Here is a 57,671-nt window from a genome sequence, read left to right as displayed (position 1 = left end):
CCTAATTGTGGCGCAGTCACCACTACGCCACGTTCAAAACGCACCCCTTTACGGGTTTCTGGCTCGCCGTTATCAACGCGCTCATGTAACTGCCGCCCGTGTGCCGTTAGGTAGTTTTCTTGCTACACTTGCTCTAAGTGGATCAGCGCACATTGGCGCTGACAAAAAGCAAAGTGTTGTAGAGCGGAGATGTTGATTAGCCGCTGCTCTTCCATGAAATGAACACTCCAGATAAGAGTAAAATCCATGATTCATAGACCTTACTCTCTGATTAACCACCTAGAAATATTGTTTGGCTTCAACGCCCAAAGCATCCAATCCCTCTGCATTAAAATTGATTTTGTAATCAGAAAATGCAGCGGCAGGCGTGCCTTCTTCGCCATTGAGTCTTTCAACTGTAACGCGTTCAAACAATTTATGTGCAGGGGCATTACCTAAAGCGTTTTCATGCTTAAACACAATTAAACTACGTCCGACCATTTCTCCTCTGGCTGCGGAGTGATCATGCTCAAACATCATTTCCAAAGCTTTCCACACTTTCTCTAAATCTCCTTCAGAGAAGCCCGTTTTCTCAGCTAATTTAGCGGAAACAAAGCCATGTACACGATAAAGTCCATATGGAACGATGTGCTTTCGACCCATAGTACGTTCTTTTTCCAAATCCTTCTCGTTGGTGACAGCCATACGTGTAATTGAGATTTCCAGTGGAATAATCGGATCGATGGACTTAGCAAACGCCAACTGTAATGGCCCGCGAACTTGACCAGAGTTCACTTCCGTGGTCATTACCGCGCCAAAGGCACGGACATCAAAGAAGTTAGCACACATCCAAGCCGTTAGTTCTTTTGCCTTAGCTTGATCTTTGGGCAATTTTTTTGACTCAGGTTTAATTTCCAGCGCATCATACGCTTTTTGATTTTGTTGATTTAAAACACTCTTTTCCTGCACGTAAATGTCATAACCTGGTGAGTTTTCTTCAGTGAGCTGAATATAGTTTCTTATCTTGCGTTTAAGGCTTACATCGGTCACTAAACCTTTACTCGATTCAGGATCAAGACGCGGCATATTCCCCGCATCAGGATCTCCATTCGGGTTACCATTTGTTACATCAAAAAAGTAAACAAATTCACAGCGGTTTTGGATGGTCATTAGTCATTCCCTTCTGTCATTGATTCATCGGTTTTTATTTGTTCGGATTGAGAAAAGCGTGCATTTTTTTGATGGTAATAGCCAATCGAAAAGCGGCCTTGGTGCTCAATTGAAAAATGCCGTGGAAATTCTGTTGATAGCATCCCCATAATGTTGCCAAGCTCTTTTTCTAACGTAACGGCTAGACCAGGTTTTTCCTTGCGTAATTTCGACAGGTGGTGTTTGCTACCGGATAATAGCCTTGGGTAAATTGAGTAAGGCACAGTCGATGCTGAGGCATAATACTTGTCTGTAATTGTCGCATTGACTTTGTCACCCAAAGCGTTTCGTTGAATGCTTTCCAACACTGCAAATAGCCTTCCCAACAAATACGCGGGGTTAGTATTTGACTCATCTAAGCTCATAGAAATCTCCTCTTTTCCAAGTAATCTGAGTTCTCTTTGCAATACCGCTTTCACCATCGCAACCCGCAACTCACTAATATCGCCATCAGCCCTGAACCGTGCTAGCAATTGAGCCAATATCGCTCTTGGGTAACGCTGTCCGGTTAAAATAGCGCGCATCAATTCACCAGCTAAATGAGCTGGAGCATCATCAATCTTTGGCTTTTGCCCATCTCGATGAGGTGCCAATTGCAGCAATAAACGCCACACTGACGGCGCTGTTTTCCAAGGCTGTCGATTTAAAGCCAAATCTTGAAAGTGTTCCGCAAATCTCTGCTGAATATGCCCAAGGTCGGTTTGTAGCCAAAAGCGGATAGAAAGACGGGCAGCATTAGGTGCCAAACCTAAGATGAAGAATTGCGTATTGGGATCTAGATCCGGTGATATTTCTGGCAATGGTCGCCCTTTTACCAGCTTTTCTAATTCAGCTCCAAGCGCCGCCACTTCGCTGTCATCGCTTGGCATTGGTGGGTTAAAGCCCCTTAAAAAAAATGCTTCAGCACTCTTGGCCTTGTGCTCACTCTCTGCCAATGCCCAAAACACCACAATGGTGTCGCCTAAATTGACGACCTGATCATTCTCTCGACGTAGCAAGTAATTTAATGCCGTTGTGTAAGCAAAGGCTGCTTGTTCAGATACAGGAGCATTGTCCCCTTGCCCTTTACCAAAAGATTCAAACGATTCTTTATTAAAAGAGACAATGGAAACACCAGAGCTTTGCCCACCTGCAACGCCTTTAATAGCAGGGTGTAATCTGGAGATAGGCGCTTTCTTACCTGTAATTAAGCATGTGGCTTGCTTGACATCATCCGATTGCAGCAAACTACCCCAAATAGTTTTTGCTTCATCTGATTCGTGGATGTATTGACGCATTCCATCCAATTGGAAAACGATATTAGCGTCCAAAACATCTTGAGTAAGAATAGAGTTTCCAAAGTTCTCCGGCTGCCAATTTTGTAAGAATATCGCTAATGCTTTTAATCCCTTATCTTCAGAGTGCTCTAGCAGAGATAAATGCCATTCTCGAAAGGCTTCGAATGTGGGTAGGCTAAAGTCAAAAATTGCCTCGTTTTTTTTGCCCTTAGGCAAAGAAATGCCTAAGACATAAGCTGTTTTGTCCCATAGAAAGTTTGGTTTTATTCCTGACGTTCTTTTCTCAGGACGAGGGACATTCATTAATTTCGGTTTTGGTTTTTTTTCATCCGTTAAGTTAGGAACTATATCGACCAACTCCCCTTGTTCTGAAAGTACTAGAACATAGCTTATTTTTTCTTCGCTAAAGCCAAATGTAGGAACCTTGCTTTGGTTACCGCTATTAAGGCGATCGTAGTATTGATTTAAGGCTGATAAAATCATTACACCACCTTCGAAGATCGAAAAGGAGGCACATCTATCATCCCATCCTTTAATTCTGCTCGAAAAAATCTAGGCTCAGCGCCGTTCGCAAAATCAATATCATGCAGCATCCAGCCGAGATCTTTACTGGCGGTTGCCAATTCTGATTTAGGAAAATCCCATTCATGCTCAATTAGAGAAAAATACGCAGGGAATTCACGGTTTCCTAAACAAGGCTGATGAAAATACTGTCCCCTGCGAGCACGACGGTTAAAAATGTCGAGATGCTTTCCGATGGAATCCTCTGTGCCTGCTTTGTCACTCAACTCAAAATGCGCTTCAATAACGTAACTCACATCACGAAGCAAGGTTGTTGCCCTCTGTTGACGATTATCACCATCATCAATCAGGAAACTTAAATCTTGGGTACTTTTGCGTTTCATTGCACCACTGACTTTGGCACTGGACACTTTGCAATTACCTAATTCATTGCGCCGAATAGACTCAAAACGCACGGGTTTTAATACATGAATACGGTCGATTACCCAAATAATGGCCGGTTTCCAGTGAATAGCTTCCAAAATCCCCCTTGCAGCCGATGGGGTGATAACGTCGTAAGAAACGCGTTCCACCTTCATTTCCGGTCGAGTAAAGCACGCATATTCACCCCAAACATGCAGCTTGATGCCGTAAGCCATAATGCTCTCCTTTTGGCTTCTCTTAATTCATAAATTAATCCACGCCTCTGCGGGAGAGGCGACATCTCCAATACAAAACAGACAAAGTTTCAATCCACGCACCAACAACAGGCGCGACACCAGTCTTTTAGAAGAGAAAATGACCAGTCAAGGCCATCAATACGATGCTTAGGCTCCAGACAATGACTTTGACCGAAAAAGAAAACTGTCCCCCAAATTTGAAAACTAGTTTATTGTTTTCATCTTTCTTAACATAGATCGACCATCGACTATTCACTTTAACTCTCCTCAACGTACCTTAAAGAAAATAGTACGCAGACAAGCACCTGTCAAAAAATGACTTCTTTGTGTTTTTAGTATTAACAAAAAACTAAGTTTTCAGCCTTGATAAAATTAGGATCAGACCAACTGAGTCCAGATTTTGGATGATATATGTCCATGTTCACTAACTCCCAAAACTGTTCTTCAAACCGATACGGTGCAACTGTTTGAATCACTTTTGCCAATCGCAAGCTGTCAAAACCATTTTGTGGGATTTGTACTATATAAGGCTGTAGCTTTCTTAAAACACAACTCACATCATCCGTGCTTTCAAGTTCGTTCAATAGCTTGCGTGCTTCATCGTTATAAGGGATTAAAACCGGGCACATAAAGCTGTCAATCATTCTGAAAACACTGGCAATGCTCTGAAATGGGAAATCTAACTTCGAAGCACCAATTCGACAGGCTTTTAAAAGCTGTTTCTGATCGAGTTCTTCTCCTTTGCGCCAATAAACATTCGAGAAATACTCTTTGATAGCCAGTTGGTCTAATAAATTGTCATGGCCTTTTCGCAGCACCGCTCGCATATCTGCCGAGAGCCCTTTTAATTCAGGTGGGATGGGCCAATCCGGAGATCGAAAAATCCAAACGTGGCTATCTTCTTTTCCCCACAATCGTTCACGATTACAGCGCCCTGCCGCTTGCGCAATTGAATCTAAGCCAGCTTCGGCACGCATCACACAAGGAAAGCTAACATCAACCCCAGCTTCAATCAGCGATGTCGAGATGACTCGGCATGGCTGAGGTTTTTTTGGGTCTAACCGCTTACGAATCTCATCCAAAGTTGCTGTTCGGTGCGCTGGACACATCAAGGTTGTTAAATGAAACACCCCTACTGTTTGCTGCGTATTTAGTGTTCGGAACAGCGATTGGGCATGGCGGCGATTATTAACTATCGTAAGAATTTGATTATTCGCTTGAATACGCGAGACTAACTCATCATCACTAAGTTCGCCCAAATGAGAGACACTCACCAAACTGAGTTCGTCAAAAAGTCTCTTAGGTTCAGGGGCAATCTCGCGCACATTTGTGAATCCGTTAGTAAAATCAGGTTCACACAATGCTGGTTGAGTCGCGGTGCAGAGTACGATAGAACAGCCATAGTTGCGCGCCAACTCATCGATTACCGCCATCACAGGGCGGAGAAATTTAAGCGGCAGAGTTTGTGCTTCGTCCAGAATAATCACACTGCCAGAAATATTATGCAGTTTGCGGCAACGGGAGGGACGGTCAGCAAACAAAGACTCAAAAAACTGTACTGCCGTCGTGACAACCACTGGCATATCCCAGTTTTCCATTGCTAGTTTTAATTTGTCACGGGTTTCTTCAGCACCTTCTTTATCTTTTATTTTGCGATCATCAAAATTACTGTGATGCTCTAAAACAGAGGCCTCCCCCAGCTCGCCAAATGCGTCACGAAATACTTGAGCATTCTGCTCAATAATACTGGTAAACGGAATGACATAAATTACTCTACGCATGTTATGCGCCAGAGCGTGCTCTAATGCAAAAGCCATAGAACTAAGGGTTTTTCCTCCTCCGGTCGGCACAGTTAAAGTGAATAATCCTGGAGTAAGTTTTGCTTTGAGACGGGCTGTATCAAGAATCTCTTTACGAAGTTGATTAACGGTTTTCGTTTGGTCAGTACTTTTGATCTTGTCAGCTAATTTTTGATCAAACTGTATTTTTAACTCTGATAATTGAGGATAATCTCCACGCAATAAGGGCTTACCTTCAAGCCGTTTATAGAACTCATCAGTATCAATAAAATCCGCATCAACCAAACACGAAAAAATCATCCGAATCAAAAACGCGTATTGGAAACCTTGCAAATCGGCATCAGGGTTTGGTGATATCTCTGGAATAAGAGATTCGATTGATGGCAAGACAAGTTCAGACTGCCAAGTCTCACTATCTAGCACAGGTAAGTCTTTGCCAAATTGTAGCTCCAGTCTGTCTTTAAGCGCTCGACGTCCATCTCCTTCACCAGTTCCATTAGATAATCCTGCATGGTGACCTGCTATGGCATAAGCAACAAATTTATAAAATGGAAAATTGTTAAATTTTTCGTCTGGCAAAATTTCAGCCGCGATTTTAGCGCCAGCCGTAGCATGATCTACCTTGCTTGAGGCACCTTCAAGCCTTGCTTGAAATTCTGGAGTATATTTTCCCAGATCATGTAAAAGACCTGCAAGATAAGATAGTTTAGCTGCTTTAAAATATTTTGAGTTTAGTTCTGCGCACAAAGCCACTCGACACAAATGATCTTGTAATGGTTGCCAGTCAGACTTATCTTCTTTATTACCTGAATGTCCAAAGTAGTTACTCATTAATATATCCTTTGCGCTAAAATTAATTCATTTATCACTATCGGGATGGGCCATATAAAACTCAATTGGGCTTATACCATTTTACTTGAAGCTGCTGGGGTGTTGACTACGTTCGTTCACTCTAATCACATCGCTTGCCTATGCTCATAGGTATTATGAGAGCCATCCTTGGCTCTCACCACAGGTAAGCCTAGGGCTGTTCAAATTTATTCCAGACAAATTTTTCGCTCACTTGCCATCTAGCTGCAACTCCAGGTGGTTTAGGTATACATCGGAAAAAATATTGCCAAACCAGTTGATTGTGACGCCATAAAAATCAACTAATTGCAGTGCATAAAAAACCATAATAGCGCTATAGAACCGCACAAACCAGAAAACACGTTGAGTGGACTTTTAAAAATGAGATCTCAATGATTGTTGGCTCAAGTGATTGAGAATGAACGACAAGCCTTGCTCGAACACTTATCTTCACTTCAAATTGACGGAAGACAAAGAAAGATACTGTTATTCTATGATTTTCTGGCGAGTATTGAATGCATATTCGAACGACAAACACAATTGAATCATGTTCGCCACAATGTCAGTGAGAACAAGTAAAAACTACGTTAGTCGCCTCCTAACTATGGCATTCAAGCTAATGAAAAAGGCGGAATCAAAATAGTCAAGACTGAGGAAATTCAACCTACTGGCTGATGTATTTTAGTTTGAGTGATAAAAAGTAAACTACAACGAGTACATGAAAGCAATGTGACTGTTAGAGAAACTGATTTGGTTAACAGCGGTAGCACTCATCTATCTGTGGCGGTGATCGTAATTGCTTTGCTGATATTAGTCTTAACACAAACCAATCGATTATCTTCGCGTGCTTAGCGATGGTCTATCCAACAGCAGAATCAAAAAAAGCGAGCACGAAGCTCGCTTTTTACTATCTTTTTTACTATTAATTACAGTAATTCAATCGACTGCTGAGCAATTACAAATTCTTCATTAGTAGGCACAACAAGGGCCACTGCGCCTAATGGTTCTGATCTGGCGATGATCCCAGCATTGCCGAAACGAGCCTGTTCATTCGCCTGCTCATCTTCTACAAAGCCAAGAATTTTTAAATTGCGTAAGATTTCACGGCGGATAGGCAGGGCATTTTCACCAATACCACCCGTAAAAATAATTCCATCTAAAGAATCTAGGGCAGCAAGATAGGAAGCGATGTATTTAGCCACGCGGTAAGTAAACACTTGGAAGGCTAACGTCGCACCTTCGTGGCCTTGATCCATGGCTTCAAGGATACCACGCGCATCACTGGTTAAACCGGACACACCAAGGAAACCAGACGCTTTATTTAATGAGTTAAATACCTGCTCTTGCGTCCACCCTTTTTTCAACAAGAATTCAATGATCCCAGGGTCAAGGTCACCGCATCGAGTACCCATCATCAAACCAGATAAGGGAGTAAAGCCCATACTGGTATCAACACTCTGACCATCTTTAATCGCACAAACGGATGCACCATTACCTAAATGAACAGAGATAAAACTGCTTTGTTCAATGGGCTTATTGAGCATTTTGGCCGCTTCACGACTGACGAAGTAATGGCTGGTACCATGAAAACCATATCGGCGAATACCAAATTCGGTATAAAGCGATTTAGCAATACCACCGGTGTAAGCCTTCGGTGGCATCGTTTGGTGGAAGGCGGTATCAAAAACCGCAAACTGTGGCAGCTCAGGAAAAGTATGCATCGCTGCACGCATACCAATCGCATGAGCTTTGTTATGCAGCGGAGCTAAATCACTCAACGCTTCGACTTCTTGTACAATTTTCTCATCTAACTTAACGGTTTTTGTGAACTTTTCACCGCCATGAACGACGCGGTGTCCTATCGCCACCACCTCATCGATCAGACCGTAAGTTTTGACTAACTCAACCAGTTTTTCTACCGCTAACTGATGGTGGTTATTTTCACCTTGAATGGTGCAACTGGCTTTTTCTCCGCTACATTTCCAGCTCATTCGAGCATCATCCAGCCCAAAGCATTCACCGAGACCACTCAATACGGCATCACCCGTATTAGAATCAATAACCGCAAATTTCAGTGATGAGCTACCAGAGTTAATAACCAACACGTACGAGTTCGACATGGGGAGTATCCTGTATTCGACTATGAGTTTGAAGCCTGCGCTTCTCTTTTTTCGTGCCACCCATTATTCAATAATTTTTGAATCTTTCAACTTTTGTTTTGTTGTTTTGCTCGGTTAAGCCGCTTCTTTTATTGATCTGTAACAAATAATCTATTCTTTTCTAGCGAGAAATATTTCTCTGCCCTTATCCGCCTCGATAAAAGCCTCATCTTAAGCGGTGTGATAAAGACACATTCGTTTCCCTTCCAGATCTAAGACTCGAAAAGGCGTTTCGTAAATGTCTTCTAGTACCGAAGCTTGGATCACCTCTTCCACCGACCCACTGGCGACTACCATTCCCTTTTTTAGAGCAATAATCCGATCGGAATAACAGGAAGCAAAATTGATATCATGAATGACCACCACGACCGCTTTGTTTAAATCATGCGCCAGACGGCGGATCGTTTCCATAATCTGCAGTGAGTGTTTGATATCTAAGTTATTCAGCGGTTCATCCAAAAAGACACAATCGGTATCTTGAGCCATGACCATCGCAATAAACGCCAGCTGGCGTTGACCACCGCTCAATTCATCAAGGTATTTATGCTCCATGCTTTTAATATCAAGATAGGCAATCGCTTGATCAATGATCGCGTTATCCTCTACCGTGAGCTTACCTTGAGAATGTGGAAAACGTCCAAAAGCAACCAACTCACGCACAGTAAAGCGCATGGTCAGGTTGTTGGCTTGACGTAAAACGGACAATTTTTTGGCGAGGCTTTTGGTATCCCAATCCACCAATTCACGGCTTTCAATCCAAACTTTACCTTCATCACGTGACATTAAGCGGCTTGCCATTGATAACAAAGTGCTCTTGCCTGCCCCATTCGGACCAATAATTGAGGTCACCTGGCCTTTCGAAAATTGCGCGCTCGCTTGATGAACCACAGCTTGAGAGCCGAAATACTTGGTCAGTTTGTCTAATTGAATCATAACGGGCTACACCACTTTATTACGCAAGAGAAGAGAGAGGAAATAAATCCCACCAATGAAGTTAATGATCACGCTCAAGGTAGTACCGAATGAGAATACGTTTTCTACTATCCATTGACCGCCTAAAAGGGCGACGACCGACATAGCAGAGCAAGCGATCAGCAGCACACGATGCTGATAAGAGCGTAACCATTCACGAGTTAAATTGGTCACCAGCAAACCGAAAAACATTACTGGCCCCACTAAAGCCGTAGAAATAGAAACCAACACGGCACTCAGCAACATGACATCACGCGTGGTGCGCTTGACATTAACGCCGAGGCTGATCGCATTATCATTATCGAGCCAAAAAACATCGAGTGTACGATGCATACGGAACAGTAAATAACTCACCACAAGTAATAACGGAGAGACGGCATAAACCAATTTCACGTTAACATTATTGAAGCTGGCAAACATTTTGGCTTGCACCGCCGCAAAGTCATTTGGATCCATCAACATAATGAAAAATGAGGAAAAGTTCGAAAATAGTTGACCTAAAATAACCCCCAACAACAAAAGAACAATAATGTTATTGCGCTGACGGCGAAAATAGAAAGTGAAAAGCAAACTCGAAAACACCAGCATAGCAGCAACCGATAACGCAAAATTTAAATAGCTATTGAGCATAATCACGCTGAAGCTGCCAAATAAAACCACCACTAGCACTTGCACCAAAAGATACAAGGCGTCAAACCCCATGATACTCGGCGTCAAAATTCTATTGTGAGTAATGGTTTGAAAAGCTAAAGAGGATTGAGCAATGGCAATAGCAGCCACCACAATCGCTAACACTTTTGGGATCCGACGAGACAAAAAATACTGATAGTTATCGGCGTTAAGGCCAACGCTAATAAACAGAACCGCAAATAATAACGCCAGTACCATCATCAATAGCGTTTTATGTTTATCTTGCATGCTGAGGACCTCTCAAAATCAACACGATAAACGCAATGCCGCCAATAATACTGATGATCATCGAAATCGGTATTTCATAAGGAAAAATCAGCACACGACTGATAATGTCGCAGAGTAGAACGAGGGAAGCGCCAAACAGCGCAGTACGTGGAATATTTTTACGCAGGTTATCGCCATAAAAATAACTGACTACATTAGGGACGATCAATCCTAAAAAGGGCAATTGTCCAACGATCATCACCACCGATGCCGCCATAATGGAAACCAAACACACACCGAGAGTGAGCACCTGTTGATAATTAAGACCGAGATTAATCGCAAAATCTTTACCCATCCCGACAGCGGATATTCTTGCAGCGTATAAATAGCTCAACATAGCGACCGGAATCGCAATATACAGCAGTTCGAAATCACCACTCAGTAAGTTGGCAAAATTAGCCACCGCCCAACCCGATAAGTTTTGTAAAGCGTCATAACGATAAGCGATGAAGGTCGCGGCAGATTGAACAACACTGCCAAAGATAATCCCGATCAGCGGAACAAACACCACATTCTTAAATTGAATACGTTGGATCAGTTGCACAAACATCAAGGTACCGATCATCGCCGTCGAGAAAATCAGTAATAAGCTCTCGCCATGACCAAAAATCACTAAGCTCAGCACGTAGCCAAGCATCGCACATTCGATCGTGCCGGACGTTGAAGGCGCAGCAAAACGGTTTTGACTAATTTGCTGCATGATAAGACCAGCAATGCTCAATCCACCACCGGCTAAAAGTACTGCCAATAAACGCGGTATACGGCTCGTCAACAACAATTGCCAAGCCACTTCATCCCCTTGCATCAACGCAGAAAAAGACAGTTGTCCCACACCAACAAACAAGGAAACTAAACTCAGGAATAGGAGCACGAGTAATAACTTTTTCAAAGTTAACCTCAAATAACGACAAAAATGAAATCAAATCTAGCAAGAAGGTAAGCAAAGCCTAGAGCATCGATCTTATGATGAGTAGAGAAAACCAGTTTCGTTAATCCACAAGCTTCAATAACGATTGGTTGATGGTAGCTATCTCAGAGCGCTAACAGACTCAGAGCATCAACCAAGTCTGTTAGTGACCTAATGTAAACCATGTGAAACCGCTGGCTAATGACGATTATTGAGCATTAACAAGACAGCAGTCTCACACAGAAAACCGATAGGATTAATGGAGGCTAACTTGCATATCACTTAACATCTGCTCGGTCGCCGTCACACCGGCAATCGATAAATACCAAGCATTCAAATCTAAAAATACCATCCGATCTTGCTTATAGGCATCGGTCGCTTTAATCAATGGATTTTCAAATTCATCACGCGTATGGCTTTGTCCTTTATTGACCAACTTATCGCGGTCGATAATAAACAACGTTTGAGGATTATTTTGACGGATATATTCGTAAGAGACCAAGTTACCATGGTTAGCCGTTTGCTTAACCTGTGCTGCCTCACTGAATCCAAAATCTTTATAAATCGCAGCAAAGCGGGAATTAGCGCCAAAGGTGGTAATATTGCCACCAGAACTCATCACCGTCATCGCTTGTGCGTGATGCTGTTGATTGTAAGCGTTAACCTCAGCGAATTTTTGATCTAACTGGGCAATTTTTTCTTCAACTTTATCTTCAATAGCAAAAATTTTACCTAAATTGCGCCACTGAGCTTGAGTGCTCTGCCAATACGGTTGGTTATCATCCACCGCAAATACTACGGTTGGCGCAATTTTATTCAATTCATCATAAGCCGTTCGTGCAGCGCGCGGACCAGTAATGATCAGATCCGGTTTTTGCATAAAAATACGCTCAAAATCAGGCTCAAATAACGAACCTGCAGGAGCGTAATCATCTCCTCGGTATTTGGCTAAATAATCAGGCAACTCGGCAACTTTTGAGACGGCGACAGGATTAATTCCAAAATAATCAACAGCGTCTAATGGGCCAACACCAATGACCACCACACGTTGAGGATTTTGCGGTAAGGTGGTTTTACCCATTTGATGCTCAATGGTCACATTGGCGGCGTGGACTGACATTGAAGTGAGCAAGCCCAATGCTGCCCAACTGATTATTGATTTCATACGATTCCTTACTGGCGAAAATGACTGCGATATATTTTGATAAGCATTCGCATTAGTGTCGAGAACTATAACCAGTTCTGTTTTCCCTCGCAATAGCCATCGTCCGATTTGGTTAAGATTGAACGCTAAAATCCTTTAACCACAATATTGACCATCGTCTGCCATTCATATTATTGATGATAAAAGACAATTAAAACGCCCCATCAATCGATTGAGAAAATCAACCGGGTTATATTAGACGAAGAGTCAATAAGGTGATGAGTAGGCTAGCAAGCGTCGATCCCAACACACACAGTAAAAAACATAACTGCGCCGTATGCTGACGGGTGAAGCGAACAATAAAGGGGGCTGAAATAAATAACCCGAGACAAACCAAACGTATATCGAACCATGCAAACCACGATAATAAGGTGACCACGCCAATCACACTAATGAGCCAACGTGACGAAACCGCCACTTTCATCCCCATCCCAACTAAAAAAACCACCGTTGCTAACCACGCTAACATAAACACCACACATGATATTGATTCTCATTTAAATAATGTAGAGACTCCAAAGACTGAAAGCAATAGCAAGCCTAAAAAAACCTTATCATTAACGTGGCATTAATTCATATCATCCAATAATAGGTTAAGTTAGCACCATCAACTCAGATTAGTTTATCTAATCATAAGTATAGAATTATATCGTGCTAGCTTCATCACTTTTTGATTGATTAACCGTATACTGATGACTAATATCACGCGCCGTAAACACTGGTTTTCTGGTTATTTTTATTCATCCTTGATATCAATCCTCACGCTTTAATGTTGTTAGGTGGAGAACGTAATGTCTGCAACATTTCCATTAGTCAAATTGACTTTCTTGATCGCGATTTTAGCGGCGGTAGGTCAAATGACACAAACTATGTATGTCCCATCTATTGGTCATATGGCTGGAGAGTTTTTAGTTTCTCCATCAGCGCTACAAGCCGTGATGGCGTGTTATTTAATTCCCTACGGTCTCTCACAGTTTGCTTATGGGCCACTGTCTGATCGCTTAGGCCGAAAACCGATCATCATTGTTGGATTGGTTATTTATATTTTCGGGACTTTGATGGCATTATTCGCTCATCAATACCACTGGTTTTTAGCCGGTAGTTTTATTCAAGGTCTTGGTATTGGCTGTGGTGGCGCGATGTGCCGTACACTCACCCGTGACTGTTTTACCGGTAGTAAACTTCATCAAGCCAACAGCTTGATCAGTATGTGTTTGATTTTCTCACCACTGATTGCGCCAGTATTGGGTGGCTACTTAACCGAAGCGTTTGGCTGGCGATCTAGCTATCTGTTTTTATCGCTCTTTGCAATTGCAGTGCTGATTACAATGCTGACTAGCTTAGTCGAGACCTTACCGAAAGCGAACCGCCGAAAAGAACCTGTGATACGCAGTTATCAGTTTGTGATGTCGGATCACCGCTTTCAAGGCTACTTAATCTGCTTAGTCGCGACCTTCGCTGGCTTAGCGGTCTTTGAAGCTGCTGCAGGTGTATTACTTGGTGGCGTATTAGCTCTGCCAGCGACAACTGTTAGCTTATTGTTTGTAACACCCATTCCGGGTTACTTAGCTGGCGCTTGGTTATCTAGCGTCGTCGCGCAGAAATACAGTGAAAAACAAGCGTTGCGTGTCGGTCTAATGGCGATTTTTTGTGGCTCAATGATTGTCCTCATCCCTGGTCTGTTCGACCAAACGACCGCATTAACACTCATTGGTGGCGCAACGGTGTATTTTCTCGGTGCGGGTATTTTGTTTCCCGCGGCGACAACCGGAGCGCTCAATCCACTGCCTTACCATGCCGGCACTGGTGGTGCGATATTGGGGGGAATGCAAAACTTAGGCGCGGGCTTAGCCACGCTAACCGCCTCTTTGTTTCCTACGACTAACCAGCTTCCTCTGGGGATCATTATGTTATTGATGTCCATGCTGGCGATACTGGGTTTAAAGCGAGTCTACAAGCCGCAAGACCCATCACAGTCAATGCCACTACCAATTTGATATGACCATGTGCTTTCAATTTGAGGTTGTTTGGCTACAAACTCAAATAAATCAGGGGCGTAATCAATACGCCCCTGCTGCTTTGTGATTAATTTTTCAGGATTAAAAAGGGATTTCAAGCTGTAAAAACCAATCGGTTTGCGACATTTCATGCCAACGATAGTCGAGGCGTAAACGAGGTAAACCGTTTCTCTTATCGCCATAAGCCAAGCTAAGCGCGACACCGTGATTTTTTAACCATTCTTCTAAAGTCATTTCCGCTTCTTGCTCAGCAAGCTCATCCGGCATCCAGACACTGACGCCAAAATAACCTTGCTGATAATTAGAACTGACTATCGGGTCAGCCTTGATAACACCATCAGCAACCCAGCCCGTCCAGTAGTCATCCGCTTTCTCTGATCGATTCACCGACAAAGTCAACCCGGTATAATTAGCTTCTCGCCATTCATCACATACCGTTTGATGGCTAAAAATAACCGAACGGATTGATAAAGATTGCTCAACGCCATCGTAAGGTGAACAGTCCATGACCGAGCTGGATAACATCAACCATCCCCACACTACTGGCTGCATCATTTGGCGATGATTCTTTGTGCATTTTGCATACGATTAGCGATACACCTGAAGTTGTTCAAGGAGCGCGGCAACACTCGGAGTGGTTAGACCTTGGATATTTTCCCTCGCGGCGATAGCCTGACGAATATGGGTACTACGAATGTTCACTTTTTCTGGGCAGACCATTACCGACCAATGCCGCACAATCTCTTCTGCTCGATAAAACTCGTGGAAACGAAAGAAGTTATCTGGACCAATCACAAATGTCAGTTCAGCATCAGGCAATTGGCTCTGTAAATGCGTCAACAAAGCATAAGTTGTCACACTCTGATCTGGTTGCCACAACGCTTGCTCTATCGCCAACAACTCGATATGGCTGGTAGTCAAGTCTTTAATAAAAGCGTCGACTAAACGACAGCGTAATGTGTAATCCAGCATGGTTTTACCCCAAGCATGGCTAATGCTGGGTATTAATAATACGCGATCAAAATGGCTCAACGACTCAAGAACATGTTTATGCCCTAGTGACGGTGGATTAAACGCACTACCAAAGACGGCCACTTTTTGCATCGTTTCCTCAATTCAAGACTCAGCCCGTATTCACGGTTTTCTAATTTCATGTTTGCGGTATGATATACCTAAGTCACCTCATTATGCGAGCCTTAGCCACCTCGGTTTAGCAAGCCAGAAAGGAAATCTTATGGAACACATCATTCGACAAGAAATGCGCGTACAACCTAGCATTGATCCTCACTTTGAAATTGAACGACGCGTCACGTTTATTAAACGCAAACTTTTAACGTCTGGCTGTCAATCGTTAGTCCTTGGGATCAGTGGCGGTGTCGATTCAACCACGTGTGGCCGCCTTGCACAGCTCGCCGTTGATCAACTCAATCAAGAACAACAAACGCAAGCTTACCAATTTATTGCCGTTCGCCTACCTTATGGTGAACAAAAAGATGAGCAAGAAGCTCAGTTAGCTTTATCGTTTATTCAACCCACTCATGCGGTCTCGGTCAACATTAAAGCGGGCGTCGATGGTTTACATGCAGCTTCGCATCAAGCACTCGCCAATACTGGCTTATTGCCTAATGATCAAGCCAAAGTCGATTTTGTCAAAGGCAATGTTAAAGCGCGGGCACGTATGATTGCTCAATATGAAATCGCTGGCTATGTCGGTGGCTTGGTACTGGGTACCGACCATTCTGCGGAAAACATTACTGGCTTTTACACCAAATATGGTGATGGTGCCTGTGATTTAGCGCCACTGTTTGGTCTCAATAAACGCCAAGTGCGCTTACTGGCCGCCACACTGGGCGCACCTGAAGTCTTAGTTAACAAAGTCCCTACGGCTGATTTAGAAGAGCTAGCTCCACAAAAAGCCGATGAAGACGCGCTTAATCTCACTTATCAACAAATTGATGATTTTTTAGAAGGTAAACCAGTCCCTAGCTATGTGGCTGAACGTTTGATTCATATCTATCAAGTCACTCAACATAAACGACAGCCGATCCCAACCATTTATGACGAATCATTGTAACCAGCGTGGTGCATGATTCGGATTCGCCTTCCGTTCCCTAAAAACAGCCGAGCATCCGCTCGGCTTTTTCTTGCTTTCCACGTTAAAAACTACACTTTGGCTACATTAACACCTTAAAAAGATTAACTTTTTCGGATTTTAATGGGACAAAGATCACAATAAGTCACTTCCATTTTTAAAATGTAAATATGTGTGAACTTCACTTCATACTTTTTGTGGATGAAATCAGAAAATACGCTGGTTAATCCGTTAATTACGCCAAGATATTCAACTTATTGAGCAGTGAATCGTCTCAGTCACAGAATATTCACCCGACTCACTTAAACAGCAAGATAGAGATGAAATACCGAGCATTTCTAGACACGCTATCCGAGTGAATTGGGATACCCAATTTTAATGATAAGGTCAGGTTAGTATGTTGTATTTGGAATTCTTATTCCTATTAATAGTGTTATACATTGGTTCCCGTTATGGTGGGATAGGCCTTGGTGTTGTCTCAGGCATTGGCTTGGTGGTGGAAGTCTTTATTTTTAAAATGCCTCCGACCTCCCCTCCGGTAACGGTCATGTTGATCATTTTAGCCGTGGTCACTTGTGCGTCGATCTTAGAAGCGGCGGGTGGCTTAAAATACATGCTGCAAGTTGCTGAGAAATTGTTACGCCGTAACCCAAAACAAGTCACTATGATTGCTCCTTTAGTGACCTACACCATGACTTTTCTGCTTGGAACGGGTCATGCGGTTTACTCGATTATGCCGATCATTGGCGATGTCGCATTAAAAAATGGTATTCGTCCCGAGCGTCCGATGGCCGCCGCTTCCGTTGCTTCACAAATCGCCATTACTGCTTCGCCCATTTCTGCCGCTGTTGTTTACTATCTTGCAGAGCTATCGACGATTAATCACAACATCACGCTGTTATCTATTTTGATGGTATCGGTACCTGCGACGTTATTTGGAACCGTGTTGATGTCGCTCTACAGCATGCGTAGAGGTAAAGAGCTCGAGCAAGATCAGGACTATCAAGAACGGCTAAAAGATCCCATCTTCAAAGAGAAAATTCTTAGCACAACCGCCACATCATTAGATGAAGTCCTCCCAGCCGCGGCAAAGAATTCTGTCATGCTCTTTATTCTCTCAATTGTGATCATTGTTTTGATCGCCATGTTCCCTGAAGTCAGAATGATTTCGGGTAATAAGGCGATTGATATGGCGACCGTGATTCAAATGATGATGCTTTGTTTCGGCGGTATTATTTTATTGGTCGCTAAAGTTAATCCAAAAACGGTTCCAGAAGGCGTAGTTTTCAAATCGGGGATGGTGGCTGCAATTGCCATTTTTGGTATTGCTTGGATGTCGGACACCTATTTTCAATATGCGATGCCACAATTTCGCTCAGGGATCATTGATATGGTGAACGCCTATCCTTGGACCTTTGCACTAGCATTATTTATTGTGTCGGTTGTGGTGAACTCACAAGCGGTCGTTGCGAAGATGATGCTACCGGTCGGTGTAGCACTGGGGCTCGAACCTGCGTTATTGATCGGGTTAATGCCTGCGCTGTACGGTTACTTCTTTATTCCGAACTACCCTTCTGATATCGCTACCGTGAACTTTGATATGACAGGAACAACCAAGATCGGCAAATGGTATTTTAACCACTCATTTATGGCTCCCGGTTTAGTGGGCGTGATCAGTGCGTGTTGTGTCGGCTATGTGCTCGGACAAATTGTGATTGGTTAATCACTAATCCACTCAGCTGATAATAACCAGCCGCATCGTTTACGCTCGATGCGGCTGGTTTCTCATTCAGCAAGGTTAATCGATTTAACTTACGGCACATTGTGACCTTTGGATGCCACCCAAACTCGATACCATTGTTCGCGAGTTAACGTCAGCGATAATGCCTCAACCGCAGCTTGTGTACGCTGGATATTGCCGGAACCAAGGATCACCACTGGGTTAGAAGGTAAGCAACGTACCCAAGCATACACCACTTGATCGATACTCTGTGCGCCAATCTCTTCGCGTATTTCTTCAAGCACCTGACGTACTCGGGCAATTTGCTCACTCTGTCCATTAAACAGTTGACCACCGGCTAAACATGACCACGCCATCGGTCTGGTTCGTAAACGTTGTAATTGATCCAAAGTGCCATCATGCGCAACTTGAATATTCAGCGGATTAATCTCAACTTGATTAGTAATCAAAGGCTTAGATAAGCGTGATTGTAACAAATCAAATTGAGCTGGGCTAAAGTTCGATACGCCAAAATGTTTGACCTTGCCAACTTTATGTAAGTCAGAGAACACTTCGGCTACCTCATCGGCGTTCATTAATACATCTGGTCGGTGAAGTAATAACACATCAATTTCATTAACGCCGAGACGTTGTAATGAATGATTGACCGACTGATAGAGGTGCGCTGAACTGGTATCATAGTGGTTGATCTTTTGCGAAGGATAACTATCACCACATAATTTAATGTCGCATTTAGTAATGATTTGCAGTTGGTCACGTAAAGCTGGTTCAAGAGCCAAGGCCTCACCAAATAAACGTTCACATTGATAATTACCATAGATATCAGCATGATCAACGGTACTGATACCTAATTCAAGATGCTGCTTAATGAATGTTAAACGAGATTGCGGCGTCATGTTCCATTCCCCAAGACGCCAGTATCCTTGCACTAGCTCAGAAAATTCTGGACCTTGGGAAGCCATCGTAACTTTCTCAATCATTGTTTCTACTCCTTTACCTTGCTCTCTATTTAATTTTATAGACGAAACTTGCTACGCTACTTCCGATAAGCGATCGGTTAAATTTAATCATTCGATCCCACGGCCAGCCAACGCACTTCAATATCCTTACCATCGGTCAATAACTCAACTTGTCGTCCAGACATCGACCACTGCTGCCGCTTAGGAAAACGATGAGCATGATGGTTAAGAAATAAGATTAACTGGCGATCAACGTCAGAGCTGGTTTTATCGATCCGTTGATCATCAACGGAAAAAATAGCCTCAGCGATCTGGACGCGATCAACTTGAAAGCCATCTCGGCGCAGCGCTAATTGCAATTGACTCCAGTCATGAGCCGAATAGGTTAGATGTAAGACTAACATGACTGGCTGTTCGTTCATAAAACGGATACTTGCCCAAACTAATGTTGAGTAATAATAAAATTCATCACTGCACCATCGATGCTGATCACTCTCCTCAGCGCACTCTAACCACTGGTGACTTTCTTGCCATTCAGACAAGGTCGGTAGAGCGTGATTGGGGTTGAGAAACGGTAACAAAAAATCTTCATGTACGGCTTGAGCAGGTAGGCTAAATAAACCAAACCATAATAGCCATTTACTCATCGTATGTTTCCTCGGCCAGCTCTAGTACAAACGAAAGAGAGCATACCTCTCTTTTCAAAACCACATCATGCCGATTCTTAATCTCAGCAACAAGCGCCTTAGACTCTACGCCCCCAAAGGACAAGCAGTGAAGTGCATCAAACTTTTAGGGCGTAGTCAGCAAGAATGATGTCAAGCGATACCCGACCACTTATGGTTAAGGATGAAATTCGGTTTACTCTCTTCCTCGCCTATCTACCTCTGGCCAGCACAGCGGTGAATTGCCATTGGCAGGGGATATCATCATTCAAGGAATAAAAAGAATGAAACTGCATACGCTAACCTACGCAATGATGCTAGCCGCACCAGCGGTACTGGCCTCACCCAATATCACCATTTCGACCACCACCAATAGTCGAGATTTCCCACTCAGCGCGACATCGCCGTTAGTCATACCGTTAACCAAGGATAACTACACGCTAAAAATCAGTGGTATTGAGGGCGACTGTCACGCTGACAGTGAACAGACTGTTCGTTTTAATACTCCCATCAAGCTTAACTGTGGTGCCGTGACAGAATTACCGCTGAATATCCGCTTTACTGGTGATTATGCGTTCAGTTTTGATGACCAACATAAAACCCTCGCCTTTGTTCGTCAGCCAACCACAGCGAAACAAACCGAATTTCAACGCCCGCTACCTTCGGTTGTTTGTGAGCAATATCAAGGTGGAGAGGTTACCTTGACCTTAGCCGATAGTTTTGCTGAAGGCACCGAATTAAAAGACGCGATGAGCGGTCAAATCGTTACAGTCAACAACGGGCAAGTCTCTTTAACACCCTCCCCAACCAGTGGCGGACTTATTCTGCTTGCTCCGCTAAAGAGTGAGCCACAGCCTTTCACTTACCGTAATGCCAATATCTATTTTGTTATGGTTGACCGTTTTTATAACGGTGATCCGAGTAACGATCACAGTTATGGCCGTAAAAAAGATGGCCAACAAGAAATTGGTACCTTTCATGGCGGCGATCTCAAAGGGATAATTAAAAAGCTCGATCACATTAAAAGCCTTGGCACTGATGCGATTTGGCTCTCGCCTATTGTCGAACAAGTGCATGGCTTTACTGGCGGAGGCGACAGTGGCTCCTTTCCTTTTTATGCCTATCACGGTTATTGGACGCGAGATTTCACCAAAATCGACGAAAACTTCGGCACCGATGAAGATCTCGCCACCTTAGTGGCAGAAGCCCATAAGCGAGGCATAAGAGTCCTACTCGATGCGGTACTCAACCATACTGGCTACGCGACTTTAGCGGATTTGCAGTTCGATGGCATTGACGTTGTCAAACCTAGCACTCTGCCTGAAAAATGGAGCGATTGGGCACCAAAAACTGGCGAAACGTGGCACAGTTTTCATCAATATATTGATTATCAAAACTCAAATTGGCAGCAATGGTGGGGTAAAGATTGGGTACGTGCCGGGCTGCCGGGTTATCCAGCGCCGGGGTCAAGCGATCTTACCTTAACGTTAGCGGGATTGCCTGATTTTCTCACTGAAGCAGACATGCCTGTCACACCACCTCAATGGCTAATCAATAATCCGGGAACACGAGTCCAATCTCGTGACAATTATACCGTCACTGATTATCTCATTGAGTGGCAAACCGATTGGGTAAAACGTTTTGGTATTGATGGCTATCGAATTGATACCGTTAAACATGTCGAAGGGGAAGTATGGCAACGCCTGAAATCAACCGCTAGCCAACGCCTTGATGAATGGCGCGCCAAACAGGGCAAACAAGGTGAACCGTTCTGGATGATGGGCGAAGTTTGGGCGCACAGTGCTTATCGTAGCCCGTATTTTGATGATGGTTTCGATGCGCTGATCAACTTCGATTTACAAAAAAGAATGGACCGCGGCGCCGCTTGTTTAAGCACCATGGAGGATGTGTACCAAGCCTATTCGCAAACCCTCGCCAAACATGCTGATTTTAATCCGGTCAGTTATATGTCATCTCATGACACGGAACTATTTTTTGGGCGCTTTAAATCACTCGAGATGCAGCGTAATGCCGCGAATGTTCTGCTGCTCACTCCAGGAGCAATCCAAGTTTACTATGGTGATGAAGTCGCTCGCGAAGTCGGTCCTTATGCGGATGATTTTCATCAAGGGACTCGCTCTTCAATGAACTGGCAGTGGGATAATGATCGCGCAGCCTTACTGCAACACTGGCAAACCTTAGGCCAATTTCGCCAAAATAACCCTGCAATTGGTGCAGGAGTTCATCAACCAATCCCACAAGACAATGCTTACGTCTTTTCACGTACGTTAGACAATAATCGCGTCGTCGTCGCCTTTGTCGGCCAATAGCTCTGTTTTTAAAACCCACCAAGCTGCTGTTTAGTCTCTAATAAACAGCAGCTTAAACTGCTTTTTTCTGGTCATTTCAAACAAAATCTTAGCCTAACGCTCAATCTCCTACTGGTACAACCACAAAATTTCTATAAGACATTGATGAAATGTACTTTTATAATCCGCCCCTCACACTAATAAAACCAAACATTTGACATTATTAAAACAAATTTTTAACATTAGTTTTTTGATGTTACAGACCTGAACGGCCTGAAGTTTCAGCTAGGTACCCCGTAAGTAAAACCTGATGAACATAAATACACCGTTTGATTATGGTGAACGCATCGAAGCCTACACCGCTGCAACTTCAAGTAAAAAGGGCTGCAATAATACTATGCCGACTAAATAAGAAGTGGCTAATCATCGGTCAAATGGTTGATTCACCCGCACACTAGCTTAGACGAGTGAATCAACCACTTCACCTCAATTGACGCTACCGCACCTTATTTTGGGCGATAATACACACTTAGGAACACGAGAATGAAAACCTTTCCCCGAACTCTGGTTGCACTTACCGTTATAGCCAGCAGCTCAGTATACAGCGCTGGCTTTCAAGTTGCCGAGCATTCCGCCTCCGGTCTTGGCCGAGCTTTTTCTGGTGAAGGCGCGGTGGCAGATAACGCCAGTGTGCTAGCTCGCAACCCTGCGGCAATGACTCGTTTTGAACGTGCGCAATTTTCTGGCGCCCTGAGTATCATCGATCCTGAAGTTGATGTTTATGATCTGAGCAATCAACAAAAAATGTCGGATATCGCTCCTCTCCAAGTGGTTCCAGCGGCTTATTATTTAAGCCCAATTAATGAACAGTGGAGCTGGGGAATCGGCCTTTTCACTACCTATGGTGTAGCAACCGATTACCCAACCGACATTTATGCTGGTGACATGGCAGGCGACACTGCGTTGATTTCGGTTAACCTCAACCCGAGCCTAGCGTACAAAGTCAATCAACATCTTAGTTTGGGCGCTGGGATTAATCTTGTTTATGCCCATGCAGAGCTCAATCGTCACCAAGGTGGCTTAGCGCCCACTTTAGGTGGTCAACCAAGTGATAAGCTGATCTCTATGGAAGGCGATACCTTAGGTTATGGCTGGAATATTGGCGCACTTTACTCAGTGAACGAAAATCACCGCTTTGGATTTTCCTACCGCTCACAGGTCAAACTCGATTTCGATGATGGTACCTTTTCTAGCTATAACTCTGGCGCAGCTAGCAAGCCCGAAGTCGTCGGCCGCTTAAAACTTGATCTACCAGAAATTTGGGAAATATCCGCCTTTCATCAACTCAATGACCAATGGGCGATTCACTATGGCTATCAACGCACCGGATGGCGTTCATTCAAAGAGCTCAAAGCGACTTCAGCAGAGTGTAAAGACGGTGTCTGCTTCCAAAAACCAGAAGACTATAAAGACAACGGCCGCTGGTCCCTTGGCACCACCTATCGCCTTAATCATGATTGGACACTGCGCGCTGGTTTAGCATTTGATGAACAAGCGGGTAAAGCCACCTTGAGCATTCCAGATAGTGACCGCTACTGGTATTCAGCCGGTTTTACTTACACCTTGAATGATGCCATGACCCTAGATGCGGGCTTTGCATTAGTAAGAAGCAAGGAAGGTAACTTCACCGAAACCAACGCCGCAGGCCAAAGCTTGAATTTCAACACCAAAGCCAATGCCTATATCAGTGCCATCCAGCTCAATTACCAGTTCTAAATAGGTTAAGAAACCCATGAAAAAACTACTTAAAATTTCCCTACTCTGCTCGGCTCTATGGTTAGCGGGATGCGGCGATGACACGCAAAGCTCTGGCGCACCGACCATTAGCTATGAGCCACATATTGCCAAGGCATTAACTCGCGAAACACAGATTAAATTTCAGTTGAGCGGCGCGAACCCTTCGGTGCCGCTACCCTCCTATACGTTGATGAACCCGCAAGATGGTACTTTAAACTTACCCACGGATGGTGACAACTCGCCCAGTAATCCACGGGTTGCCATGAATCAGCTCGATGGCTGGTCAACCACTATGCCACTGTATCTGGATTTTACTGGCGGCAATTTGGCTACTGGCGCCATCACAGACGGTGTTTATCTAGTTGAACTGACAGATTCGATGACTGGTAATCCACAACCGAAAGCTAATGTTGACTTTGTCGCCTTTAGCGATGCCGCGACCAGTAAGATCGCCATTTACCCAACTAAGCCATTAAACCCAGCGAGCAACTATATTTTAGCCATCACCAGTGATGTTAAAGACGCACAAGGCGAGCCAATCGGCACCTCGAGTAGCTATGCGACCCTTAAATCTAAGCAGCGCATTTATAGCCAAGGACAATTGGCACAGCTGCAGAAAATCACCCATGGCACGGAAGCTCTGTTTAGCGCGACGGGTGTTAATGCAGAACAGATCGTATACAGCACTTGGTTTAGCACCCAATCGGTCGGTGAAACATTAAGCGCTGTAGCTGCCGCAACGGCCTACGGCGCGGGGCAAGAAAACCCATTAGCGGTTTGGCAGCAAACATTTGTCCATCAAAATGATGCTTATCAAATGACCTTTGAAGATCCCAAGCCTTTTGCTGAAGCGCTTAACGCAGATAAGGCTTTTGAACAATATATCAAGGCTCCCAAGAACCTACTCATTGCAGCTTATGATCAGTCCGTCACTGATACCGGTCAATCGGTTAACGTCACTCATGGCGCGGTGACTCTGCCTTACTACCTTGAAACCGGCGCAAATTGGAACACACAAGCGTTTAGCGCCGCTTCCCCCAGCCTAGCGAAAATCTCAGCAGCGTTAAAAGACCCTGTTGAGCAGGCTCATCTTACCGCGCAATTGATCGGCGCTGGTATTGATCTTACCGAGCTTGCAACCAGTCAAGAACAGCAGATGAAATTAGTCGGTCTTGAGCTCACGAAAACCGATGGCAGCCGATTAGACAGCGAGCGTTTGATCACCCGCTATTCACCGCTGCCCAGCATTAAATCACTGCAAACCGTGCCGTTTTTACTTTTTACTCCCAAAACGGGCGAAGTTAAAAATGTGGTCATTTATCAGCACGGCATTACCTCAGCCAAAGAAAATGCCTACGCGTTTGCGTTTCGCCTTGCTCAAGCGGGTTTAGCGGTGATTGCGATTGATATGCCACTGCACGGAGAGCGCAGTTTAGACGAACAGCGCTCAGCCAATACCAATGTGCTGGCCTATTTAAATTTAGTTAACTTACCCGTGGCCCGTGATAACGTGCGTCAAAGTATTTTGGACGTGCTGGCGCTGCGCGCTGCGCTAACCCTGTCACAATCATCTTTCATCGGCTCTCCCCTTGAGAACGTCAATATTGCAACAGGCTCACAGATTAAACTGCTCGGTCATTCATTAGGTGGTATTGTCGGGCTGTCCGCACTGGCAGCAAGTGAGCAAGATTTAGGTAATCCTCAAGCGAATGCTCTCTATCACTTTAGCGCCGCAGCGATCCATAACTCTGGTGGTCGTATCGCGCCACTTCTGTTTGGTTCTGATGCTTTTGCACCGCAGATCAAACATAACTTAGCGCTGACTTCTGCTCAGTATAAGGCGTTTGCAGACACATACTGCATTGGGCAAACTGACTCCGCGTGTTACGGTATCTTTGAACAAAATGCAACTGAACTACAAAAAGCGCAATTAAACGCACTGTTTGCTCAGTTTAGCTTTGCCGCTCAATCGGTGCTCGACAGCATAGATCCAATGGCGAATTTAGCTTCGGGCATTACAACGCCGTTATTGCTGACTCAAGTTCACAATGACGATACGGTGCCGAATGTCACCAAAGAAGCAGGTATACTGCCATTTGCTGGCACAGAGCCAGTGGCGAGCTTACTTGGATTAACGACGATCAATCGCACGACACCAACCGTGAATGGGCAAAGCAGCGTCTTTATTGAGTATAATGCCACGGCTAAGCATTCAACCTTTATTGCCCCACAGAATGATGATGGGTCTGATGCTCTTCACCATGGTCAAATGCAAGCACAAACCATTGATTTTTTAATTGATAACCAATTGAATGGGGCGATTCCAGAAACCGTATTGCATTAATTAACCAAACCGCAAAGCGGTAAAATAGAAAACAATAAAGGCAGGATTTCCTGCCTTTATTGTTGCTGAGCGTTATCAAGTCAATTTTTTAGAACTTATAACCGCCAGAGATCATAAATACCCAAGGATTAATTTTCACGTCAGTGGATTGGGCATCAACACCCGCTTTATATTTTGCTGTGGTTTCAATATTGGCGTACCAAACTGATGCGTTAAAGAACCAGTTATCATCGAGCATATAGTCGACACCAACATTGGCCGCTAGACCCCAAGAATCATCCAGTTTTAAATCACTAAGCCCGGCTGTTTTTCCAGTATCATTAAATTTTTCATCAAAGAAATTGGTGTAGTTAACACCAGCGCCAACATAAGGACGCCATGTGCTACCCGCTTCGCCAAAATAGTACTGCACCATCACCGTCGGTGGTAAATGCTTAGTTTTACCGATATCCCCTAAACCGCCAAGATCGGTCGAGATCTTATGCGAGAAAGGCGTTGCGGCTAATAACTCAATACTGAAATTATCCGTCAACATATAGCCGAGCGTTAAGCCCAGCTGAGTATTACTGTTCACCGACAGTTCATTTTGCGAACCAAGAATTTTATCACTGCTATCATTGGGTACGACACTAGCAATACCTGCACGCACCAAAATATCCCCTTGCTGATGAGCAAGCACTGAAGTTGAAGCTAAAATGGTAAGGACAGCTAATCCACAGACTGTTTTTTTCATGCTACTTTCCTTTTGTTGGGCTAATTATTCTTTTTGTTGGCGCGCACAGTAGCATATAAAAACCACACTATTTTGATGGAAATCAATTTGTGAATTTTTTTAGTTGAAAAGATGAAAATCTGTAAACTTTGTCACAATAAATGCTCAAGCAACACAATTATCTAATGCAAACTAGGCGTGCCACGCAAAAAGCAAGCTAACCGTAGGAGCATTCGGCGGTGTTGATTGAGTCTGTCACCATGAGTATGGAAACAATATACTTGGCTCGAAAGACGCTGCCGTAGCGCGGCAGCTTCAGTAGAAAAGAGCGGTCCACTACAACACTAGGTACGGTAAAGTACTTTTATTACATGCCAACCAAACTTGGTTTTCACTAATTGCGGCGTCAAAATTTCACCTTGAAAGCAAGCTTTATCAAAAGCAGGGACCATTTGTCCTTGGCGAAATTCGCCTAAATCACCACCACGCTTACCCGATGGGCAAAGTGAATACTTTTTGGCTAAGGTTTGAAACTTAGCGCCTTTTTTTAATTGCTGTAGTAATTCATCAGCTTGCTCTTTGTGCTTGACTAAAATGTGCAATGCAGCGGCTGTTTTCGCCATAGGGAAATACTCGATCTAATAACAAAGCTGCTTATTTTAACCAAAGCCGTAGCCTAATGCATCTTTTCGATATTCATCGCTCATCAAGGAGCTTTAACTGCTAAAAATAGCTCAATAGCGTTACGAAGCGGCAATTTTCAGTTACTATAGAAGGTGTAGTGTGTTTATTTTTGAGTAGTGTGTTATGGCCAAAACCGTCAGTAAAGCAAATCAGTCGCAAGGGATGTTGATGTTTACCCTCAACTCACAGCAACAGCTGTTTGCTATTGGAACGTTAAAAGTAAGGGAAATCGTCCCCTATTTACCGATGACGCAAATCCCGTATTCTCATCATCATGTGGTGGGAACGGTGACGATACGTAATCTAACGGTACCAGTGATTGATATGGCCGCAGCCATCGGATTTAGGCCGATTACTCCTCAAGAATATAAACAGTGTTATTTGATTGTCACTGACTGCCTGCGTACCGTAGTCGCATTTATGGTGCGCGGCATTGAAAAAATCATCGAATGTAATTGGCGCTCCATTGAGTCAGCGCCGGTGACAGCGGGCAATAATGTCTTTGTAACAGGGATCACTCGTTATCAAGATCGTATTGTCCAACTTCTGGATGTCGAACTGCTGCTCTCAAAAATCTACCCACAATACGAATCCACCAAAGTGCCGATGCTGACCGATATTGAACGTGAGCGTCTAAAACCACTGAATATTTTACTGGTCGATGACTCATCAATTGCCCGTAAACAGCTGGCCGATGCGCTAGATAGAATCAACATTCCTTATCAGATTTGTAAAAATGGTTTGGAGGCTATTGAACTAATGCGCCGCCTAGCCGATGAACATAATGCGATTGATCTTTTAGTCAGTGATATTGAAATGCCCGGTCTTGATGGCTATGAGCTGGCTTTTGAGGTACAAAACGATTCTCGCTTAAGTCACGCTTATTGTATTTTGCACACCTCATTGTCGAGTGAAATTTGTGTCGACCGCGCTCATCAAGTTGGCGCACACGAGGCATTAGAAAAATTTAACGCCACTGAACTTATCGAAGCGATGCTCAGAGGAGCGAAAAAACTTGAATCGCAACGCTCGTCATCCCTCTCAATGTAATCCACGATAAGAGCAAGATCAGCGGATTTTTGCAGCAATATGAGCAAAAATCCGCTACGCTTAGCCTATAGAATTGATTAGCGCTTAGTGCCGGTAAACCCATGCCTGATGAAGTTTTTAAAAAATCTACTGCCAACCTTAAAAAAGCGGTTCCTCTGATGATGAAGCATCATGTTGCCGCCACACCTGCTAACTACGCGCTTTGGTATACTTATGTCGATCATGCTATCCCGCAGTTAAATCAAGAAATGGATTCCGTTTTAGCGCATTTTGGCTTATGTCCACCCAGTTCTGGCGACCTGTTATACAAAAATTTCATCGCTTCTAAAGCAGAAACGACCGTCAGTGAACTGCGCGCGAATATGGAAATTTTAGCCAGTGAAGTCGCCAGCTCAATGTCTGATACCATGACTGATACACGAGCTTTTGAAGCCATTATCGATAAAAGCTTTTGCGATTTAGAACGCGTAGAGAAAGAAGATCTTTCTTTAGAGGAAGTAATGGGCGTTATTCGACAGCTAGTCAGTGAGTCACGAGACATTCGCCATTCGACCCGCTTTTTAAACAATCAGCTCAAAACCGCTTGCGATGAAATCTCTAAGCTGAGAAGCCAATTGGCAGAAGTACAGAAAGACGCGCTCTTTGATCCACTCTGTGGGTTATATAATCGACGCGCTTTTAATAACGATCTACTTGCCATGCTTCATGCTCAACAAGCGCTAAGCATTATTTTGTTAGATATCGACCATTTCAAAAGCTATAACGATGATTTCGGTCACCTGTTTGGTGATTCGGTATTAAGAGCGATTGCCAAACGTATTCAAGGTAATTGCCGCGAAGCGATGACTGCCTACCGTTTTGGTGGTGAAGAATTTGTTATTCTGCTGCCTAACATGACTTTACGTAGTGCTCGTCAATTCGCGGAGTCGGTACGTCGATCAATTGAAAAGCTTTCAGTTCGCGATCGCCGCTCAGGTCAACAAATTGGTAATATTACTGCCTCTTTTGGCGTCGCCGAATATCAAAGTTTGGAAGCCGCTGATACTTTAGTTGATCGGGCCGATAAAATGCTCTATCAGGCCAAAAATCTTGGCCGTAACCGAGTAATGCCACTCTAAAATCGCCATCGAGAGTCCATAAAAGCAGGCCATTAATTAATACCCATTCAATCCACTATCAAGGTAGATGGTCAGCGACTTAAAACAAGTCGCCCAACCAACTTATTGATTTTAATGGTAAATTTATAAGTGAAAAGCGTAATTAAGACAGTAGTCTTCACCACTTTTTGCCGTATATTCTTTATCTTCGCTACAGGCTTGCGCTTTACCGTGCGCATTCCCTTTGATCAAGCTTATCCAATGACGAATCGCAGTATTAGCCATTTGATTATTGATTTGCTGGCTAAACGTGGTGCAGGTTTCTAACTGAATATCTTCTATCTCAACCAATTCCACACAGCCAGTACCGCGTAAGCAACCTAATAGCAGTTCAACATGGCTTCCATCCCCTTCTCTAAAGAGAATTGAACAAGGCTGATCTTTACTGCCGGTAAAGGCGACAAACTGTTTCGGATATTGTAAACCGCTGTGACGACCATCTTTAAAATACGCCAGTACATGGTGGTAATCGATCACATAACTGGTGACTTCTTGATGCGAACCACTTTCTAGCGGAAATAAACGATCCATTAATTGCTTAGCTTTGGCTTGTCTTTCTCGTTGTTGATTTGCGCTGGTTGTCTCCACGGCGAAGACAGCTTCAGCGATAAACGGATGTTGAGTTGATTGAATGTTAGTCTTATCGAATGTCAGCATATTCATTGTCGTTCCCTCGTGGATAACTATTTATTGTGTCCTAGAGCCATTACTTCAAACTTATGTTTAATTTTCATTCAATTCTGTGACTGGCTTAGTTTGTAGACTAGCGGATTTTTTACTACAATTTCACAACAAAAATTTTACAATGTGAATTTTACAAAATGGCCATATCAAAAAGCTTAGTCAGACAGTCACATTTTTTAGGCACCAAGGTAAGAAACTTGCGTAAACGCAACCACTTAACCATGGAAGATTTATCAGCGCGCTGTATACGGGTTAATCCTGAATACGCTCCTTCCGTCTCTTATCTCTCTATGATTGAACGAGGCAAGCGAGTTCCTAGCGTAGAAATGCTCGAAGTGATTGCTGAAGTCTTTCAAAAAGATCCGCGTTGGTTTTTAGACGACGAACCCGAACAGGCCGACATTACACCTAATAAGGGCAATCGAGGTGGGATCAGTGGGATGGCACTTGAACCTAGCTTTCTATTTTCTAATGATATTTTACAGATTGCGATTCCCGAAATGCTCTCACAAACCGGGATCACCGGCCGCCAGTTTGCTCATCTGCTGATCCGGGCCCATCAAGAAAGTTTACAAAATCACTTCCCCGATCTAGAACGTGCGGCAGAGGAGGTTGGACTAAAACGTCTTAATTTGGCCGTAGAAGATTTAATCGATATCGCTAAAAGCCTAGGATTGACCATACGTTGGGTGACACGTACACCGCATGATGTGGTCGATGAATTGGGGATCAGCGCCAAACAGTTAGTCACTTCTTTTTTTGAACCACCGGGAAACATTTATCTTAATGAGATTTTAAAACAGTATCCGACACGCCTGAAATACGACTTAGCGGTGTACATTGGCCATAATGTTTTACACAGTAAAGAGGGATTAAAAAGTGTGCTTTCGGTTGGGCATACTCATGGCTGGGAAGCGCAGAGCGATCTTCAGCAAACCTCCGAGCTTAACTCACAAGATATTTTGCAAGCATGGCGTGATTTTGAATCGAGCTTTTTTGCTGGCGCTCTATTATGCCCCAAAGTTCCCTTTCGCCAACTGTTGGATCGTAATGGCTATGAAATCTCCGTACATCAAAAAGCCGGAGTATCCCCTTCGGTTGCCATGCGCCGGATGACCGTCGTCTCTCCCTACCCTCACTGGCACTATTTTGATGCCTATGGCGAAGGCAAACTTAAAGCGGTGTATCGTGGTAATGGCATACCCCTACCTTGGGGGAACATGCGTAAAGTTGATGACCCTTGCCAACACTGGGCGGTGTTTCGTCGTTTGTCTGAGCCTTTACCCGGTAGCTCAGCACAAATTTCCATTTTAAATGTCGGTGATGAACCGCGTATTTACTGTTGTGAATCAATGAATATGTCTGATGCTGCAGGGAATAACCGTGTGCTATGTGCTGGCATTGATCTTAATCCCGCCATTAATGCTCAAGGTGGCGATGCCCGCTCGATTGCCGAAGAACTCAAAGCCTCTTGTGTTCAACAAGGAGGTTCAACCATCATCCCGAGACACATTAAAAAAGATTTGCTAACCATTGCAAAAATTCTCAATATTAATTGGATTGAGCGTGGGATTGATAATCAAGCAAGATTGATTTGTTCACGTGGTGCGGTGTGCCCGAGAGTACCCAGTTGTTACGATAAATGCGCCAATCAAACCGAGCAGCGTTGATCGTTGACAAGAAAAACAACGTAAAAAAAAGCCAACCGCAAAAAGGGGCGATTGGCTATATTTTGTGTGAACAAAGAGGTTCACTAACAACGTCAGTTGGCTAGGTGACCCTCGGCTTAAAAGGGTCATATATTATAAAGCACATAGCGTGCCAACTTTTTCAAACCACTTAATCAAGCAATTCAAGGCGAATATGGCGAAAAAGCGTCCGTTTCATTACAACCGATCTCATAGTGATTTTGCATTTTGCAAATCCAGTGCAAAATGCAATTTCCCTGTAACTCTCTACTTTTCGGTTTCTCTCAACCTTAAAACATCCAACCTATCAAAAAATGATTAACTGAGAATAATGATGCCAACTCCAGTTTCTATCCCTGAATCTACACCAACGCCATCATGGCTAACGATCAATGATGGACAATTACTGTGGATCCCAGATTTTTTATCCATGGAACAAGCCGATAACGCTTATCAACGCCTGTCGCTTGAACTCAACTGGCAACAACAAGCGATCATGATGTTTGGTAAACCAATCATGCAGCCTCGCCTGCACGCTTGGTACGGTGAAAAAGCTTATCGCTATTCAGGCTTAAGTTTAGCGCCACAACCGTGGGCAGCAGCATTACTCCCTCTTAAAGCACAATGTGAACGAGTTGCAAATCAGCCATTTAATTCGGTTCTGGCGAATCTCTATCGCCATGGTCAAGATTCGATGGGTTGGCACCAAGATAATGAACCGGAATTAGGTCACCAACCCGTCATCGCTTCACTATCATTAGGCGCAACTCGGTGCTTTGCGCTGCGCCATATGCAAAGTAAAGAAAAATTAACCTTTGAACTCAGCCATGGCTCATTATTAGTGATGGCTGGAGATACACAGCACTATTGGCAGCACACCATTCCTAAAACTCGTCAATCCTGCCAACCAAGAATCAATCTCACATTTAGACAGATCATTGGTTGATCTGTGTCTCTATGAACGCCAACCTTGTTCTTACGTTCGGAAAAGTACCGAAAGAGACTATTGATCTTCAAAAATTTTGAATGACATCCTCAACTCTCTGTGCTCCTTTTTGAGCCAGCAATCAGTAAGCTATGATCATCCTCTAATGATGGAGCACGATCATGAACACCTTACGAGTCATCGAACAGCTAATTCCCGCCCGAGCGACCTCGGATGGAGACGGAGTGAAAATTCGTCGTGTCGCTGGTTTTAACCATGGCAGATTCTCCCCTTTCCTAATGGTAGATGAATTGAAATCGGATCATAGTGCCGATTACATTGGAGGGTTCCCTCCTCATCCTCATCGAGGCATTGAAACCTTAACCTATATGTTGCAAGGGCACTTTCAACATCGCGATCAAATGGGTAATGTCGGCGAATTACGCAGTGGCGGTGCCCAATGGATGGCCGCGGGCCGAGGGGTTATTCATAGCGAAATGCCAATCATGGAACAAGGTCAATTGCACGGTTTCCAAATTTGGATTAATCAACCAGCGAAAAACAAAATGGCACCGGCTCAATATCATGATTTTCAACCTGAAACGATAACTGAATATTCAGAAGATGCACTGGGTACGCTAAGACTCATCGCTGGAAAGCTCGCTATCAACGGGCAAACGTTGCAAGGTCCGCTAACTCAAACTGGCGTCGCCACTATCGTTGCCGACTGGCGTGCTCAATCATCCAGTGATATCGCTTTAGTCATCCCTGAGCACTACAACGTGTTGCTTTATGCGTATCAAGGCGCGGTGAACGTGGTAGGGAAGAGCTTAAAACAAGGCGAACTCGCGGTACTTTCTCGCAACGCTGCACTTCAATTATCGGTCAACGAAGCCAGCGGTGTATTGATTTTAGCGGGGGAGCCGATTAACGAACCGGTGGTTCATTACGGTCCTTTTGTGATGAATAGTCACCAAGAGATTGAACAAGCGATTGCTGATTATAATGCAGGATTATTTTCCACCTACTAATTGCCTGATAACTCTATACCCAAACGACTTAGAGTTATGGTCAACCCTCATCAACAAACTCGATGACGAAACAAAGACAGCTGCCGCTGTACGTAGAAAGGAAGAGTAAGTTTACTGTCCATTCGACCATAAGGTCGGTTATTAAACAAAAATAAAACCACTGCCGGATATTTTTGTTTTTGCCACACCCATTAATGAGTGTGGCTTTTTTTGGCTTGCTGGAAACGTCAGCGCCTATTATGACCTAAAAACGCACGGCTATAAAAATTCACACAAATAAGCAGTGGCTTGCGACACTTGTAAATCAAACGATGAATGACCATCAACGTCAAAACACTCTCCACTATGAAACGTTAACCAGTGTTGATCGCTCGTGCGTTTAATGGTTAATGACCCTTTGATAACGGTCATTTTCTCCGGAGCATCCGTCGCAAAGGTATACTCTCCAGGAGCCATCACACCGACGGTCATTGACTCGCCATGCTGCTGAAAACCTAAAGATTTCACATTGCCATCAAAGTAGCTATTTTCCTTAATCATGGTATTCCTTTTCTGAGATAAAATAGTTTGAGTGGCGTTTTCCACTCATCACTTAACAGATACTCAAGATATCATTAGCTTAGCTTTAATGACAATATGCTATACTCAGCTTACCTAAAGGCTTTACGTAATAAATCCTAAATACTTTGAGAGAATGATGTGGTTATTAGAAAAAAACCTAGCCGAAAATACCGCCCTGATAGTCAATCGTTTCTATTTAAAGTCCTCTTCTGGCTAATATTAAGTCTATTATCTGTCGGATTTACGCTATTAATTCTCGTTAGTTATCGCGATTACATTAATCCGAAGAACGTGCACGGTTCTTGGATTGAAATCGGTGCACCAAGCCATTTAACTGAAGTTCTCACCTTTAATGAACAAGGCGTATTTCGTGATCATCGTTTAATTGCCACGCAATTTGAATTTGATGGCAAGACCATCGCCATCCGAACTGGCACTGGCGAAACGATTTATCAACTTTCGGGAACCACTGACTCACCGCAGATGCGACGAGTTGAACCTCCGCTGCCTCACCAACGTTTTATACGTGCGGGCTATGAGCACACCATTTCCACTGAACCTGGACCTAGCCGTCGTTCAGCCGTTTCAGAGCATTTTAGGGAACGATAATGGCTCCCGAAGGAGCCATTAAGAAGGTTAAGCGTGACGACCAGCCTATGATTATTTGCGTAGTGCGTTTAATTTAGCCTGAGCCAAACCAAAAATCGTATCCACGGGATAGCTGCCATCTTCTGTTGCAACACCAGCGGGTTTTCCAGTAAAGAGCTCAATCGCTTCTGTCACATGGTCAATCACCCAAATATGGAATTCACCCTTTTCCACCGCTTTGAGAATATCCGCCCGTAGCATCAAATGATGCTGATTAGAACGAGGAATAATCACGCCTTGTTGAGAATGACGGCCTTTAATATTACACACATCGAAGAAGCCTTCGATTTTCTCATTAACACCGCCAATCGGCTGCGCTTCACCAAACTGATTCATTGAACCAGTAATCGCAATATCTTGCCGATTGGGTTGCTTGGAAAATGCTGACACAATAGCGCAAAACTCAGCCATGCTGGCACTATCGCCATCGACCCCACCGTACGATTGTTCAAAAGTAATGGTGGTGGTTAACGGTACTCGCGCCGTTCGGCCAAACACCGAATTTAAATAAGCAGAAAGTATCATTACTCCTTTTGAGTGGATACTGCCCCCTAAATCCACGCTGCGTTCAATATCAATAATATCGCCATCACCAAACGATGTGGTCGCCGTAATTCGGTTTGGTGCACCAAAGGCATGATCGCTGGTCGCTAACACCGATAAAGCATTGATCTGCCCCACCGCAGAGCCTTCGGTCTGCAGTAATGTAGTGCCATTAAGGAAGGTTTCCATTACGCCTTCTTGAAGACGATTGACTCGCATTTGTTGGTTGCACAGCGCTTCTTCCACATGATTTTGGCGAATCATATTAGAATTGGCTTGGCGAGCGACGTAATTAGACTCACGCAATAAATTGGCAATATGCGCGGAATGCAAAGAGAGCTTGTTTTGATCGCTGGTCATTCGCGAACTGTGTTCAATAATTCGCGCAATCGCTTTGCGATCACAATGCAACATATTGTTATCATGGACAATACTTGAAATGAAACGGGCATAATGCAGCTCACTTTCTGGCGTACGCTTCATCTCGTCTTCAAAATCAGCGGTGACTCGAAACAGCTCGCTGAACTCCGGATCGTAATGCGTTAATAATTCATAAGTACGATAATCACCAAATAAGATGATTTTGACATCTAGTGGTATCGGTTCAGGATCGAGCGATACCGTTCCGGTTAAAGTCACTTCTTTTTCTAGCGAGGTGAAGCTGAGCTGACGTGAACGCAGAGCACGTTTTAAGCCATCCCATACATAGGGCTGCTCTAATACTTTAACCGCATCCATTAGCAGTACGCCGCCGTTGGCTTTATGTAAACTACCAGCGCGGATCAGTGAAAAATCGGTAAACACCGTTCCTTTATAGGTCGCCGTTTCAATATAGCCAAACAAGGAGTGATAGTTAGGGTTTTCTTCGACCACCACCGGAAATTCTTGCGACGCGCGACAAACCAGTACATTCACTTTATAACGACGTGGTAACTTTTTATCCAACGCCGCGGTAGCGAGCTCCCCTTGCTCTCCCGTTTCATCCAAAAAGATCTCAACATTTTCGACGATATCTTTTTGTAATTCGGTTAAGTAGCTTTTGATTTCAGGGTACTTAGAATAATCGATTTTAAGCTGTTTAATAAAATGACTGATCACATCGAGCGTCACATCATCATTGAGCTTTTTAATTTTTTCGCTGTACGCTTCCTCCCACTCAGTGAGCTGGCGGACCATATTGCGTAAGCTGACTTCTAACTCATCAATCGTCTGCGCAAAATGCTCTTGCTCTTTTTTACTCAGCGCATCAAACGTTTCTTCGGTATGCATTTCTTCGCCATTCATGGCGACAAACTGATATTCACCTTGGTTAGTGATACTTAAACTAATATCACGCTCTTTGGCACGTAAGGTGATGGCTGCTAATTCTTGTTCCTGCTTTTGGGCTAGTTGGTTTTTTAAGCGGTCCGCTCGGCTAAAGTAGAGTTCATTATCAAACGCTAACGGAATCGCATTGACCAATTTAGTCATCAACTTTTCAATATCTTGACGAAATTTCTGGCCAACACCAGACGGAAGCTTAAGCACTCGTGGTGTACGAATATCATCAAAATTAGCCACATAACACCAATCAAATAGCGCATTATTTTCTGGCTGATGGCGATTTAAGTAACGTAAGATCATGGTTCGTTTACCCAATCCATTACGTCCAATGGCATAAATGTTATAGCCCTTTTCTTTTATCGACATCGCAAATTCAACCGCTTTTTGCGCGCGCTCTTGACCAACAATCTCATCAATGGGAGCTAACTCTTTGGTCGATTTACATGGCAAATTATCTAGTGTTGCAACGTGATAGAGCTGCTCAACACTCAAATTTTGAATCGCCATACCCCCTCCTTATTTTTTTATGATTGTTATATTTAAATTAATTTTCTTTATTTGTAGCTTAAGTGTAGAAGAAAAGCACAATCTTTTTAGTGACTTACTACTAATTCACGCTTAAGTGGACAAATAAGCACCAGTGCTAATGATGAAGACGCAAATGACAACCAGTTGCATTTGATGGCAAGTTGTCTTTAAATAGGGTCCCACAACTTCACCAACACCGGAGTCACGATGGATCTTAATCAGTGCTGGAGCTACTACCAAAAAGCTGAGAAATTGGTCAATCAAGGGCATTGGCCTGAAGCTCATTATCTGTTTGAGCAAGTATTAGCCTACCTCCCACAACATTTGCATTACGCGGCACAAAGTACTCAAACCAAACCTTGTCAGTTGGTGTGTTTAATCAGTGGACTGCGAGACTGCGCAGTCTACCAATCTGAAATTCTTAATACGATGGGACAGCAGCAAGGCGCTTATCAAGTACTCAACCAAAGTTATGCGTTACTGCAATTTTTATCCATCGAAAACAGTCCATTGGTCAGATCCGTCGCCAGTGTCTTAGACAGCAACAGCCACGACTTACTCGAACACATTAATGCTTTTTGCCATGCGCAAAGAGCAGCGTCGTGGCAGTTAGAGTATGCGAATATTGAAAAAGTCCATCGCTACTTTACTCAACTGAAACATCAGCAAGGGCAGTCGACGAGCGCGACACGACTCAACTAAACACCAACCGTCGGGTCTAACGATTAACGGAATAAACACTTTCAGCTTAAAAATAGGGGCGATTAAAAATAGTCAGCAATCGCTAAATAACGCTGGCGGATATGTTCAATCAATAAACGAACTTTATTGGGTGGTTGACGTGTAAACGGGTATACCGCGTAAATCCCCAATTTTTTGCCGACCTGATCTGGAAATAGGTCGATTAATGTCCCTTCTCTAAAATCATGGTACACCAAACAGCGCGGCACATAAGCAATACCGTGGCCACCTAATGCTGCTTTACGTAATGCTGTCGCATTATCGGTAGAAAAGCTGCCCGAAACTTTCACTATCCGGTTACCTGTCGGGCTTTTAAACTCCCAATCACTGGCTCCGGTGGTTTGATAGGCGTATTGTAAACAATTATGAGCCACAAGCTGCTCAGGCATGATCAGCTGACCATGGCGGGCAAGGTATGCGGGCGATGCACAGACAACCCATTGCGAATCCAATATATGCCGCGCGATCAAACTCGAGTCATCCAAATAACCCGTACGGATCACTAAGTCAAAACCACCTTCAACTAAATCAACAAACCGATTATCCAGCGACATATCTACCGTTAATCCAGGATAACGATTACAAAATTCCGCGACCGCATCAGCGAGCAATAAGTCTCCAGAGATGGTCGGCACCGACATTTTAATGTGACCGCTGACATTTTCACCAAAGCCTGACAGGGCATCCATCGCTTCTTGCGTGGCTTGCTTCACATTTCTTGCACTGATCAACAAGGCTTTCCCCGCTTCGGTTAAGGTTAATTTGCGGGTGGTACGATAGAGTAACTGTACCGCCAGCTCTTCTTCTAAACGGGCGATTCTTTTGCTAACTACTGAATTGGTAAGATTATTTTGTTCCGCAGCCTTACTAAAGCTCCCGAGCTCAATGACTTGAGAAAACAGAATTAAATCATCTGCGCGCATTCGATTATACCATTTTAAGAACTAATTATTTTCATTATTTCCCTATATCCTCAAAAAATAAAGGAGTAAATTCACCTACAATTAACAAGACCATCACAACTATAAAAATTAAACAACCCGAGCTTACATTGCTTAACTCGTACCCTACTGCACGTGTTAAGTCATCATTATTAATGAAGAGTTCAAAGGACGAGGAAGTCTTTCATGAGTGACACCCTACTGGCGCTGATTGCGTTTTCACCCATTGTTGTCGCAGCCGTGCTATTGGTCGGATTAAATTGGCCAGCCAAAAAAGCCATGCCGGTCGCATTTGCCTTAACCGTTGCTATCGCTTTGATTTTTTGGGATATGTCGATAACTCGCGTATTCGCTTCAACTTTGCAAGGGCTCGGCATCACCGTTTCCGTGTTATGGATCGTGTTTGGCGCAATATTGCTACTCAATACTCTCAAGCACACTGGCGCCATTACTACGATTCGCAACGGTTTTATCGATATATCCCCCGACCGTCGCGTACAAGCGATCATCATTGCTTGGTGTTTTGGCTCCTTCATCGAAGGCGCTTCTGGTTTTGGTACACCAGCGGCCATTGCCGCCCCTTTGTTGGTTGCGATTGGCTTTCCTGCCTTAGCCGCGGTGTTAATGGGAATGATGATTCAATCAACGCCAGTCTCATTCGGAGCGGTGGGTACGCCGATCATTGTTGGCGTTAACCGTGGACTAGATACCCACAACATTAGCGAAACCTTAGTGGCTAATGGTTCAAGTTGGGACGCCTACTTACAGCAAATCACCGCCGGTGTTGCACTCACTCATGCGGTTGTTGGTATTTTAATGCCAGTGCTGATGGCGATGATGTTGACGCGATTTTTCGGTAAAAACCGCAGTTGGACCGAAGGGTTAGATATCTTACCTTTTGCGCTGTTTGCCGGTTTGGCCTTTACGCTGCCTTATGCGCTAACGGGGGTCTTTTTAGGCGCTGAATTCCCTTCACTGATCGGTGGATTAGTCAGTTTAGCCGTTGTCGTCACCGCCGCGAAAAAGGGCTTTTTAGTACCGAAAAGCACTTGGGAATTTCCGGCTGAAAAAGAATGGCCTAGCGAATGGCTGGGATCATTAAAAATGAATCTTGATGAGATGAAAGCCAAACCTATGGGACTGGCCTTAGCGTGGGCACCCTATGTGTTACTGGCGGTCATTCTGGTTGCTAGCCGGGTCAGCAGTGAATTCAAAGCCATGCTGCTGAGCGTTCAACTGAGCTTTAATAACATCCTTGGCGAGACCGGAGTCAGCACATCGATTGATCCGCTTTATCTGCCCGGTGGCATATTAGTCTTTGTCGCCTTATTAGCGGTGCTTTTACAATCTCGCAGTGTGACGCCATTACTAAAAGCCGTCGGTGAATCGAGTAAAACCTTAGTGGGGGCTGGTTTTGTATTGGTCTTTACTATTCCTATGGTACGAATTTTTATTAATTCTAGCGTTAACGGCGCTGATCTGGCCAGCATGCCTGTGACTACCGCCAATTTTGCTGCCGGGTTAGTTGGGCAAGCCTTTCCTGCGCTTAGCGCCACCGTTGGTGCTTTAGGCGCTTTTATTGCCGGCTCAAACACGGTTTCAAACATGATGTTTAGCCAGTTTCAATTTGAAGTGGCGCAGACACTGAATATCTCTACCGTGGTGGTCGTCGCCCTGCAAGCCGTGGGCGCCGCTGCCGGTAATATGGTCGCGATTCATAACGTGGTCGCAGCCTCAGCCACGGTCGGTTTACTGGGCCGTGAAGGAGCCACCTTGCGTAAAACCATCATCCCGACGGCGTATTATCTCATCGCCACTGCCATTATCGGCATGGTGGTCGTGTACGGGTTTAATTTCAGCGATGTGTTGATGCTGGCTGAACGCTGATGACCGACCGATTCTGCTGTTAATATTTACCGCGGTAGCCAACACACAACGCTCGCTGCCGCGCTTTACTTATTAGGTTATCCATGATCCCGTTGTTATAAGGATACAAACCATGATCATCTCCGCCTCGACTGATTTTCGCGCTGCCGCCCAAGCTAAACTGCCGCCTTTTCTTTTCCATTATATTGATGGCGGATCGTATCGCGAAGACACACTGCGTCGCAATACTACCGATTTAGCCGATATCGCCCTACGCCAACGGGTGCTCAATGACATGTCTGAATTAAGCCTTGAGACTGAGCTTTTTGGTGAATCGCTGGCCATGCCTATCGCCTTAGCTCCCGTCGGTTTAACGGGGATGTACGCTCGGCGTGGTGAAGTACAAGCCGCGCATGCTGCCGCCAATAAAGGGATTCCCTTTACCCTATCGACGGTGTCGGTCTGTCCGATTGAAGAAGTCACCGCAACGCTGACTCGTCCAATGTGGTTTCAGCTTTATGTATTGAAAGATCGCGGCTTTATGAAAAACGTCTTAGAGCGCGCCAAGGCGGCAGGCGTGACGACTTTAGTGTTTACGGTCGATATGCCCGTTCCCGGTGCGCGCTATCGTGATATGCATTCTGGAATGAGCGGTCCCAATGCGGCAAGCCGACGCATTCTGCAAGCGATGACGCATCCTCGCTGGGCATGGGATGTGGGCTTATTGGGTAAACCACACGATCTGGGCAATATTTCGACCTATCGCGGGATGCCGACTAAACTCGAAGATTATATTGGCTGGTTGGGTAACAATTTCGACCCTTCAATCAGTTGGCAAGATCTCGAATGGATCCGTGACTTCTGGGATGGCCCGATGGTGATCAAAGGCATTTTAGACGTCGAAGATGCCAAAGATGCGGTACGCTTTGGCGCTGATGGCATTGTGGTCTCTAACCACGGTGGACGTCAGTTAGATGGCGTACTCTCTACTGCGCAGGCATTACCCAGTATTGCCGATGCGGTAAAAGGCGATTTAAAAATTCTGGTCGATTCTGGCATCCGTAGCGGATTGGATGTGGTCAGAATGCTTGCCTTAGGGGCAGATTGCACTTTACTGGGCCGCGCTTTTATTTACGCATTAGCGGCGCAAGGTCAAGCCGGTGTTGAACATTTACTGGATTTATTTGACAAAGAGATGCGTGTCGCGATGACCTTAACTGGCGCTAAACGGGTGCAAGATCTCTCCCGTGATTCTTTAGTGAATCGTTAATCCTTGGTTAAAGCAGGAGTTCAACATGAGTGAGTTACCCTCACACTATCAGCAACTGATCACTCAACTGGCAACGCGCGTTGCTAGTGAGCGCATCATCACTCAGCCAGCGCAGCGTTTAGCCTATGGTACTGACGCCAGTTTTTATCGCTTGGTACCTAAAATCGTCTTACGCTTACAGTCCCTTGATGAGGTCGTATTTACTATTCAACGTTGCGCTGAGCTGGGCATTCATTTTACTTTTCGCGCCGCTGGCACCAGCTTATCTGGTCAGGCGGTGTCTGATTCTGTCTTAATCACCTTAACCGATGATTGGCGTGAGCATCAAATTCTTGATGACGGCCATAAAATTCGCCTACAACCGGGGGTTATCGGCGCGGATGCCAATAAATACCTTGCCCCTTACCAACGTAAAATTGGTCCTGATCCCGCCTCAATCAATACTTGTAAAATTGGCGGCATCGCCGCTAATAATGCGAGTGGCATGTGTTGCGGTACCGCGCACAACTCTTATCGTACCGTTGATAGCATGAAAATCGTTTTTGCTGACGGCGTCGTGCTTGATACCCGAGATGAGCAAAGTATTGCTGACTTCAAACGCCGCAAAGCAGACTTGCTCGCGGGCATTGAAACGTTAGCCGCGCACACTCGCGCCAATACTCCGCTCACTGAACAAATTCGTCACAAATATCGCTTAAAAAATACCACCGGCTATGCCCTTAATGCGCTCATTGACTATCACGATCCGATCGAGATCATCGAGCATCTTCTCATCGGCTCGGAAGGCACACTCGGCTTTATCGCTGATATTACCTATAACACCGTAGTTGAACATCGCTACAAAGCGTCAGCGCTCTTGGTTTTTGCCACTATTGAACAGGCCTGCCAAGCGGTGACCACCTTGTCCAGTACGCCAGTCGCCGCGGTGGAACTCATGGATGGCCGCGCGCTCCGTTCTGTCGCCGATAAACCTGGCATGCCAGACTTTATTGCCGAACTCGACATCGAGGCCTGCGCTTTATTGGTGGAATCACACGCCAGTCAACAAGTCGAACTCGATAGTCAGTGCCAAACGATTATCGACAGCCTCAGCGATTATCAGATCATTCAATCGGTGCCGTTTACTAGCCATAGCCAGACTGTTGCTACCCTATGGGGCATTCGTAAAGGCATGTTCCCTGCCGTCGGCGCAGTCCGTGAAGTCGGCACAACAGTGATCATCGAAGATGTGGCCTTTCCAGTTGAAAAACTCGCCGCTGGCGTTCGTGAACTGCAAACGCTATTCGATGAGTACGGTTATCACGAAGCGATCATCTTTGGTCACGCCTTAGAAGGCAACTTGCACTTTGTCTTCACTCAAGGCTTTGAACAGCAAGCTGAAATAGACCGCTATGGCGCATTTATGGATGCGGTAGCGGAACTGGTCGCGGTCAAATATCAAGGTTCGTTAAAAGCGGAACATGGTACGGGGCGTAACATGGCTCCTTATGTCGAACTAGAATGGGGCAAAGAAGGCTACGAACTGATGCAGCGCATCAAAAGTCTGTTTGATCCGCAAGGGCTGCTCAATCCTGGCGTCATCATCAACACCGATCCTCATGCGCACCTCAAAAATCTCAAACCCATGCCAGCTGCAGACCCACTGGTCGATCGCTGCATTGAATGTGGATTCTGTGAGCCAGTGTGTCCATCACGGACGCTGACTTTATCTCCTCGCCAGCGGATCGTGCTGTATCGCGAATTACAACGTCGCAGCCGAGCCGGAGAAGAGGCTGCCGCAAGCGAGCTGGCGGATGTTTTCCAGTATCAAGGTATCGATACTTGCGCCGCCACGGGCCTATGTGCCGAGCGCTGCCCAGTGGGCATCAACACGGGCGATTTAATTAAACAACTGCGCCAAGCAAAATACGCCAAATTTACCCCGATTGCGCGCTGGACAGCCGATCATTTCGCCACCACCACCGCACTGGTGACAACAGGGCTTAAAGTCAATCAACTGGCAACAAGCCTCTGCGGAGAAGCGCGAGTCAGTCAGCTCAGTCAAAGCTTACGCAAAATCAGCAAAGGCAAAACACCCTTGTGGACAGCGGAACTGCCTCGCGCCAATCGCTATCCACTGGAAAAACACGCGGCGAATTTACCGAGACGCGATAAAAAAGTCGTTTATCTGCCCTCTTGCGCCAGCCGGACGATGGCGCAAGGCAACGACGCTCTCGATCCACGGCCACTAACGGAAGTGACTTTATCCCTGCTCAACAAAGCCGGCTTTGAGGTTATTATCCCAAACAATGTCTCTTCTCAATGCTGTGGTATGCCTTATGACAGTAAGGGGATGTTTGATATTGCGACCCAAAAAGCGCAGCAATTAGAACAAGCATTGTGGCAAGCCAGTGAACAGGGCCGCTATCCAGTCCTCATCGATACCAGCCCATGTGCAAAACGCAGTATGGATCACTTTACCCAGCCAATGCAGATTTTTGAACCGGCAGGCTTTATCAGTCAGTATGTTTTAGAGCATTTAAGCATTACTCCAAAACAAGAAACGGTCATGCTACACATCACCTGTAGCTCACGTAAAATGGCACTTGAGGATACCATGTTAGCGGTCGCGCAAGCTTGCGTATCAGAGGTGATTGTTCCTGAGCATATTCAATGCTGCGGTTTTGCTGGTGACAAGGGTTTTACCACGCCAGAGCTCAACCAAGCTGCCGTTCACTCGCTAAAACAACAAGTACCCGCCAGCTGCCAACGTGGTTTTAGTAATAGCCGGACTTGTGAAATCGGCTTATCCCATCACAGCGGGATCCCTTATCAATCCATTTTGTATTTATTGGATGAAGTATCGAGGCCAAATAGTTAAGTTGATTCAATAAAATAGGCGCTGATTCAGCGCCTATTTTATTCTTTATACCTAAACAACTTGGCGTTGTAGGTAGGGAGGGTATAGTAACGAAATCCCTTACAGGTTTCGACGCGCTTCCACCGCTTGCGCAAGCTGACGTAATACTTTTTCAGTATCATCCCAACCGATACATGCATCGGTAATCGACTGCCCATAAGTCGCGGCTTGACCATCGACTAAGTCCTGACGACCTGCCACTAAATGAGATTCAATCATCACCCCAAAGATAGCGTGTTCACCAGCGCGCAGCTGCGCACAAACGTCATCTGCCACCACCATTTGTCGCTGATACTGCTTAGAGCTATTGGCATGGCTAAAGTCAATCATCACTTTCTGTTTTAAACCGGAGACTTCTAGCTCTTGTTTAATCGCCGCAACATGTTCAGCGCTATAATTAGGCTCTTTGCCGCCACGTAGAATAATATGACAATCAGGATTACCCGCCGTTTCTACAATCGCCGAATGACCAAATTTAGTCACCGATAAAAAGTGGTGCGAAGCACTGGCAGAACGAATCGCATCAGTAGCAATTTTAATATTGCCATCGGTGCCATTTTTAAATCCCACTGGGCATGAAAGTCCCGAAGACAACTCGCGATGCACTTGAGACTCGGTCGTGCGAGCGCCAATCGCTCCCCAACTGATCAAATCCGCGACATATTGCGGTGTGATCATATCCAAGAACTCACTGGCGGTTGGCATTCCCATATCGGTTAAATCAAGTAACAGTTTACGACCAATGCGTAGACCATCATTAATTTCATAAGAATCATCGAGATACGGGTCGTTAATCAGTCCTTTCCAGCCCACTGTAGTACGCGGTTTTTCAAAATATACCCGCATCACCACCTCAAGATGACCACTCAATTCATCACGCAAGGCTTTCAAGCGCTGGCCATATTCAATCGCCGCTTTAGGATCATGAATGGAGCAAGGGCCAATCACTACCAACAAACGATCATCTTGGTCATGTAAAATGTTATGAATCGCTTCACGGGCTTGAAATGTGGTTGAAGAAGCAGCTTCACTGGCAGGAAATTTCTCTAATACGGCTACTGGAGGCAGCAATTGTTTGATACGTTTTATATTGACATCATCGGTTTGATACATCGCTTACTTCTTCCTATTACTGATTACTGCAGGTGTTCCCATCACTGCTCGGTTATGCTCTGTAAGTAACTTAACCACTTCACCAAGCAATCGCAAGCACTATTTTTAGTAATTTTCAACCATCACCCACTCAATACAAAAACAACAATGTGTAATTTAAAATTTACACCATTAAACATGTTCATATTCAAGTGACTTGAATATACTTTTTAAATCGACTCCAATGATGGCTGGCCTTTTTGCTTGACGCTGCTGAGTTGACTGAACATCCGTTGCTATAGCAAGAAGATAAAGCGTTTAGCGATTGCGCGCCCATTAATGAGAATAAATATTACTTACAATGTCTCCACTGACACTATCTATCAAAGGTGACCACGATGAACAATAACGTCACGCTCTGGTTAGCAAGAGATCCAGACCTCCGTACCCGAAAAGAATTACAAACTTTAATTGATAACCAACAACAGGATGAAATTGAAGATCGCTTTAAATCCCGCTTAGAATTTGGCACCGCTGGCCTACGCGGTAAAGTCGGCTGCGGCCCTAACCGCATGAATCGCTTAGTGATACAAGAAACCGCTGTCGGACTGGGTCATTATCTGATCCAACAAGTCGACAATGCCAAACAACGAGGCGTGGTGATTGGCTATGATGGCCGCCCAGATTCACAGCAATTTGCTCAAGATACCGCCTCAGTACTAACCGCTTTAGGCATTAAGGTGTATCTTACCTATAAAGTAGCGCCTACTCCGGTAGTGGCGTTTGGGGTCAAACATTTACAAGCCGCGGCCGCAGTGGTCGTTACTGCTAGCCACAATCCGCCAGAATATAATGGCTTTAAAGTCTACTGGGAAAATGGCGCGCAGATCATTGCTCCCCATGACTCTGGCATTGCCAATCAAATTGATTTAGCCGCAACACAAAGCATTCCAACTCTAGGATTGGATAAAGCCCAGCAACAAGGGTTATTGGTTTGGCTGCAAGATGATTATTACCAGACCTATCGACAAACCATTAACGCCAGTCCATTGCTACAGCATCACACCGATCCGTCTAGCGTGACCATCGCTTATACGGCCATGCACGGCGTCGGTGCCGAAATGGCAGAAACCCTGCTCGCTGACGCCGGATTTAATAAGGTAATGAGCGTCAAAGAGCAGCGCGAGCCCGACGGCAGCTTCCCGACCGTTAACTTCCCCAACCCTGAAGAAGCCGGTGCGATGGATAGAGTCATCGCCTTGGCGGAATCGGTGAATGCCGAGCTCGCCTGCGCTAATGACCCCGATGCCGACCGTTTCGCGGTTGCCGTGGCCAAACCTACAGGCGGTTATCAAATGCTGACGGGCGATCAGGTCGGTGCATTGCTGGGGGATTACCTGCTCCGGCATACCGCGCACCAAGCACCACTGGTCGGAAATACCATCGTCTCTTCTAGCCTGCTCAGTAAAATTGCCGCCGCTCATGGCGCGGTTTATTACCAAACACTAACCGGTTTTAAATGGTTAACCAATGTGGCAATGGCCAAACAATCAGAGCAACATCCGTTCCTATTTGCTTACGAAGAAGCCTTAGGCTACACCGTCGGTAATAGCGTTTGGGATAAAGATGGCTTATCGGCCATGGTCGCCTTTGCTCAGCTCGCGGCAGAGCTGTATAGCCAAGGTAAAACCATTTGGGATCAACTAGAAGCGTTATATCGTCAACACGGCTTGTACGTAACGGCACAACGCAGTATTGCTTTAGCACCAGACACACCCCCCATTGGCGATCGTCTACGTGCGACGCCTCCGCATACGATTGCTGGTAAGCCTGTCGTCAGTTACGATGATTTAAAACTCGCCGTTCGTCATCATCAAGATGGCACAACAGAACCACTCACTTGGCCAAGTAGTGATGTACTGATTTATCATTTACAAGACGGAGCGCGAGTGATTGTTCGCCCATCAGGAACCGAGCCTAAACTGAAATGCTACTATGAAGTGGTTGGAACATTTGCCGCAGACGAGAGTTTTGCTGAGGCTGAGCTACGTGCTGAAGAACAAATGGCACTGCTGATCAGCGAACATCAAAGCAGCCTAGTATAAATAAATTCAACCCTCGCTTGATAACGATAAAGCGAGGGTTGATAACAAGAGATAATGCTGCAATGGCTTTAAATAGACAGAAAGTTAAGCAATAGGTCACTCAGCATCCATAAGGCGAGCAAGAAAAAGATCCCGCCCATCAGCTTATGCTGATATAAACGAAACTTGGCATTCTCGAGCAAGACATGCCCGCCCCAACCGACTAAACCCACCAACAGTAAATTAAATAGTAACCCACAGATATTGAGTAAAATCCCCAGCACCAGCATCTGTTCACCAGAGCTTGCTGGCACATTGCTCGACACAAACTGGGGTAAAAACATCACAAAAAATACTAACGCTTTGGGATTTAACAAGTTACTCACCAAGGCGCGTTGGTAAAACGTGCTGCTCAAGGTGACTTCTGTTGATAAACTTGGCGCAATACTGGCGCTAGTGCGCAGGCAATCAACGCCCATTTTCAACAAATAACCAGCACCTAATACTTGCAAGATAGTGAGCGCGACTGGACTCATTGCCACCATCGCCGAGACACCAAGGGCAGCGAGTAAAGTTAAAATAACGCCCGAAGTCGCATTACCTAAGCTAGCAAACACCCCGACTTTACGCCCATAGCTCAAGCTAGAACTGGCAATTAACAGCATATCGGGGCCGGGAATTAACAGCAACGCAATCACCGCGGTGAGATACAGCGGTAAAATAGTCAAATCAATCATTATCATCGCTCAATAGCAGCACAAAGTCGCAGATTCTATCTTAAACCCAGTGAGATTGCTATTGAGGTAGCTATTCAGCCAACCATTCCACTTCGATCAAGGTTTGCTCGGCAGATTTTAAACGGCCAAGAAAAACATCGCCGCGATGCACCTCACCAACCCCTTGTGGCGTTCCCGTCATCACCACATCGTTATCCAGCAAGGTAGTATAAGATTGAAGATCGCTTAAAATCTGCGCGGGAGAAAAAATCATCTGCGCAACGCCGCCACATTGTACTCGCACACAGTTAATGTATAGCTCTAACTGTAAAGTGGCGATATCTATCCCTGTTAAATCAATAAAACGACTAAAAACGGCCGAGCCATCGAACGCTTTCGCCCGCTCCCAAGGTAGCTGCTTTTGCTTGAGCTGAGATTGTAAAGCACGCTTGGTTAAATCAAGCCCAAGCCCGACACCCGCATATTCACCATTGCGGATAAGAAAACAAATCTCCGCTTCGTAATGCAAGGTTTCTTGATGATAGGCATGTAATTGTTTTGCAATACTGCTGTTGGGCTTATTAAACACCACCATTTGCTCTGGTAACGAATTATTGAGCTCTTTGATGTGTTCGACATAGTTACGCCCGACACACAGTATTTTTGATGGGTAAACCAATTGTTGTTCATAACGTACCGCGTTCATCGCTCGTCCTTGAATAATGAGTGAGCACAAAGTGTAACCTATCTTAAAAAATCGCCAAGCCTTCGTCGAAAGATAACCATCAAAAAACACGCTATGAATAGATTCACTTCCCGCTTCCAGTGAACGTAAATGAAAACATCGTCGAGTCTTTTTTCTTCAATAAAAACAAAATCTAATCGTCACATTTGAGCAATCAAATCGTCATCTAAACATTCTACCTTACTCTCAAACCAACCATAGAGCATGAAGCTCAATTTACTAAATAGGGTAATAATAATGAAACAAGCAGCAGTGACAACCGCCATTCTCGCCGCATTGGTCTCTGGATCATCTTTAGCCGCAACCGTTTATAGTGCTGATGGCACGGAGTTGAGAATTGGTGGTCGCGTTGAATTCCGTGGTGATTTTATCGGTGATAAAGGCGCAGAAATTGATGGGACGATGAAAGATAGTACGCGTGCTCGTCTGAATGTAAGAGGCTCAACTCAAGTTGCCGATGACCTAAGAGGATTTGCTTTTTACGAAGCGGAACAAAATACCGGAACCAAAGAGTTTACAAATCGCTACATGTATGTCGGTTTTGCAACCAATATCGGTGATCTTTCATTCGGTAAGCAAAACATGGCAGCGGTACAAATTTCTGACCTCACCGATACCACTGAGTTTTCAGGGATCCAACAGTACATTAGCTCAGCCTCTGATAAAACAGACAGTGTGATTGCGTACCGTGGTCAATTTGACGCACTTAATCTGCAAGCAACCTATGCCGCCAGTAGTAAAGATAATGCCGATTTATATGGTATTTCTGGATTGTATTCTTTACCTATCGGGCTAGATCTTGGTGCTGCCTACTCAGCCGGTGACAATGGCGTCGGTAAAGGCAAGCAAAATCAATGGTTACTCGGCGTGGGCTACAAACTTGATGCATTATCGCTAGGAGCAACTTACTCTTTTGGTGATAATGATGATAAAGCCAATAGTGAATTTAATGCTCTAGAGCTTGCCGCCGCTTATAAGCTAAACAAACAGATGACGTTGAAAGGCGTTTATGGCAAAAGTGAAGATAAAGTCTCCGGAAACAAAACAGATAGCGCAGACTTCTTCGAACTTGCCGCTTACTATCAATTCAATTCTGCCTTACGTAGCTACATCTCTTATAAACTGAACAACCTTGATGATGTTGTCGTCAATGGCGTTGAGACTCAGAGTGAAGATACTCTACGTTTTGGATTACGTTACGATTTTTAATGTTTCATAAACTCCATTGCATACTGTCCTTTTTGGCCAAGCTCCGCTTGGCCCTTTTCATTGCTATTACTGCCGTATCCGCATAGATGGCCTCATTTTGTCAAAAATTATCTCTCAACGGCTCCAACCCCATTGGTCGTTTTATTTTTCTGACGATAAACTCTCTGTACCCATAAAAATTCTTATATACTTAAGGGACGTTATTTCTAAGCCGCTTAAAGATACGGTCAACCGCTCACTTCTCTAGCCACCGTCGAGGTTACTTATGGCGACACCAATCAACATCACTCTATACCGTTGGGCTGGTCAATTCGGACCTTTCAAAGTCAATATTCCCTGTGGTGAATGTACGCTTACTCACGATATCCTTGAGGATACTTTTACCCATGAACTGGCTGGAATCGAGATCAATTTACAAAGCAAAGATTGGCTTAGTCATTGGTGGGAACCACTGAAATACGGTGCTTGGCACGCTCCGATTGTCATTGTCGAGGGAAAAGTGATTAGCCAAGGTGAAGCCCTCAACCGAGGGGTTCTCATACAAGCGGTGATCGAACAGTGGGTACAACGTGATACCTTGCAAGGCAATATTGTTTACGGTAAAGCCTCTTGTCCTTATTGTCAAAAAGCCAAGCTCGCATTACAGGAAGCTGGCATTCGCTTTCAGTATTTTGATGTCGTCAAAAATAGTGCTGCTCTCTATCGAATGATCCCTGAAGTCAAAGCCATCATTGGGGCAAAGACTCCAGTCACCGTTCCACAGATCTGGTTAGATGGGCAATACATCGGGGGATACGATGCGTTGCAAACTTGGCTGCTTGAGCATCCAAAAACGCTTTCACCACAAGATGAGCCACTCAATAACGTTATTTCATTAGCGAAAAAATAGCCAAAAGCCCCGAGTCGATGACTCAGGGCTTTTTAATATTCTCTATACCCAGCTTACTTACTGAGCTTTTTCCATACGCTTTTAATGAAAGATTTCTTCTTTGGTTTTACCTTACCGTACAACGCTTCATGCATCATCTGCTTGGCGATAAGTTGACCAATATAGGCTGAACCTAAATCGTTACCCATGATATTACCTCACCCATTTTTGTAATTTAATTACTTAATGCGCTGATAATAGCATAACAAAAAGCCAAAACAAGACTTAGATCACAAATTAATGTTGTTAAATTACTTCACTGTCCGTTTCGGTTGCTGATAGGTTTTTCCTGCAGCCTGGTAAGTCTCTTTGTGCTTAACTGAAAACTGAGACTCAAAAAACCAAGCAATAAACTTAATTACATCCTCACCTTCATTCATCACATGCTCGACAAACTCCTGTTCTTGACCTTGCTCATCAATCTCAGTGGTGACGTGATAGATACGCTGTTCACCGTCAACCTCAGCCAGCGCAAATTGTCCCGTTAACGAAGCGGCGGCCTCAGCAATGTCTTGATCATCCGACTGTTTGAGTACCTCAAGAACTTGAGGAAGCGTTGACCATTGGCAAAGGCTTTCAACCAAAGCCTCAAATTGATTCTGTTGCATGATATTTCCTATAAATTGAGTCAGGTAATTATACCCAAGTCACTACAAGATGCGAAGGTTAGGTGATGGTACTGTTCGATCTCTGCCTCACGACGACTTATGCCATCGTTATTGATTTTTCATCACAAAATACAGCTAAGCAATTACTGATGGCAACGGTGGAAAAATTACCGATCCTCATCCATAGTTGATAGGTTGCAATCAAATGCTATGAATGCTTTTTTATTAATAATCGAATGCGACCATTTATAGTAACCATAAAGATTAATAAAAGTGAGAGGGTTATGGTAGCAACCAGCGTTTTGACTCAAAATACAGCGAGTCTTGATACGATTAATGAGCTTCTTTTACTAGATAGCTCAGACCTTTATCAACGTTCAGTGCAGGCCTTGCATAGCCATTTGAATTCTTGGGCGACTTATTTAATAGAGGTCGATAAATCTCTCTATAAAGGTAGGACGTTGAGCTATGCGGGTAAAGAGCCCCATGCGCTTGCCTGCGATTACTCACTCAAAGGAACCGTTTATGAGCAGTTAATCAGAAGTAAACAAAAGTATGTCATTCATAACGATGCACTTCATCGCCCATTTCACGATAATCATTCGCTCTACCATGCCGCAGTCATCACTTATATCGGTGTTCCGCTTTATGCTGATAATGGCGATATACTCGGTATTCTCCTATCGACGTTTCATGAGCCACCCATAACGCTTGATGCGGCGATTGAGCTTCACTGTACCGTTGCTCGCATTGTTCGCCATCATCTTGTCCATCAATGGATGAACCAACGCTTTAACAGTCTCGCTCAACAGTTGAGTTATGAAATTTCTCATGACAGCCTAACCAACCTTTTCAACCGTAACTATTTATCCGACCAACTAGAATATTTAGTAGATAATAATTATCAATCTTTCACTCTCGCTTATCTCGATATTGATAATTTCAAATCGATTAATGATCTTTACGGCCATTACATTGGCGATCAAGTCATTAAGTTTGTTGCTAATGTCATTTTTCATTATGTGAATAAACAGAATCAAGTTTTCCGAATCTCGGGAGATGAGTTTGCCTTTATTACCTTTTCCAATGATCCGCTCAAAATTTGTCAGCTGATCATCGATACATTGAATCAAGGTTATCGCGATGCCAATCACCATATTAAAATCCGCTTGAGTATCGGTATTGCTAAAAAATCATTGCCGCCGATGACCGCTGATCAATTGATTCTTAATGCTAGTTTAGCCTTAAAAGATTGTAAAAAAACGCGTCTTCAGCAAGTTCGCTGTTATGACACGCACTTAAATGACTATTATTATCGACGAACCCAAGTAGTGAGTGCGTTACGCGCTCAGCTCGATAATCCATTAACAGGTACGTCAGAAATCTATATTGAAATACAACCGATTGTTTTTCGAAATCGGCCTAACTGGTCTTATTTTGAAGTCTTAGCACGCTGGAATAATAAACAGCTTGGTTCGATTTCCCCTTTAGAGTTTATCGAGGTAGCCGAACAATCTGGTTTAATTATTGAACTTGGCGAACGAATTATCGAATTGGCTTGCCAAGCCAAACAAGTACTAGAAAAAGAGCTTAACTATAAAGTCACTTTAGGCATCAACTGCTCAGCCCATGAGTTCGCTCACTCCTCTCACTATTTAAATCATCTCAATTTAATGATTCAACAGTATGGATTCCACCCCTCAGAATTTATTATTGAGATGACCGAAAGCGTGTTACTCACTCAAACAGGTGAGGTATCTGAACGCTTAAATTTATTACGAGAGCTAGGCTTTAAAATTGCATTAGATGATTTTGGCACTGGATATTCGAGTTTAAATTATATTCACAGTTATCCCATTGACTGTATCAAAATTGATGCTACTTTCATTCGTAATCTACTACGCAATAAAACATCAGAGCATGTCATTAGCTTAATCATTCAACTCGCTAAACAATTGAATGTCGACCTCATTGCCGAAGGAGTAGAAAATCAGCAAGAGTTGGACAAATTATATGAGATGGGTTGTGACGCAATTCAAGGTTATTATTTTTCTAAGCCTCAGCAGCCACTGGCGATGATCGGTCATTTACAAAACAATCCCCCCAAGCTGTAATGAAACTACTTGGGGGGATTGATAGCTATTGATTAGACCAATGGCTGTTCATCAATTGAATTGAACGGCCTAATCGTTAGCTATCAGAGTCCGACCCAGCCTTGCTTGCCGCAAGCATACTATCTTGCTGAGCCAATAAACGGTCTAACTCATTACGACGTGCAATAAAGTTCGCCATATCTTGCTTAGGAACCGAAGTGGCCATCGGAATATTGGCCTTCATAGGATCGACAGGTCGGCCTCTAACAATCAATTCATAATGAATATGTGGCCCTGTTACTCGTCCCGTTGCACCCGATAATCCAATACGTTGGCCGCGAGTCACCTTTTGTCCTTTTTGCACTAAAATCTTACTCAAGTGCAAATAACGGGTCATGTAAGTACTACCATGCTGGATAGTAATATAATTACCCGCATAGGGATGATTACGCGTCATCACGACAACACCATCACCAGTAGCAACAACCGGAGTTCCGGTTGGTGCAGCAAAATCAGTCCCATTATGTGGCGCGATACGCCCGGTCACGGGATGGCGGCGATTAGGATCAAACCCGGACGACATTCGCCATTGACCGGTAGTAGGGTAGCGTTGGAAAGCACGTTGTAAACTTTGCCCGTCCCTATCATAGTATTGGCCATCTTTATAAAGATAGGCGGTAATTTCATTGCCACGATTGTAGAGTTTGATCGCTTGTATTTCTCGGTTACCGGTTAATTTTTCACCGACAAACTGACGTGATAATACCACTTCAAAGCGATCGCCAGCGCGAAGATCGCGACCAAAATTTACTTTATCTTTAAGCAGTGACACGATCTGATCAATATCCGCACTGCCTAAACCGACTTGGTTTGCTGACTGAGAAAAGCTGCCTTGTATTTCGCCAATCATCGCAAATTCGCGCCACTGCCCGGGAATTTCAAGCTCAGAGAAATCGTAATTACCATCGTCGAGACGTGTATAAACCGCACGCTTGACGACGTTAAATTCAAGTTCCATCTTGGCAAGGTCTTGACTGCCAGGAGATTTCCAAAAGCGTAAAATATTCCCTGGACGCAAAGTATCAAGAGCCAGATAGTTTAAATCTGTCTCCATGATTTTCATTAAATCTTGGTACCGGAATCCAAGCTGATTAAAAATAGTGCTTAAATTATCACCGGATTTGATTTGGTATTCGTAATCGGGATAAGCCACTTTGGCTTCACTCGCATCCGCAATAATCGTCTCAACAATATGTGATTCAGGAACAGACAAGGCTACCTTTTTCGAATAGGTCGTAGAGTTGATTGAAGATGAAATAGCGGCCAACGCGAGTAGAGGTAAACCGATGACAGAGACTTTCTTACGTTTAGATAAAGCAGAGAAGCGCAAAAAAAGAGACTTGGATAGCACAATTTAACCCGTTGGTACTGTTAAAAGAGACAAAAGAGTAAGACTTTCTCGACAAAAAGTCACCTTTTGTATGGTAAATAATCAGTAAAAGTGTGCTTATTTATGAAAAGTTATTGATTAAAGTTGAATTAATCGACAGAAAAAAAGCAAGACTCAGAAAAAGGAAATCTCCAGACGATGATAACAACGCTCGATTTATCACTGTTTTCTTTCGATGAAAAATCGTTGTTACGCTAAGTTATGCATCTCATTGACACTATCATTAACGTAACAACAATCTTATTAAATCTTCTAAAAAAGCTTAAGCAACTATTGGGTATATTGACTTAAGAGCAAACCGCCATAAACATGAATTAATGAGAGGCTGGCTCATAGGTACGGATAAGACAGTTATCCTCGCCAAATTCATTGGCAACATAATGATCAGCTTGCGCATCATTGAGCCATTGTTGTTCATTGAGTCGGTAACGAAACTGGAATTCTGCATCCTTAGGTAAACGAGCTTTAAATTTATACACATTGGATTTTGCGGTTTTTTTCATAGCTTGAGGCTGCCAATCCAAAAAATCAGCGACAAGTTCTACGCGCTCAGCATCTTGAGGGGCCTCAAGTTCAAAAGTGATTTCCACTTCATTTTTAGTTTTAAAAAAACGTTTATTGATCATGACAAACTCCATTTCTATTTTGTATCAATTTTGAACAACTGAAGAGATTATAAGCGCGCTTGCATACATGCTCAACTACTATCCCCAAACAACGTGAACCATTCACACCGAGCCTACCTGTTTCAATCTTTACAGGAGGGTAAATGAGCGTAGAATCCTCCGCGTCCCTATTTCTCCCTTCTTTTTCTAAGGTGATGATCGATGTTTGCCATTTATGACTCTTATAAAGCTGGGTTATTCAAGCCCAACCAGTGGATAAAAAATATCAGTGCCGGGGTGATTGTTGGTGTGGTTGCCCTACCTTTAGCCATGGCATTCGCCATCGCCTCAGGGGTCAAACCTGAGCAGGGCATTTATACGGCAATCATTGCTGGGTTGATTGTCTCTTTGTTTGGTGGTTCGCGAGTACAAATCGCCGGTCCAACAGGCGCATTCATTGTTATTTTAGCCA

General features: G+C 44.3%; 50 protein-coding genes and 1 pseudogene (2 of these 51 cut by a window edge). 22 read left to right on the top strand and 29 right to left on the bottom strand.

The genetic code is table 11. The features are described 5' to 3' along the window. The 12 genes and pseudogenes from cas4 to VIB_RS14840 form a co-directional block, all read right to left on the bottom strand. Positions 1-101: pseudogene (gene cas4 / locus VIB_RS14890) on the bottom strand (CRISPR-associated protein Cas4) (its annotated part extends 409 nt beyond the left edge of the window); the annotation flags it as partial. Positions 102-122: 21 nt separating this feature from the next. Then, positions 123-248: a hypothetical protein gene (locus tag VIB_RS18250; RefSeq protein ID WP_004397040.1), complete on the bottom strand. Its 126-nt coding sequence runs from the start codon at positions 246-248 to the stop codon at positions 123-125. Positions 249-279: 31 nt separating this feature from the next. After that, entirely contained in the window at positions 280-1,149 is an 870-nt protein-coding gene (gene cas7c, locus VIB_RS14885) for a type I-C CRISPR-associated protein Cas7/Csd2 (RefSeq protein ID WP_004397039.1), read from the bottom strand. Beyond that, complete coding sequence (gene cas8c, locus VIB_RS14880; protein WP_004397038.1) at positions 1,149-2,948, bottom strand: type I-C CRISPR-associated protein Cas8c/Csd1; 1,800 nt, start codon at positions 2,946-2,948, stop codon at positions 1,149-1,151. Before cas8c ends, cas7c begins: the two co-directional genes overlap by 1 nt. Then, positions 2,948-3,625 carry a type I-C CRISPR-associated protein Cas5c gene (gene cas5c, locus VIB_RS14875; protein WP_004397037.1) on the bottom strand — a complete coding sequence of 226 codons (678 nt, stop codon included), beginning with the start codon at positions 3,623-3,625 and terminating at the stop codon, positions 2,948-2,950. Before cas5c ends, cas8c begins: the two co-directional genes overlap by 1 nt. Before the next feature lie 359 nt (positions 3,626-3,984). Beyond that, a complete protein-coding gene (locus VIB_RS14870) occupies positions 3,985-6,276 on the bottom strand; it encodes a CRISPR-associated helicase/endonuclease Cas3 (protein WP_004397036.1) in 2,292 nt (763 codons plus the stop codon). Between the two features lie 944 nt (positions 6,277-7,220). Further along, positions 7,221-8,414, bottom strand: coding sequence for an acetate/propionate family kinase (locus VIB_RS14865; protein ID WP_004397034.1), 1,194 nt, complete (start codon positions 8,412-8,414; stop codon positions 7,221-7,223). Positions 8,415-8,624: 210 nt separating this feature from the next. Further along, positions 8,625-9,386, bottom strand: a complete 762-nt coding sequence (gene vctC, locus VIB_RS14860; RefSeq protein ID WP_004397033.1) for an iron chelate ABC transporter ATP-binding protein VctC — start codon at positions 9,384-9,386, stop codon at positions 8,625-8,627. Between the two features lie 6 nt (positions 9,387-9,392). Further along, a complete protein-coding gene (vctG, locus tag VIB_RS14855) occupies positions 9,393-10,343 on the bottom strand; it encodes an iron chelate uptake ABC transporter permease subunit VctG (RefSeq protein WP_004397031.1) in 951 nt (316 codons plus the stop codon). After that, positions 10,333-11,271, bottom strand: coding sequence for an iron chelate uptake ABC transporter permease subunit VctD (gene vctD, locus VIB_RS14850; RefSeq protein WP_004397030.1), 939 nt, complete (start codon positions 11,269-11,271; stop codon positions 10,333-10,335). The genes vctG and vctD overlap by 11 nt, the downstream gene beginning before the upstream one ends. Positions 11,272-11,545: 274 nt before the next feature. Next, positions 11,546-12,454, bottom strand: a complete 909-nt coding sequence (locus tag VIB_RS14845) for a siderophore ABC transporter substrate-binding protein (RefSeq protein ID WP_040905311.1) — start codon at positions 12,452-12,454, stop codon at positions 11,546-11,548. Positions 12,455-12,683: 229 nt separating this feature from the next. Next, complete coding sequence (locus VIB_RS14840; protein WP_040905308.1) at positions 12,684-12,962, bottom strand: hypothetical protein; 279 nt, start codon at positions 12,960-12,962, stop codon at positions 12,684-12,686. Between the two features lie 322 nt (positions 12,963-13,284). Here VIB_RS14840 and emrD point away from each other — a divergent pair, with 322 nt between their 5' ends. Next, positions 13,285-14,490, top strand: a complete 1,206-nt coding sequence (gene emrD, locus VIB_RS14835; RefSeq protein WP_004397028.1) for a multidrug efflux MFS transporter EmrD — start codon at positions 13,285-13,287, stop codon at positions 14,488-14,490. Between the two features lie 102 nt (positions 14,491-14,592). Here emrD and VIB_RS17110 read toward each other — a convergent pair whose 3' ends face one another. Together VIB_RS17110 and VIB_RS14825 are read right to left on the bottom strand one after the other, a co-directional pair. Then, positions 14,593-15,066, bottom strand: coding sequence for a hypothetical protein (locus tag VIB_RS17110; protein ID WP_050782761.1), 474 nt, complete (start codon positions 15,064-15,066; stop codon positions 14,593-14,595). Between the two features lie 33 nt (positions 15,067-15,099). Continuing rightward, a complete protein-coding gene (locus VIB_RS14825) occupies positions 15,100-15,615 on the bottom strand; it encodes a nicotinate-nicotinamide nucleotide adenylyltransferase (RefSeq protein WP_040905305.1) in 516 nt (171 codons plus the stop codon). A 130-nt stretch (positions 15,616-15,745) separates the two neighbouring features. On the opposite strand from VIB_RS14825, the gene nadE reads away from it, so the two are divergent. Together nadE and VIB_RS14815 are read left to right on the top strand one after the other, a co-directional pair. Then, a complete protein-coding gene (gene nadE / locus VIB_RS14820) occupies positions 15,746-16,585 on the top strand; it encodes an ammonia-dependent NAD(+) synthetase (RefSeq protein ID WP_004397016.1) in 840 nt (279 codons plus the stop codon). Between the two features lie 415 nt (positions 16,586-17,000). Then, on the top strand, positions 17,001-18,326 hold the full coding sequence (locus VIB_RS14815; protein ID WP_004397015.1) for an anaerobic C4-dicarboxylate transporter: 1,326 nt from the start codon (positions 17,001-17,003) through the stop codon (positions 18,324-18,326). Between the two features lie 89 nt (positions 18,327-18,415). On the opposite strand, the gene VIB_RS14810 is transcribed toward VIB_RS14815, so the two are convergent. Next, on the bottom strand, positions 18,416-19,324 hold the full coding sequence (locus VIB_RS14810) for an aldo/keto reductase (protein WP_004397014.1): 909 nt from the start codon (positions 19,322-19,324) through the stop codon (positions 18,416-18,418). Positions 19,325-19,407: 83 nt separating this feature from the next. Beyond that, positions 19,408-19,950, bottom strand: coding sequence for a hypothetical protein (locus VIB_RS14805; RefSeq protein WP_050782760.1), 543 nt, complete (start codon positions 19,948-19,950; stop codon positions 19,408-19,410). A 302-nt stretch (positions 19,951-20,252) separates the two neighbouring features. Here VIB_RS14805 and VIB_RS14800 point away from each other — a divergent pair, with 302 nt between their 5' ends. The 3 genes from VIB_RS14800 to VIB_RS14790 all read left to right on the top strand — a co-directional run bounded on the left by VIB_RS14800 (position 20,253) and on the right by VIB_RS14790 (position 26,418). Continuing rightward, the gene (locus VIB_RS14800) at positions 20,253-22,298 is read left to right on the top strand and encodes an alpha-amylase (RefSeq protein ID WP_004397012.1); all 2,046 of its coding nucleotides are present in this window, start codon (positions 20,253-20,255) and stop codon (positions 22,296-22,298) included. A 522-nt stretch (positions 22,299-22,820) separates the two neighbouring features. Continuing rightward, a complete protein-coding gene (locus tag VIB_RS14795) occupies positions 22,821-24,053 on the top strand; it encodes an outer membrane protein transport protein (RefSeq protein WP_004397011.1) in 1,233 nt (410 codons plus the stop codon). Between the two features lie 16 nt (positions 24,054-24,069). After that, positions 24,070-26,418, top strand: a complete 2,349-nt coding sequence (locus tag VIB_RS14790; protein WP_040905302.1) for a VolA/Pla-1 family phospholipase — start codon at positions 24,070-24,072, stop codon at positions 26,416-26,418. A gap of 88 nt (positions 26,419-26,506) precedes the next feature. Here VIB_RS14790 and ompW read toward each other — a convergent pair whose 3' ends face one another. Both ompW and ppiC read right to left on the bottom strand, forming a co-directional pair. Next, the gene (gene ompW / locus VIB_RS14785) at positions 26,507-27,151 is read right to left on the bottom strand and encodes an outer membrane protein OmpW (protein WP_004397009.1); all 645 of its coding nucleotides are present in this window, start codon (positions 27,149-27,151) and stop codon (positions 26,507-26,509) included. 323 nt (positions 27,152-27,474) lie between these two features. Continuing rightward, a complete protein-coding gene (ppiC, locus tag VIB_RS14780) occupies positions 27,475-27,753 on the bottom strand; it encodes a peptidylprolyl isomerase PpiC (protein WP_004397008.1) in 279 nt (92 codons plus the stop codon). Between the two features lie 184 nt (positions 27,754-27,937). Between ppiC and VIB_RS14775 the strand changes: the two genes are divergently transcribed. Both VIB_RS14775 and VIB_RS14770 read left to right on the top strand, forming a co-directional pair. Next, positions 27,938-28,864, top strand: a complete 927-nt coding sequence (locus VIB_RS14775) for a chemotaxis protein (RefSeq protein WP_040905299.1) — start codon at positions 27,938-27,940, stop codon at positions 28,862-28,864. 101 nt (positions 28,865-28,965) lie between these two features. Continuing rightward, a complete protein-coding gene (locus tag VIB_RS14770; protein WP_004397006.1) occupies positions 28,966-29,982 on the top strand; it encodes a GGDEF domain-containing protein in 1,017 nt (338 codons plus the stop codon). 123 nt (positions 29,983-30,105) lie between these two features. On the opposite strand, the gene VIB_RS14765 is transcribed toward VIB_RS14770, so the two are convergent. Beyond that, the gene (locus tag VIB_RS14765; RefSeq protein WP_004397005.1) at positions 30,106-30,684 is read right to left on the bottom strand and encodes an aldolase/citrate lyase/malate synthase family protein; all 579 of its coding nucleotides are present in this window, start codon (positions 30,682-30,684) and stop codon (positions 30,106-30,108) included. A 158-nt stretch (positions 30,685-30,842) separates the two neighbouring features. Here VIB_RS14765 and VIB_RS14760 point away from each other — a divergent pair, with 158 nt between their 5' ends. The 3 genes from VIB_RS14760 (at position 30,843) to VIB_RS14750 (ending at position 34,349) form a co-directional block, all read left to right on the top strand. Beyond that, a complete protein-coding gene (locus VIB_RS14760) occupies positions 30,843-32,375 on the top strand; it encodes a DUF3612 domain-containing protein (protein ID WP_004397004.1) in 1,533 nt (510 codons plus the stop codon). A 352-nt stretch (positions 32,376-32,727) separates the two neighbouring features. After that, positions 32,728-33,339, top strand: a complete 612-nt coding sequence (locus VIB_RS14755; protein WP_004397002.1) for an alpha-ketoglutarate-dependent dioxygenase AlkB family protein — start codon at positions 32,728-32,730, stop codon at positions 33,337-33,339. 161 nt (positions 33,340-33,500) lie between these two features. Further along, the gene (locus VIB_RS14750) at positions 33,501-34,349 is read left to right on the top strand and encodes a pirin family protein (RefSeq protein WP_004397001.1); all 849 of its coding nucleotides are present in this window, start codon (positions 33,501-33,503) and stop codon (positions 34,347-34,349) included. 258 nt (positions 34,350-34,607) lie between these two features. Here the strand turns inward: VIB_RS14750 and ppnP are convergent, their stop codons facing one another. Beyond that, positions 34,608-34,889, bottom strand: a complete 282-nt coding sequence (ppnP, locus tag VIB_RS14745; RefSeq protein ID WP_004397000.1) for a pyrimidine/purine nucleoside phosphorylase — start codon at positions 34,887-34,889, stop codon at positions 34,608-34,610. Positions 34,890-35,054: 165 nt separating this feature from the next. Between ppnP and VIB_RS14740 the strand changes: the two genes are divergently transcribed. Beyond that, the gene (locus tag VIB_RS14740; protein WP_040905543.1) at positions 35,055-35,519 is read left to right on the top strand and encodes a DUF2850 domain-containing protein; all 465 of its coding nucleotides are present in this window, start codon (positions 35,055-35,057) and stop codon (positions 35,517-35,519) included. A gap of 51 nt (positions 35,520-35,570) precedes the next feature. Here the strand turns inward: VIB_RS14740 and VIB_RS14735 are convergent, their stop codons facing one another. Beyond that, on the bottom strand, positions 35,571-37,931 hold the full coding sequence (locus VIB_RS14735) for a Lon protease family protein (RefSeq protein ID WP_004396999.1): 2,361 nt from the start codon (positions 37,929-37,931) through the stop codon (positions 35,571-35,573). A 228-nt stretch (positions 37,932-38,159) separates the two neighbouring features. Here VIB_RS14735 and VIB_RS14730 point away from each other — a divergent pair, with 228 nt between their 5' ends. Further along, positions 38,160-38,654: a hypothetical protein gene (locus VIB_RS14730; RefSeq protein ID WP_040905296.1), complete on the top strand. Its 495-nt coding sequence runs from the start codon at positions 38,160-38,162 to the stop codon at positions 38,652-38,654. Between the two features lie 62 nt (positions 38,655-38,716). On the opposite strand, the gene VIB_RS14725 is transcribed toward VIB_RS14730, so the two are convergent. Further along, a complete protein-coding gene (locus VIB_RS14725) occupies positions 38,717-39,616 on the bottom strand; it encodes a LysR family transcriptional regulator (RefSeq protein ID WP_004396998.1) in 900 nt (299 codons plus the stop codon). A 204-nt stretch (positions 39,617-39,820) separates the two neighbouring features. Between VIB_RS14725 and VIB_RS14720 the strand changes: the two genes are divergently transcribed. The 3 genes from VIB_RS14720 to VIB_RS14710 all read left to right on the top strand — a co-directional run bounded on the left by VIB_RS14720 (position 39,821) and on the right by VIB_RS14710 (position 45,630). Further along, positions 39,821-41,521, top strand: a complete 1,701-nt coding sequence (locus VIB_RS14720) for an L-lactate permease (protein ID WP_004396997.1) — start codon at positions 39,821-39,823, stop codon at positions 41,519-41,521. Between the two features lie 112 nt (positions 41,522-41,633). Beyond that, positions 41,634-42,770, top strand: coding sequence for an FMN-dependent L-lactate dehydrogenase LldD (lldD, locus tag VIB_RS14715; RefSeq protein WP_004396996.1), 1,137 nt, complete (start codon positions 41,634-41,636; stop codon positions 42,768-42,770). 25 nt (positions 42,771-42,795) lie between these two features. Further along, positions 42,796-45,630 carry an FAD-binding and (Fe-S)-binding domain-containing protein gene (locus VIB_RS14710; RefSeq protein ID WP_004396995.1) on the top strand — a complete coding sequence of 945 codons (2,835 nt, stop codon included), beginning with the start codon at positions 42,796-42,798 and terminating at the stop codon, positions 45,628-45,630. 99 nt (positions 45,631-45,729) lie between these two features. Here the strand turns inward: VIB_RS14710 and aroG are convergent, their stop codons facing one another. Then, the gene (gene aroG / locus VIB_RS14705; RefSeq protein WP_004396994.1) at positions 45,730-46,782 is read right to left on the bottom strand and encodes a 3-deoxy-7-phosphoheptulonate synthase AroG; all 1,053 of its coding nucleotides are present in this window, start codon (positions 46,780-46,782) and stop codon (positions 45,730-45,732) included. Between the two features lie 377 nt (positions 46,783-47,159). Here aroG and VIB_RS14700 point away from each other — a divergent pair, with 377 nt between their 5' ends. Then, positions 47,160-48,866 carry a phospho-sugar mutase gene (locus VIB_RS14700; RefSeq protein ID WP_004396993.1) on the top strand — a complete coding sequence of 569 codons (1,707 nt, stop codon included), beginning with the start codon at positions 47,160-47,162 and terminating at the stop codon, positions 48,864-48,866. Positions 48,867-48,934: 68 nt separating this feature from the next. On the opposite strand, the gene VIB_RS14695 is transcribed toward VIB_RS14700, so the two are convergent. Together VIB_RS14695 and VIB_RS14690 are read right to left on the bottom strand one after the other, a co-directional pair. Continuing rightward, positions 48,935-49,582, bottom strand: coding sequence for a LysE family translocator (locus VIB_RS14695; RefSeq protein ID WP_004396992.1), 648 nt, complete (start codon positions 49,580-49,582; stop codon positions 48,935-48,937). A gap of 70 nt (positions 49,583-49,652) precedes the next feature. Further along, positions 49,653-50,267, bottom strand: a complete 615-nt coding sequence (locus VIB_RS14690) for a fumarylacetoacetate hydrolase family protein (protein WP_004396991.1) — start codon at positions 50,265-50,267, stop codon at positions 49,653-49,655. A gap of 276 nt (positions 50,268-50,543) precedes the next feature. Between VIB_RS14690 and VIB_RS14685 the strand changes: the two genes are divergently transcribed. Both VIB_RS14685 and VIB_RS14680 read left to right on the top strand, forming a co-directional pair. Beyond that, on the top strand, positions 50,544-51,515 hold the full coding sequence (locus VIB_RS14685; protein WP_004396989.1) for a porin: 972 nt from the start codon (positions 50,544-50,546) through the stop codon (positions 51,513-51,515). Between the two features lie 265 nt (positions 51,516-51,780). Then, positions 51,781-52,404: a glutaredoxin gene (locus VIB_RS14680; protein ID WP_004396988.1), complete on the top strand. Its 624-nt coding sequence runs from the start codon at positions 51,781-51,783 to the stop codon at positions 52,402-52,404. 53 nt (positions 52,405-52,457) lie between these two features. Here VIB_RS14680 and VIB_RS18245 read toward each other — a convergent pair whose 3' ends face one another. Both VIB_RS18245 and VIB_RS14675 read right to left on the bottom strand, forming a co-directional pair. After that, positions 52,458-52,592 (bottom strand): hypothetical protein, encoded by a 135-nt coding sequence (locus tag VIB_RS18245; protein ID WP_004396987.1) that lies wholly within the window; start codon positions 52,590-52,592, stop codon positions 52,458-52,460. A 102-nt stretch (positions 52,593-52,694) separates the two neighbouring features. Further along, on the bottom strand, positions 52,695-53,051 hold the full coding sequence (locus tag VIB_RS14675; RefSeq protein WP_004396986.1) for a hypothetical protein: 357 nt from the start codon (positions 53,049-53,051) through the stop codon (positions 52,695-52,697). Between the two features lie 65 nt (positions 53,052-53,116). On the opposite strand from VIB_RS14675, the gene VIB_RS18240 reads away from it, so the two are divergent. Both VIB_RS18240 and VIB_RS14670 read left to right on the top strand, forming a co-directional pair. Then, on the top strand, positions 53,117-53,242 hold the full coding sequence (locus VIB_RS18240) for a hypothetical protein (protein WP_004396985.1): 126 nt from the start codon (positions 53,117-53,119) through the stop codon (positions 53,240-53,242). 93 nt (positions 53,243-53,335) lie between these two features. Beyond that, on the top strand, positions 53,336-55,165 hold the full coding sequence (locus tag VIB_RS14670; protein ID WP_040905292.1) for a putative bifunctional diguanylate cyclase/phosphodiesterase: 1,830 nt from the start codon (positions 53,336-53,338) through the stop codon (positions 55,163-55,165). 76 nt (positions 55,166-55,241) lie between these two features. Here VIB_RS14670 and VIB_RS14665 read toward each other — a convergent pair whose 3' ends face one another. After that, entirely contained in the window at positions 55,242-56,555 is a 1,314-nt protein-coding gene (locus VIB_RS14665) for a peptidoglycan DD-metalloendopeptidase family protein (protein WP_004396983.1), read from the bottom strand. Positions 56,556-56,908: 353 nt separating this feature from the next. Next, positions 56,909-57,220 (bottom strand): isoamylase early set domain-containing protein, encoded by a 312-nt coding sequence (locus VIB_RS14660; protein WP_004396982.1) that lies wholly within the window; start codon positions 57,218-57,220, stop codon positions 56,909-56,911. Between the two features lie 201 nt (positions 57,221-57,421). Between VIB_RS14660 and VIB_RS14655 the strand changes: the two genes are divergently transcribed. After that, positions 57,422-57,671 carry the 5' portion of a SulP family inorganic anion transporter gene (locus tag VIB_RS14655; RefSeq protein WP_004396981.1) on the top strand. Its footprint extends 1,412 nt past the window's final position, so only the first 250 of its 1,662 coding nucleotides appear in the window; it begins with the start codon at positions 57,422-57,424; the stop codon falls past the right edge of the window.

It is taken from the genome of Vibrio metschnikovii CIP 69.14 (assembly GCF_000176155.1).
Lineage (GTDB): Bacteria > Pseudomonadota > Gammaproteobacteria > Enterobacterales > Vibrionaceae > Vibrio > Vibrio metschnikovii.
The sequence above is the reverse complement of the archived record's forward strand: the minus strand, read 5'-3'. Positions and strand labels throughout refer to the sequence as shown.

Bases quoted from the DNA above. Each gene is read 5' to 3' on its own strand.
- VIB_RS14775 (WP_040905299.1), top strand. From the start codon at position 27,938: ATGGCCAAAACCGTCAGTAAAGCAAATCAGTCGCAAGGGATGTTGATG.
- VIB_RS14695 (WP_004396992.1), bottom strand. From the start codon at position 49,582: ATGATTGATTTGACTATTTTACCGCTGTATCTCACCGCGGTGATTGCG.
- VIB_RS14845 (WP_040905311.1), bottom strand. From the start codon at position 12,454: ATGAAATCAATAATCAGTTGGGCAGCATTGGGCTTGCTCACTTCAATG.
- VIB_RS14680 (WP_004396988.1), top strand. From the start codon at position 51,781: ATGGCGACACCAATCAACATCACTCTATACCGTTGGGCTGGTCAATTC.
- VIB_RS14870 (WP_004397036.1), bottom strand. From the start codon at position 6,276: ATGAGTAACTACTTTGGACATTCAGGTAATAAAGAAGATAAGTCTGAC.
- VIB_RS14670 (WP_040905292.1), top strand. From the start codon at position 53,336: ATGGTAGCAACCAGCGTTTTGACTCAAAATACAGCGAGTCTTGATACG.
- VIB_RS14675 (WP_004396986.1), bottom strand. From the start codon at position 53,051: ATGCAACAGAATCAATTTGAGGCTTTGGTTGAAAGCCTTTGCCAATGG.
- cas5c (WP_004397037.1), bottom strand. From the start codon at position 3,625: ATGGCTTACGGCATCAAGCTGCATGTTTGGGGTGAATATGCGTGCTTT.
- VIB_RS14865 (WP_004397034.1), bottom strand. From the start codon at position 8,414: ATGTCGAACTCGTACGTGTTGGTTATTAACTCTGGTAGCTCATCACTG.
- ppnP (WP_004397000.1), bottom strand. From the start codon at position 34,889: ATGATTAAGGAAAATAGCTACTTTGATGGCAATGTGAAATCTTTAGGT.
- VIB_RS14685 (WP_004396989.1), top strand. From the start codon at position 50,544: ATGAAACAAGCAGCAGTGACAACCGCCATTCTCGCCGCATTGGTCTCT.
- VIB_RS18250 (WP_004397040.1), bottom strand. From the start codon at position 248: ATGGATTTTACTCTTATCTGGAGTGTTCATTTCATGGAAGAGCAGCGG.
- VIB_RS14690 (WP_004396991.1), bottom strand. From the start codon at position 50,267: ATGAACGCGGTACGTTATGAACAACAATTGGTTTACCCATCAAAAATA.
- VIB_RS14730 (WP_040905296.1), top strand. From the start codon at position 38,160: ATGGATCTTAATCAGTGCTGGAGCTACTACCAAAAAGCTGAGAAATTG.
- VIB_RS14790 (WP_040905302.1), top strand. From the start codon at position 24,070: ATGAAAAAACTACTTAAAATTTCCCTACTCTGCTCGGCTCTATGGTTA.
- VIB_RS14810 (WP_004397014.1), bottom strand. From the start codon at position 19,324: ATGATTGAGAAAGTTACGATGGCTTCCCAAGGTCCAGAATTTTCTGAG.
- nadE (WP_004397016.1), top strand. From the start codon at position 15,746: ATGGAACACATCATTCGACAAGAAATGCGCGTACAACCTAGCATTGAT.
- vctG (WP_004397031.1), bottom strand. From the start codon at position 10,343: ATGCAAGATAAACATAAAACGCTATTGATGATGGTACTGGCGTTATTA.
- VIB_RS14720 (WP_004396997.1), top strand. From the start codon at position 39,821: ATGAGTGACACCCTACTGGCGCTGATTGCGTTTTCACCCATTGTTGTC.
- VIB_RS14795 (WP_004397011.1), top strand. From the start codon at position 22,821: ATGAAAACCTTTCCCCGAACTCTGGTTGCACTTACCGTTATAGCCAGC.
- VIB_RS14760 (WP_004397004.1), top strand. From the start codon at position 30,843: ATGGCCATATCAAAAAGCTTAGTCAGACAGTCACATTTTTTAGGCACC.
- VIB_RS14700 (WP_004396993.1), top strand. From the start codon at position 47,160: ATGAACAATAACGTCACGCTCTGGTTAGCAAGAGATCCAGACCTCCGT.
- VIB_RS14815 (WP_004397015.1), top strand. From the start codon at position 17,001: ATGTTGTATTTGGAATTCTTATTCCTATTAATAGTGTTATACATTGGT.
- cas7c (WP_004397039.1), bottom strand. From the start codon at position 1,149: ATGACCATCCAAAACCGCTGTGAATTTGTTTACTTTTTTGATGTAACA.
- VIB_RS18245 (WP_004396987.1), bottom strand. From the start codon at position 52,592: ATGGGTAACGATTTAGGTTCAGCCTATATTGGTCAACTTATCGCCAAG.
- ompW (WP_004397009.1), bottom strand. From the start codon at position 27,151: ATGAAAAAAACAGTCTGTGGATTAGCTGTCCTTACCATTTTAGCTTCA.
- VIB_RS14725 (WP_004396998.1), bottom strand. From the start codon at position 39,616: ATGCGCGCAGATGATTTAATTCTGTTTTCTCAAGTCATTGAGCTCGGG.
- VIB_RS14805 (WP_050782760.1), bottom strand. From the start codon at position 19,950: ATGAGTAAATGGCTATTATGGTTTGGTTTATTTAGCCTACCTGCTCAA.
- VIB_RS14770 (WP_004397006.1), top strand. From the start codon at position 28,966: ATGCCTGATGAAGTTTTTAAAAAATCTACTGCCAACCTTAAAAAAGCG.
- VIB_RS14710 (WP_004396995.1), top strand. From the start codon at position 42,796: ATGAGTGAGTTACCCTCACACTATCAGCAACTGATCACTCAACTGGCA.
- vctC (WP_004397033.1), bottom strand. From the start codon at position 9,386: ATGATTCAATTAGACAAACTGACCAAGTATTTCGGCTCTCAAGCTGTG.
- VIB_RS14765 (WP_004397005.1), bottom strand. From the start codon at position 30,684: ATGAATATGCTGACATTCGATAAGACTAACATTCAATCAACTCAACAT.
- cas8c (WP_004397038.1), bottom strand. From the start codon at position 2,948: ATGATTTTATCAGCCTTAAATCAATACTACGATCGCCTTAATAGCGGT.
- VIB_RS14825 (WP_040905305.1), bottom strand. From the start codon at position 15,615: ATGCAAAAAGTGGCCGTCTTTGGTAGTGCGTTTAATCCACCGTCACTA.
- VIB_RS14735 (WP_004396999.1), bottom strand. From the start codon at position 37,931: ATGGCGATTCAAAATTTGAGTGTTGAGCAGCTCTATCACGTTGCAACA.
- VIB_RS18240 (WP_004396985.1), top strand. From the start codon at position 53,117: ATGGTACTGTTCGATCTCTGCCTCACGACGACTTATGCCATCGTTATT.
- lldD (WP_004396996.1), top strand. From the start codon at position 41,634: ATGATCATCTCCGCCTCGACTGATTTTCGCGCTGCCGCCCAAGCTAAA.
- VIB_RS14750 (WP_004397001.1), top strand. From the start codon at position 33,501: ATGAACACCTTACGAGTCATCGAACAGCTAATTCCCGCCCGAGCGACC.
- VIB_RS14800 (WP_004397012.1), top strand. From the start codon at position 20,253: ATGAAACTGCATACGCTAACCTACGCAATGATGCTAGCCGCACCAGCG.
- VIB_RS17110 (WP_050782761.1), bottom strand. From the start codon at position 15,066: ATGATGCAGCCAGTAGTGTGGGGATGGTTGATGTTATCCAGCTCGGTC.
- ppiC (WP_004397008.1), bottom strand. From the start codon at position 27,753: ATGGCGAAAACAGCCGCTGCATTGCACATTTTAGTCAAGCACAAAGAG.
- VIB_RS14660 (WP_004396982.1), bottom strand. From the start codon at position 57,220: ATGATCAATAAACGTTTTTTTAAAACTAAAAATGAAGTGGAAATCACT.
- emrD (WP_004397028.1), top strand. From the start codon at position 13,285: ATGTCTGCAACATTTCCATTAGTCAAATTGACTTTCTTGATCGCGATT.
- aroG (WP_004396994.1), bottom strand. From the start codon at position 46,782: ATGTATCAAACCGATGATGTCAATATAAAACGTATCAAACAATTGCTG.
- VIB_RS14840 (WP_040905308.1), bottom strand. From the start codon at position 12,962: ATGTTAGCGTGGTTAGCAACGGTGGTTTTTTTAGTTGGGATGGGGATG.
- VIB_RS14755 (WP_004397002.1), top strand. From the start codon at position 32,728: ATGCCAACTCCAGTTTCTATCCCTGAATCTACACCAACGCCATCATGG.